Source organism: Gemmatimonadota bacterium (assembly GCA_016713785.1).
Classification (GTDB): Bacteria; Gemmatimonadota; Gemmatimonadetes; order Gemmatimonadales; family GWC2-71-9; genus JADJOM01.
The window spans coordinates 2432762-2490432 of the sequence record JADJOM010000003.1 but is presented as its reverse complement, the minus strand read 5'-3'; the positions used below and the strand labels follow the sequence as shown (position 1 = coordinate 2490432).

General features: G+C 72.8%; 46 protein-coding genes (2 of these 46 running past the window's edge). 33 read left to right on the top strand and 13 right to left on the bottom strand.

The genetic code is table 11. The features are described 5' to 3' along the window. Both IPJ95_19275 and IPJ95_19270 read right to left on the bottom strand, forming a co-directional pair. On the bottom strand, positions 1-564 hold the 5' portion of the coding sequence (locus IPJ95_19275) for a glycosidase (protein ID MBK7925746.1). 477 nt of this gene lie to the left of the window's left edge; 564 of the gene's 1041 nt are visible here — the first part of the coding sequence; the start codon lies at positions 562-564; its stop codon lies off the left edge, out of view. Between the two features lie 24 nt (positions 565-588). Further along, positions 589-2919 (bottom strand): glycosyltransferase family 4 protein, encoded by a 2331-nt coding sequence (locus IPJ95_19270; GenBank protein MBK7925745.1) that lies wholly within the window; start codon positions 2917-2919, stop codon positions 589-591. A 247-nt stretch (positions 2920-3166) separates the two neighbouring features. Between IPJ95_19270 and IPJ95_19265 the strand changes: the two genes are divergently transcribed. After that, positions 3167-3484 carry a hypothetical protein gene (locus IPJ95_19265; protein MBK7925744.1) on the top strand — a complete coding sequence of 106 codons (318 nt, stop codon included), beginning with the start codon at positions 3167-3169 and terminating at the stop codon, positions 3482-3484. Here IPJ95_19265 and IPJ95_19260 read toward each other — a convergent pair. Beyond that, on the bottom strand, positions 3400-4455 hold the full coding sequence (locus IPJ95_19260; protein MBK7925743.1) for a sulfite exporter TauE/SafE family protein: 1056 nt from the start codon (positions 4453-4455) through the stop codon (positions 3400-3402). The genes IPJ95_19265 and IPJ95_19260 overlap by 85 nt on opposite strands. A gap of 337 nt (positions 4456-4792) precedes the next feature. Here IPJ95_19260 and IPJ95_19255 point away from each other — a divergent pair, with 337 nt between their 5' ends. The 16 genes from IPJ95_19255 to IPJ95_19180 all read left to right on the top strand — a co-directional run bounded on the left by IPJ95_19255 (position 4793) and on the right by IPJ95_19180 (position 27964). After that, complete coding sequence (locus tag IPJ95_19255) at positions 4793-6202, top strand: tyrosine phenol-lyase (GenBank protein ID MBK7925742.1); 1410 nt, start codon at positions 4793-4795, stop codon at positions 6200-6202. 109 nt (positions 6203-6311) lie between these two features. After that, the gene (locus IPJ95_19250) at positions 6312-6998 is read left to right on the top strand and encodes an SH3 domain-containing protein (GenBank protein MBK7925741.1); all 687 of its coding nucleotides are present in this window, start codon (positions 6312-6314) and stop codon (positions 6996-6998) included. Then, positions 6995-8860: a multicopper oxidase domain-containing protein gene (locus IPJ95_19245; GenBank protein ID MBK7925740.1), complete on the top strand. Its 1866-nt coding sequence runs from the start codon at positions 6995-6997 to the stop codon at positions 8858-8860. The genes IPJ95_19250 and IPJ95_19245 overlap by 4 nt, the downstream gene beginning before the upstream one ends. Before the next feature lie 31 nt (positions 8861-8891). Beyond that, the gene (locus IPJ95_19240) at positions 8892-9188 is read left to right on the top strand and encodes a DUF2277 domain-containing protein (GenBank protein ID MBK7925739.1); all 297 of its coding nucleotides are present in this window, start codon (positions 8892-8894) and stop codon (positions 9186-9188) included. Positions 9189-9371: 183 nt separating this feature from the next. Continuing rightward, on the top strand, positions 9372-9893 hold the full coding sequence (gene hoxE / locus IPJ95_19235) for a bidirectional hydrogenase complex protein HoxE (protein ID MBK7925738.1): 522 nt from the start codon (positions 9372-9374) through the stop codon (positions 9891-9893). Next, positions 9890-11503: an NADH-quinone oxidoreductase subunit L gene (locus IPJ95_19230; GenBank protein ID MBK7925737.1), complete on the top strand. Its 1614-nt coding sequence runs from the start codon at positions 9890-9892 to the stop codon at positions 11501-11503. The genes hoxE and IPJ95_19230 overlap by 4 nt, the downstream gene beginning before the upstream one ends. A 3-nt stretch (positions 11504-11506) precedes the next feature. Next, positions 11507-12241 carry a bidirectional hydrogenase complex protein HoxU gene (gene hoxU, locus IPJ95_19225; GenBank protein ID MBK7925736.1) on the top strand — a complete coding sequence of 245 codons (735 nt, stop codon included), beginning with the start codon at positions 11507-11509 and terminating at the stop codon, positions 12239-12241. Between the two features lie 3 nt (positions 12242-12244). Then, positions 12245-12781 (top strand): oxidoreductase, encoded by a 537-nt coding sequence (locus tag IPJ95_19220; protein MBK7925735.1) that lies wholly within the window; start codon positions 12245-12247, stop codon positions 12779-12781. 1 nt (position 12782) lies between these two features. Next, entirely contained in the window at positions 12783-14207 is a 1425-nt protein-coding gene (locus IPJ95_19215) for a Ni/Fe hydrogenase subunit alpha (protein ID MBK7925734.1), read from the top strand. Beyond that, the gene (locus IPJ95_19210) at positions 14204-14659 is read left to right on the top strand and encodes a hydrogenase maturation protease (GenBank protein ID MBK7925733.1); all 456 of its coding nucleotides are present in this window, start codon (positions 14204-14206) and stop codon (positions 14657-14659) included. The genes IPJ95_19215 and IPJ95_19210 overlap by 4 nt, the downstream gene beginning before the upstream one ends. 137 nt (positions 14660-14796) lie before the next feature. Then, on the top strand, positions 14797-15033 hold the full coding sequence (locus IPJ95_19205; protein ID MBK7925732.1) for a hypothetical protein: 237 nt from the start codon (positions 14797-14799) through the stop codon (positions 15031-15033). 9 nt (positions 15034-15042) lie between these two features. Then, positions 15043-17730: a protein kinase gene (locus tag IPJ95_19200; protein ID MBK7925731.1), complete on the top strand. Its 2688-nt coding sequence runs from the start codon at positions 15043-15045 to the stop codon at positions 17728-17730. Beyond that, positions 17727-20045 (top strand): protein kinase, encoded by a 2319-nt coding sequence (locus IPJ95_19195; GenBank protein MBK7925730.1) that lies wholly within the window; start codon positions 17727-17729, stop codon positions 20043-20045. Before IPJ95_19200 ends, IPJ95_19195 begins: the two co-directional genes overlap by 4 nt. Before the next feature lie 8 nt (positions 20046-20053). Continuing rightward, a complete protein-coding gene (locus IPJ95_19190) occupies positions 20054-22693 on the top strand; it encodes a serine/threonine-protein kinase (GenBank protein MBK7925729.1) in 2640 nt (879 codons plus the stop codon). Continuing rightward, the gene (locus IPJ95_19185) at positions 22690-25326 is read left to right on the top strand and encodes a serine/threonine-protein kinase (GenBank protein ID MBK7925728.1); all 2637 of its coding nucleotides are present in this window, start codon (positions 22690-22692) and stop codon (positions 25324-25326) included. Before IPJ95_19190 ends, IPJ95_19185 begins: the two co-directional genes overlap by 4 nt. Next, complete coding sequence (locus IPJ95_19180) at positions 25319-27964, top strand: protein kinase (GenBank protein ID MBK7925727.1); 2646 nt, start codon at positions 25319-25321, stop codon at positions 27962-27964. The genes IPJ95_19185 and IPJ95_19180 overlap by 8 nt, the downstream gene beginning before the upstream one ends. A 9-nt stretch (positions 27965-27973) precedes the next feature. Here the strand turns inward: IPJ95_19180 and IPJ95_19175 are convergent, their stop codons facing one another. Further along, positions 27974-28348: a TIGR03067 domain-containing protein gene (locus IPJ95_19175; GenBank protein ID MBK7925726.1), complete on the bottom strand. Its 375-nt coding sequence runs from the start codon at positions 28346-28348 to the stop codon at positions 27974-27976. A 315-nt stretch (positions 28349-28663) separates the two neighbouring features. Here IPJ95_19175 and IPJ95_19170 point away from each other — a divergent pair, with 315 nt between their 5' ends. From IPJ95_19170 to IPJ95_19130, 9 genes are all read left to right on the top strand, one after another. Then, on the top strand, positions 28664-31090 hold the full coding sequence (locus IPJ95_19170) for an ABC transporter permease (protein MBK7925725.1): 2427 nt from the start codon (positions 28664-28666) through the stop codon (positions 31088-31090). Positions 31091-31222: 132 nt separating this feature from the next. Continuing rightward, positions 31223-31786 carry an SRPBCC family protein gene (locus IPJ95_19165; protein ID MBK7925724.1) on the top strand — a complete coding sequence of 188 codons (564 nt, stop codon included), beginning with the start codon at positions 31223-31225 and terminating at the stop codon, positions 31784-31786. 10 nt (positions 31787-31796) lie between these two features. Then, on the top strand, positions 31797-32912 hold the full coding sequence (locus tag IPJ95_19160; GenBank protein ID MBK7925723.1) for an exo-alpha-sialidase: 1116 nt from the start codon (positions 31797-31799) through the stop codon (positions 32910-32912). Beyond that, positions 32909-33205 (top strand): MoaD/ThiS family protein, encoded by a 297-nt coding sequence (locus IPJ95_19155; GenBank protein MBK7925722.1) that lies wholly within the window; start codon positions 32909-32911, stop codon positions 33203-33205. Before IPJ95_19160 ends, IPJ95_19155 begins: the two co-directional genes overlap by 4 nt. A gap of 151 nt (positions 33206-33356) precedes the next feature. Further along, the gene (locus IPJ95_19150) at positions 33357-34250 is read left to right on the top strand and encodes a serine/threonine-protein phosphatase (GenBank protein MBK7925721.1); all 894 of its coding nucleotides are present in this window, start codon (positions 33357-33359) and stop codon (positions 34248-34250) included. A gap of 30 nt (positions 34251-34280) precedes the next feature. Then, positions 34281-34799: a DinB family protein gene (locus IPJ95_19145; protein ID MBK7925720.1), complete on the top strand. Its 519-nt coding sequence runs from the start codon at positions 34281-34283 to the stop codon at positions 34797-34799. 5 nt (positions 34800-34804) lie between these two features. Then, positions 34805-35038, top strand: coding sequence for a hypothetical protein (locus IPJ95_19140; protein MBK7925719.1), 234 nt, complete (start codon positions 34805-34807; stop codon positions 35036-35038). Positions 35039-35144: 106 nt separating this feature from the next. Then, the gene (locus IPJ95_19135) at positions 35145-36131 is read left to right on the top strand and encodes an aldo/keto reductase (GenBank protein ID MBK7925718.1); all 987 of its coding nucleotides are present in this window, start codon (positions 35145-35147) and stop codon (positions 36129-36131) included. 157 nt (positions 36132-36288) lie between these two features. Then, positions 36289-37908: an Ig-like domain-containing protein gene (locus IPJ95_19130; protein ID MBK7925717.1), complete on the top strand. Its 1620-nt coding sequence runs from the start codon at positions 36289-36291 to the stop codon at positions 37906-37908. On the opposite strand, the gene IPJ95_19125 is transcribed toward IPJ95_19130, so the two are convergent. The 4 genes from IPJ95_19125 to IPJ95_19110 all read right to left on the bottom strand — a co-directional run bounded on the left by IPJ95_19125 (position 37889) and on the right by IPJ95_19110 (position 44014). Next, entirely contained in the window at positions 37889-38377 is a 489-nt protein-coding gene (locus tag IPJ95_19125) for a response regulator (protein MBK7925716.1), read from the bottom strand. The genes IPJ95_19130 and IPJ95_19125 overlap by 20 nt on opposite strands. 13 nt (positions 38378-38390) lie before the next feature. After that, positions 38391-40469: an EAL domain-containing protein gene (locus tag IPJ95_19120; GenBank protein ID MBK7925715.1), complete on the bottom strand. Its 2079-nt coding sequence runs from the start codon at positions 40467-40469 to the stop codon at positions 38391-38393. Beyond that, positions 40466-42004 carry a PAS domain S-box protein gene (locus IPJ95_19115; GenBank protein ID MBK7925714.1) on the bottom strand — a complete coding sequence of 513 codons (1539 nt, stop codon included), beginning with the start codon at positions 42002-42004 and terminating at the stop codon, positions 40466-40468. The genes IPJ95_19120 and IPJ95_19115 overlap by 4 nt, the downstream gene beginning before the upstream one ends. Positions 42005-42397: 393 nt before the next feature. Continuing rightward, positions 42398-44014, bottom strand: coding sequence for a B12-binding domain-containing radical SAM protein (locus tag IPJ95_19110; GenBank protein MBK7925713.1), 1617 nt, complete (start codon positions 44012-44014; stop codon positions 42398-42400). A gap of 332 nt (positions 44015-44346) precedes the next feature. Between IPJ95_19110 and IPJ95_19105 the strand changes: the two genes are divergently transcribed. Continuing rightward, a complete protein-coding gene (locus IPJ95_19105; protein ID MBK7925712.1) occupies positions 44347-45690 on the top strand; it encodes an ammonium transporter in 1344 nt (447 codons plus the stop codon). Between the two features lie 17 nt (positions 45691-45707). After that, entirely contained in the window at positions 45708-46070 is a 363-nt protein-coding gene (locus IPJ95_19100; GenBank protein ID MBK7925711.1) for a P-II family nitrogen regulator, read from the top strand. An 87-nt stretch (positions 46071-46157) separates the two neighbouring features. Here IPJ95_19100 and IPJ95_19095 read toward each other — a convergent pair whose 3' ends face one another. Next, positions 46158-47552, bottom strand: a complete 1395-nt coding sequence (locus IPJ95_19095) for a nitronate monooxygenase (protein MBK7925710.1) — start codon at positions 47550-47552, stop codon at positions 46158-46160. Between the two features lie 123 nt (positions 47553-47675). Here IPJ95_19095 and IPJ95_19090 point away from each other — a divergent pair, with 123 nt between their 5' ends. Together IPJ95_19090 and IPJ95_19085 are read left to right on the top strand one after the other, a co-directional pair. Further along, the gene (locus IPJ95_19090; GenBank protein ID MBK7925709.1) at positions 47676-49361 is read left to right on the top strand and encodes a L,D-transpeptidase family protein; all 1686 of its coding nucleotides are present in this window, start codon (positions 47676-47678) and stop codon (positions 49359-49361) included. Positions 49362-49435: 74 nt separating this feature from the next. Beyond that, complete coding sequence (locus IPJ95_19085) at positions 49436-50383, top strand: DUF882 domain-containing protein (protein MBK7925708.1); 948 nt, start codon at positions 49436-49438, stop codon at positions 50381-50383. Between the two features lie 54 nt (positions 50384-50437). On the opposite strand, the gene IPJ95_19080 is transcribed toward IPJ95_19085, so the two are convergent. The 4 genes from IPJ95_19080 to IPJ95_19065 form a co-directional block, all read right to left on the bottom strand. Continuing rightward, positions 50438-53665, bottom strand: a complete 3228-nt coding sequence (locus tag IPJ95_19080) for an efflux RND transporter permease subunit (protein ID MBK7925707.1) — start codon at positions 53663-53665, stop codon at positions 50438-50440. Positions 53666-53669: 4 nt separating this feature from the next. Further along, the gene (locus tag IPJ95_19075; GenBank protein ID MBK7925706.1) at positions 53670-54980 is read right to left on the bottom strand and encodes an efflux RND transporter periplasmic adaptor subunit; all 1311 of its coding nucleotides are present in this window, start codon (positions 54978-54980) and stop codon (positions 53670-53672) included. Next, positions 54977-56260, bottom strand: coding sequence for a TolC family protein (locus IPJ95_19070; GenBank protein MBK7925705.1), 1284 nt, complete (start codon positions 56258-56260; stop codon positions 54977-54979). Before IPJ95_19070 ends, IPJ95_19075 begins: the two co-directional genes overlap by 4 nt. A 101-nt stretch (positions 56261-56361) precedes the next feature. Further along, positions 56362-56703, bottom strand: coding sequence for a hypothetical protein (locus tag IPJ95_19065; protein MBK7925704.1), 342 nt, complete (start codon positions 56701-56703; stop codon positions 56362-56364). A gap of 165 nt (positions 56704-56868) precedes the next feature. Between IPJ95_19065 and IPJ95_19060 the strand changes: the two genes are divergently transcribed. The 3 genes in view from IPJ95_19060 to IPJ95_19050 are tightly spaced (at most 19 nt apart) and all read left to right on the top strand, a layout consistent with a single transcriptional unit that may run on beyond the window. Continuing rightward, a complete protein-coding gene (locus tag IPJ95_19060; protein MBK7925703.1) occupies positions 56869-57078 on the top strand; it encodes a DUF2892 domain-containing protein in 210 nt (69 codons plus the stop codon). Further along, on the top strand, positions 57075-57632 hold the full coding sequence (locus IPJ95_19055; GenBank protein ID MBK7925702.1) for an RNA polymerase sigma factor: 558 nt from the start codon (positions 57075-57077) through the stop codon (positions 57630-57632). Before IPJ95_19060 ends, IPJ95_19055 begins: the two co-directional genes overlap by 4 nt. A gap of 19 nt (positions 57633-57651) precedes the next feature. After that, positions 57652-57671, top strand: the 5' end (the start) of a protein-coding gene (locus IPJ95_19050; protein MBK7925701.1) for a zf-HC2 domain-containing protein. 211 nt of this gene lie beyond the right edge of the window; 20 of the gene's 231 nt are visible here — the first part of the coding sequence; it begins with the start codon at positions 57652-57654; its stop codon lies off the right edge, out of view.

Genomic DNA, 57671 nt, shown 5'->3' with positions numbered 1-57671 from the left:
CAGCTTGTGCCCGCCCCAGTTGCGGAGGTCGGGGGAGTAGGAAATCCAGATGTGCGCGCCGGAGTCGTGCATGGGACGGTGCAGCAGCGCGAAGTTCCCGTCGATCCGGTGCGGCAGGAGGGCCGCGTCCTTGTCGTCGGGCTGCATGACGAGGCCCAGCCGCTCGAAGGACACGAAGTCGTCGGTCAGCGCCAGCGCGACGCCCGGCCCGCCGCGGCTGAACGCGGTGTAGGCGATCGCGTACTGCCCGAGCTCGGGCACGAAGGTGATGCGGGGATCCTCGACGCCCCAGAGCTCCTCGGGGTAGTGCGCCGGGTCCGGCGCGAAGGTGGGCGCCGTGTCGATGGTCCAGTTGTCCACGCCATTGGCCGAGCGCGCGGCGCACAGGTGGGAGTGGCCGCGACGATCCTCCACGCGGCAGAGCAGCAGCGTGGTGCCGTCCTGGAGCCGGGTGGCACCGGCATTGAAGACGGTGTGGGCGGGGTAGGGCCAGTCCGCCGCGGTGAGGATCGGGTTCCGGTCGTGACGCCGGAAGAGGACTTCGTAGTGCTGCGTCGGGTTCATGGGTCGATCACCGCCATAGGTCCATCAGGAGAGGTCCGCCCGTTCGGCGGCGCGCATGCCCCACAGGGCGAGCAGGAAGGACAGGGTGGACTCGGCGCCCTGGTTCTGGTTGAGGCGGTCGGCGTGGAGCCCGTCGCGGCATCCCCCGGTCGAGGGGTCGTAGACGGTCTGCTGCAGGTGGTTCTGGCCCAGGAACCAGCGGAAGGCGGAGCCGGCGTAGCTGGTCCAGCGGGGATCGGCGGTGATGCGGTGCGCGTCGAGGGAGGCCGCGACCATGCCACAGGCCTCCACCGGCTGCTGGTCGAAGCGGGCCGGCTCGCCGGACCGGTGGTAGAACCCGTTGGAGCCGATGGGCGCGAAGTAGCCGTCGGGGGTGTGCTGCAGCCCGCCGAGCCAGTCGAGGGCGCGGGTGCCCACGGCGACGAGGTCGGCCCGGCCCATGGCGTGTCCCGAGACGATGAGGGCCTGGGGCAGGCGGGCGTTGCAGTAGGTGACCGAATCCTCGAACCAGGGCCACGCCGGGGTGCTGGCGCGCTGGTAGAGGTCGTGCAGCCGGCCGGTGAGCAGGCCCCGCATGGCCTGCACCGAGGTATCCCCCTGGAAAGCCCGGAGGTACTCGTCGATGCCGAGCAGGGCGTAGGCCCACGCGCGGGGGCTCGAGAGGTGGGTCAGCGCGGGGAGGGCGGCGTGGAAGAGGTCGCCGCCGAGGCTCTGGCTGCCGGGATCGCCGGCCCGGCCCACCAGGGTGCCGAGGGCCCAGAGGGCACGGCCATGGCTGTCTTCCGAGCCGCGCGCCTCGCCCCAGGTGCGCTCGTAGGTGAGGAAGTTGCGGAACCGGCCGTACGCGGGGTGGAAGGCGTGGCTGACGAAGGCGAGGTACCGCGAGGCGAGGCGGCGCACGATCCGCCGCTCGCTGCCGCCGGACTGCTCCAGCAGGACCATGAGCATCAGCGCCCGCGCGTTGTCGTCGAGGCAGTAGCCCTCGGCGTAGCGCGGCACCACGAACGAGGCGTGCTGCAGCATCCCGGTGTCGTCGGTGAGGCACTCGAGGTGGTCGAGGTTGAGCTCCGGGAGGCTGGGCGGCCGCTCGGCCAGGGTGCGCGCGTGGAAGGCGGTGCGGCGCCGCTCGGCGTGGGAGCGCACCGCCTGGGTCATGCTCCGCACATGGAGCCGGGCCACGGGGCCCCAGGCCGCGCCGCGGCCGTAGGCGGCGGCGCGGGCCCGCATGGCCGCGGCGCGCGGCGTATCGCGCTGGAGGCCGATCACCTCGCGGGCGATGGCGCCTGCGTCCCGCCACGGCACCAGCACGCCGCGGCCCGCGGCGAGGAGCTCGGTGGCGTAGCGGTAGGGGGTGGAGATCACCGCCTTCCCGGCGCCGACCGCGTAGGCCAGGGTGCCGGAGGTGCTCTGCTCGGGGTTGAGGTAGGGCGTGATGTAGATGTCGGCGGCGGTGAGGAACTCGCCCAGCTCCGCCTGGGCCACGAAGCGGTTGTGGAAGATCATGCTCGCGTCGACGCCCAGCCGCTGGGCCCGGGCCTCCAGCATCAGCCGGTAGCTCTCCCCCGCGTGGGCCAGCACGTGGGGATGGGTGGCGCCGAGCACGATGTACACCGTGTCGGGGCAGGCCTCGAGGATCGCCGGGAGCGCGTCGATGACGTACTCGATGCCCTTGTCCGGCGAGAGGAGGCCGAAGGTGAGCAGCACCACCTTGCCCTCGACGCCGAGGCGGTCCTTGTCGCCGGCGGCGAACATCACCTCGGGGATGCCGTGGGGGATCAGGTCGATGCGGTCGGGCGAGACGCCGTGGACCCGCTCGAGCAGGCCGGCCCCGTGGGCGCTCATCACCACCAGGCGCTCGGAGAGGCGCAGGATCTCGTCCATGACCCGGTGCTGGGCCGGGTCAGGATCGGCCAGGATGGTGTGCAGGGTGGTGACGATGGGCATCCGCAGCTCGCCGAGCAGCGAGAGCACCAGCGCCCCGGCGCGGCCGCCGAAGATGCCGTACTCGTGCTGCAGGGAGAGCACGTCGACGTTGGAGACGTTGAGGAAGTCCACCGCGCGGCGATACCCGGCGACGTCGTGCTCGTCCACCGAGAAGCGCACCGCGGGTGGGTAGGCGTGATGCCGGCCGGCATCGTTCATGGCCACCACGAAGCTGTCGGTGGCGGGATACTCGCCGGCCAGCGCCGCGGCGAGGTCGGTGGTGAAGGTGGCGATGCCGCACTGGCGCGGCAGGTGATTCCCGAGGAGCGCCACGCGGGCGAGGGTGGACGGCGTCGCCGGTGGCCGCGGCACCGCGCCCGGCGCGGCGACAGCAGCCACCGGCGCCGGAGGCGCCGTGCGGGTGGTGGTCATGGGGCCGGCTTGCTGGCGGGGAGAAGTCAGGGCCGGCCGGTGGGAGGGGCCGGAGGTCACGCCTGCGAGGCGGGGCCGGGAATCGGCCGCGACAGGGGATCGGTCGGCGCCGGCGATCGGTCCTGAGGAATGGCTCCGCAATATACCCCGGTGGCGCGCCGGGCGGGCCACCGGGGTGCGGGTGTGGTCAGGCGACCGCGGCCGCTACCCGCGGTAGACCAGTGCGCCGCGGCTGCTGTCCACCGCGATGGGGTGGTACCACGAGGAACTGGTCCAGGCCGGCATCATGCGGGCTGGCGAGGGGCTCAAGCCGAGCGCGCAGGGAAAGCGGGTGCGCTTCTCCGGTCCCAATTGGACGGCTGTGGACGGCCCGTTTCCCGCGACCGGGGAGCTGGTGGCGGGGTTCCGGTTGCGGCCGGTGCGTTCGATGGACGAGGCGGTGGGGTCGGGCCGGAGCTGCCGGACCTGCCCCACTCGCGCTCAGGCCACCCGGGCCTCGCGGGCCGGGGCTGGCACTTCGGCGGGCCGCGTGGCGTCCGCCTTCAGGCGGAGCCCGGCCGTGTAGAGGAGGTGGAACACCAGGTTGAGCAGCAGCACCCCGCCCACCGCCACCGCCAGCCCGCGCACGCCGAGGTTGCCCCACTCCTCGGTGATGGTCCAGACGAACTGGCCCAGGCACAGCACCGCCACCACCATGAGCGTCAGGCTGCGCCCCACCTTGTCGACCACGAAGGCCCCGAACGGCGCCCCCAGCGCCACCACCGGCGCCGCGGCGATCCAGTGACCGAAGACCTCCGCGTTCAGGGTGCCCTGCAGGTTCCGGGTGGCGATGCCGACCAGCGAGGTGAACGCCATCAGGATGACCGAGGTGGGCACGGCGACCTTGAGGTCGGTGCGCACCATGGTGACCAGTACCGCGTAGATGATCATGTCGATGCCGACCCCGGTGAGCGCCGCGGCAAATGCCCCGCCGAGCAGTCCCACCAGCAGCCCGGACACCCGGTGGAACCGGAGCGAGAGGTCGGTCATGCCCTCGAGCGTGGCCATCTCGCGCAGCTTCACGATGGTCATCACGGCGAAGCTGGCCCAGATCACCGCGAAGAGCACCTTCACCACCAGCCCCGACACGAAGGGGGCGACGAACAGCAGCCCGAGCGGGGTCCCGATCAGCGAGCCGAACATGGCCCAGCGCAGCATGGGCCACGCCACCGCCTGCCGCCGCGCGATGATGAAGATGCTGGCGCTGGTCATGCCGATGGACTGGACCGCGAACCCGAAATCTCGCCCCAGGCTGGCGGGGCCGTCGAACAGGAGGACCAGGACCGGGAAGCCCACCGTGCCGCCCCCCATGGGGGTGGAGCCGGCGAAGTAGGACCCGAACGCCATGGCGACCGCGATGGGCCAGTGGGCCTGGGCCACCGGCCAGTAGCCGCGGACCACCACGAGGAACAACCAGGCCAGGTAGAACGCGCCCAGCCACGCGGCAAAGATCCACAGCCGTGGCTTGGGGGACGTGGAGGGGGCGAGGGAGGGCATCGGGCTCCTGGTGTGCCGCTGCGTCAGCGGGGTGTAGGGGGCACGCTGCACCCGGGGTGGCCGGCGCCCGATGTGGGCGCGAATCGCGGGTCGGCCGGGCGGGCAGGGGGTGCTCGAGACGATGGAGCAAATCGAGTGCCGTGGCCCCCACCCGACGCAGGACATGATCGTGCGATGTCGAAGCAGTCCTGCCTCACGGGGTTCCACGGACCGGAGGGGAAGGGGATGGGGAGGCGGCCGGGCCCGCCCGCATGAATCCCGGTTCCCGGGCCCTTGCGGAAATCTTCAGGCGGGGCGGGCTAGCCTCCCGGTTCCTGACTCCTTTCCCGAGCGATGCATGCACGACGTCCCGAAGACGATGGGCCAGCAGTTCGGCCGCCGCAGCTGGGCCGAGCCGTGGAAGATCAAGATGGTCGAGCCGCTGCTGCAGGTCTCGGCCGAGGACCGGGCCCGGGCGCTCCGGGCGGCCGACTACAACACCTTCCTGCTCAAGTCGGAAGAGGTGTACATCGACCTGCTGACCGACAGCGGCACCAGCGCCATGAGCGACCGGCAGTGGGCGGGGATGATGCTCGGCGACGAGGCGTACGCGGGGAGCCGGAACTTCTACCGGCTCGAGGCGGCCATCCAGAGGCACTACGGGTACCGGCACATCCTGCCCACCCACCAGGGGCGCGGCGCGGAGCACCTGCTCAGCCGCTGCGCCATCACCTCGGGGCAGACCATCGCCGGCAACATGTACTTCACCACCACCCGCCTGCACCAGGAGCTGGCGGGGGGCACGTTCGTGGACGTCATCGTGGACGCGGCGCACGACACCGCCAACCGCGACCCGTTCAAGGGCAACATCGACCTGGACAAGCTCGCGGCGCTCATCGCCCGGGTGGGGGCGGCGAAGATCGCCTACGTGAGCCTCGCGGGCACGGTGAACATGGCCGGCGGGCAGCCGGTGTCGATGGCCAACGTGAAGGCGCTGCGGGCCCTGTGCGACCGGCACGGGATCCGGGTCTTCCTCGACGCCACGCGCATGGCCGAGAACGCCTACTTCATCCAGCAGCGGGAGCCGGGGTACGCGTCGGTCCCGATCGCGCAGATCGTGCGCGAGTTCTGCGACCAGACCCACGGCGCGTGGATGAGCGGCAAGAAGGACAACCTGGTGAACATCGGCGGCTGGCTCGCCGTGAACGACTGGACGCTGTACGAGGAGCTGCGCAACCAGATCGTCATCTACGAGGGGCTGCACACCTACGGCGGGATGGCGGGGCGGGACATGGAGGCGATGGCCATCGGCATCGAGGAGTGCCTGCAGGACAGCTACATGCATTCCCGGGTGGGCCAGGTGCAGTACCTGGGCGAGCTGCTGACCGACTGGCAGATCCCGATCGTGCAGCCGGTGGGGGGGCACGCCATCTTCCTCGACGCCCGGGCGTTCTACGCCCACATCCCGCAGCACGAGTTCCCGGCCCAGACCCTGGCGGCGGAGCTCTACCTCGACTCGGGGATCCGGGCGATGGAGCGCGGCGTGGTCAGCGCGGGCCGCAACCCCGCCACCGGCGACCACTACTACCCGAAGCTCGAGCTCACCCGGCTCACCATCCCGCGCCGGGTCTACACCCAGGCGCACATGGACGTGGTGGCCGAGTCGGTGAAGATGATCTTCGACCGGCGCCACGACACCCGCGGGCTCCGGATGACCTACGAGCCCAAGTACCTGCGCTTCTTCCAGGCCAAGTTCGAGCGGCTCTAGGGGGGGACGGGGCGGCCGGCCGGGCCGCCCTTGCCGAAACCGGGTTTTGGGCGCATCCTCTGGCAGGGTTTGGAGTTGGACCCATCGAGGAAGTGCCCGGCCTGCCCCCATGGCATACGTCAACTGCCCGAAGTGCAACCAGAAGGCGCTGAGCGTCGCGACCCGATGCCCGCGCTGCGGCGAGGCGTTCGAGGCCGGCTTCTTCGCGCCGCCGCCGCCCACGCCGCGGCGGGTGCCGCGCATCGTGCTGCTGGCGGCGGGGGCCATCGGCGTGCTGGCGGTGCTCAACCTGGTGCCGTGGAAGGCGCGGCTCGGCCCCGTCCCCACGACCGAGGGAATGACGCCACCCCCTTCCGTGGCCACGCGGCGGCCGGTGGCCGCGCCCGCGCCTGACACGGCGCGGCGGGCGCCCGCCGCCGTCGCGGCACGGGAGTCGGTGCCCGCGGCGGAGGTCGTGATCGCCCCGCGCCCGGCGGTGGACAGCGTGCGCGCGGCGGCCCCCGCCCCCGCCACGGTTCCGGCGCCCGCTCCCGTCACGCCGCCCCGCCCCGCCGTGCCCGCGCCGCGTCCCGAGCCGAAGCCCGAGCCCGAGCTTGCCCGCGGCGAGGCCCGGTACGCCAGCACCTGGGTGAACGTCCGTTCCAGCCGCAGCCCGAATGCCCCGGTCACCCGGGTGCTCAATCCCGGGGAATCGGTGGCGGTGGACCAGCCCGACCAGGGGTGGTTGCGGGTCCGGACCGCGGGCGAGGTGCTCGGCTACGTCGACGCGAGGTTCCTGGACAGCACGCCGCGGTGAACGCTCCCCGCGGGGGCAGGCGCTGGGGGGATGCGCCGCTGCTCCGCGCCGCGCTGGTGGCGGCCCTGCTGGTCCCGGTCCCGCCGCGCCCGTCCGGACATTCCCTCCCCGCCGTGCTTCCCAACGACAATCGCATTCCCGCCGGAGAGTGGCAGGGCGACACCCTGGTGCTCGCGCTGGACGTGGGCATGGCGGAGTGGCGGCCCGAGGGGGACGCCGGCCCGGCCATTGAGGTGGCCGCGTTCAGCGAAGCGGGCAGCTCGCCCCAGGTCCCCGGGCCGCTCATCCGGGTGCCGGCCGGGACACCACTCCGCGTCACGGTGCGGAATCGCCTCCCCGACTCCACCCTCTCCCTGCACGGCCTGCTGACCCATCCCGCCGCCGGCGACGACAGCGTCCAGCTCGCCCCCGGCGCGGCGGTGACACTGCGCTTCTCCGCCGGCGATCCGGGGACGTACTTCTACCACGGGATTCTCGGCGTGCACGACTTCGACCGGGACGAGGAGCGGGAGCAGCTCGCCGGCGCGTTCGTCGTGGATCCGCCGGGGCCGGTGCCGCCGGACCGGATCCTGGTGCTCAACATCTGGGGCCGGATGCTCGACTCGGTGAATTACGGGAACGCGCTGACGATCAACGGCCGGTCGTGGCCGGGCACCGAGCGCATCCACGCCACCACCGGCGACAGCCTGCGCTGGCGGGTCATCAACGCCAGCGCCCGGGGGCACCCGATGCACCTGCACGGGTTCTACTTCCGCCTGGGCAGCCGGGGCGACGGCCGCACCGACACGCTCTACCCTCCCGCGTCCCAGCCGCTGCTCGTCACCGAGTCGATGCGGCCGTTCTCCACCTACACCATGGCCTGGAGCCCCGACCGGCCCGGGCAGTGGCTGTTCCACTGCCATATCGGCTTCCACGTACTGCCCGACGCGCGGCTCGAGCCTCCCGCGCTCGACAGCCCAGACCGGATGGCGCACGACCCGGGGCGCCACATGGCGGGGCTGGTGCTCGGGATCGAGGTGGCCCCGCGCGCGGGGGAGCAGGCGCCCGCGCGCCGGCAGGGACGCCAGCTGCGGTTGCTGGTGCAGGAAGGCACGCCCCGGGGCCGCTCGCCGCGCGCCCTTGGATTCGTGCTCCAGCGCGGCGCGGCGCCAGCCGCCGACTCGATCGAGATCCCGGGGAGCCCGCTCATCCTGACCCGGGACGAGCCCACGGACATCGTGGTGGTGAACCGGCTCGCGGAAGCGGCGGCCATCCACTGGCACGGGATCGAGCTCGAGAGCTACAGCGACGGGGTGCCGGGGTGGAGCGGCGCCCCGGGGCGCCTGGCCCCGTCGATCATGCCCGGGGACTCGTTCGTGGCGCGCCTTACGCTGCCGCGGGCGGGGACCTTCATCTACCACACCCACCTGAACGACCTGGCCCAGCTCACCAGCGGCCTGTACGGCGGGATCGTGGTGCTCGAGCCGGGGCAGCGCTTCGACCCGGCCACCGACCACCTGCTCGTGGCGGGGTGGGACGGCATGGACGATCCGCCGCACCTGGTGGTGAATGGCGACTCGCTCCCGGCGCCGCTCACGCTGGCGGCCCGGGCGACGCACCGGTTCCGGTTCGTGAACATCGGGCCGGCGGCCCCGCTGCGGTTCGCGATCCTCCGCGACAGCACGCCGGTGACCTGGCGTCGGCTGGCCAAGGACGGCGCCGACCTGCCGCCGGCCCTGGCGGTGGAGGCGCCCGCCACCGCGCGGCTCGACGTGGGTGAGACCTTCGACGCCCAGGTGCGGCTCCCGCCCGGGAGGTACCGGCTGGTCGTCGGGGTGCCGGGGCTGCCGGCGGGGTATGATCGCGCGCTGCGGGTGCGCTAACGCCGGGCGAATCTGTCAGGGGGGACCGCACATGTGCCGCAACATCCGCACGCTGCACCACTTCGATCCGCCGGTCAGCCACGAGGAGATCCACGCCGCGGCGCTGCAGTTCGTGCGCAAGGTGAGTGGCTGCGCGAAGCCATCGCGCGCCAACGCGGCGGCGTTCGACCGGGCCGTGGCCGAGGTGTCGGTCACGGTGGAGCAGCTGCTCGCGACGCTGGTCACGTCCGCGCCACCGCGGACCCGGGAGGCCGAGGCGGCCAAGGCGCGGGCGCGCAGCGCGAAGCGGTTCGGGCCGCGGGGTGGGCCGGGACCCGCCGCGACCTGAGCCCCGGCCGCGGCCCGTCGTCGCCGAGGCGATGCCGGGGACATTCCTGTCGCCCCGGCGGTAATGAAGCGGTCCCCGCCCTTTCACGATCCCTTCAGCGTCGGGGGTCTAGGATGCTCGCGGACGCCGGGCGTCCTCCCCGCGCCGGGGAGGCCGTCGCCGGCGCAGCGAGGATCGTGACGGATGACCGCGACCCAGCCGCCCCGGGCGGCGGCGCACCCCAGTGGCGACAAGCGTTTCAAGCTGCTCGACCGGGCCATCAACCTGCACCAGGGCGACGGCCACGCGCTGATCGAAGTGCTGCACACCGCGCAGAACGTCTTCGGGTTCCTCGAGGACGACATCCTCCTCTACATCGCCCACGCGCTCAAGCGGCCGCTCAGCCAGGTCTACGGCGTGGCGACGTTCTACCACTACTTCCGGCTCAAGCCACCGGGGCGGCACACCTTCGTGCTGTGCCAGGGCACCGCCTGCTACGTGAAGGGGGCGCCCGCGCTGCAGCAGGCGGTGGAGCGGCGCTGCGGGGTGCGCTTCGGCCAGACCACCGGGGACGGCCGGGTGTCGCTGCTCACCGCGCGCTGCGTCGGCTCCTGCGGGCTGGCGCCGGTGGCGGTGGTGGATGAGCAGATGGCGCCCAAGCTCTCCGAGGCCGACGCGCTGGCCCGGCTGGAGCGCTGGCTGACCGAACCGGAGCCCGCGCCATGAACCTCGACGAACTGCGGGACGCGGCGGAGGCGGAGCGGAGCCGGCAGGCGGGATTCACCGGCCGGGTGCGCTGCTGCACCGCGAGCGGGTGCGTGGCCTCCGGCGCCACCGAGAGCTGCGAGGCGTTCAAGGCGCTGCTGGCGCGGCACGGGCTGACGGACCAGGTGGAGGTGATCCCCACCGGCTGCATGGGGCTGTGCGGCCAGGGGCCGCTGGTCACGGTCGAGCCCGGGGAGGTGCTCTACCAGCAGGTGACCCCCGCGGTGGCCGAGACCATCGTCACCGGCCACCTGGTGGGTGGCGCGCCGGTGGCCGCCGCCACGGTGGACACGACCGTGCCGTTCTTCACCTCGCAGGTGAGGATCGTCAACGAGAACAGCGGCCGGATCGACGCCACCCGGATCGAGGGTTACCTGGCGGCCGGGGGCTACGAGGCGCTGGCCAAGGCGGTGGGGGAGATGCAGCCGGGCGCCGTCATCGACGAGATCCGCGCCAGCGGACTCAGGGGCCGGGGCGGCGGTGGCTATCCCACCGGCCTCAAGTGGGCCATCACCCGCAAGATCGAGGCGGACCAGAAGTACGTGGTCTGCAACGCCGACGAGGGCGATCCCGGGGCCTTCATGGACCGCAGCGTGCTCGAGTCGGACCCGCACCGGGTGCTGGAAGGCATGGCGATCGCCGGGTACGCCGTCGGCGCCAGCCAGGGCTACATCTACGTCCGGGCCGAGTACCCGCTGGCGATCGAGCGGCTGAAGGCGGCCATCCGCCAGGCCGAGCGGCACGGGGTGCTGGGCAACCGGCTGCTCGAGTCGGGGTTCAGCTTCCGGATCGACCTGCGGGTGGGGGCGGGAGCGTTCGTCTGCGGGGAGGAGACGGCGCTGCTGCGCTCCATCGAGGGGCGGCGGGGGCGGCCGCACCCGCGGCCGCCGTACCCGTCGGAGGCCGGCCTCTTCGGCAAGCCGACGGTCATCAACAACGTCGAGACCTTCGCCAACGTGGCGCCGATCATCGCCCGGGGCGGGGCGTGGTTCGCCGGGATCGGCACGCCGAAGAGCGCGGGGACCAAGGTGTTCGCCCTGGCGGGGAAGATCCGCAACACCGGCCTCATCGAGGTGCCGATGGGGATCGCGCTGCGGACCATCGTGTTCGACATCGGCGGCGGCACGCCGGAGGGGACCACCTTCAAGGCGGCGCAGACCGGCGGCCCCTCGGGGGGCTGCATCCCGGCGGCGCACCTCGACCTGCCGGTGGACTACGAGTCGCTGCAGGCGGTGGGCAGCATCATGGGCAGCGGCGGCCTGATCGTGATGGACTCCACCAGCAGCATGGTGGACGTGGCGCGCTACTTCATGGAATTCAGCATGGACGAGTCGTGCGGCAAGTGCATCCCCTGCCGGGTGGGGACGGTGCAGCTGCATGGCCTGCTCGACAAGCTCACCCGTCGCGAGGCCACCGCCGCCGACCTGGCGCTGCTCGAGGAGCTGTGCGTGATGGTCAAGGAGACGAGCCTCTGCGGCCTGGGGCAGGCGGCGCCCAACCCGGTGCTCTCCACGCTGCGCTTCTTCCGGGACGAGTACCAGGCGGTGCTGCAGCCGGCCGGGGAGGGCTGAGCCATGGGCGTCATCACCCTGACGATCGACGGGCAGGCCATCAGCGCCCACGACGACCAGACCCTGCTCGAGGTGGCGCGGGAGCACGGGATCGAGATCCCCACCCTGTGCCACCTCGACGGCCTGGGCGACGTCGGCGCCTGCCGGCTCTGCCTGCTCGAGATCGAGGGCACGCCGCGGCTCTCCGCCGCCTGCACCACCCGTCCCCAGGAGGGGATGGTGGTGCGCACCACCAGCGAGCGGCTGGAGCGCTACCGGCGGACCATCGTCGAGTTCCTCGCTTCCGAGGGGAACCACCACTGCGCGGTCTGCGTCTCCAACGGCCACTGCGAGCTGCAGGAGCTGGCCCTGCGGGTGGGGCTCGAGTACGTGCGGGTGCCCTACCTCTACCCGGTCAAGGCGCTCGACGCCTCGCACCCCGACTTCGTGATGGACCACAACCGGTGCGTGCTGTGCACCCGCTGCGTGCGGGTGTGCGACGAGGTCGAGGGCGCCCACACCTGGGACATCGCCAACCGGGGCATCGCCTGTACCATCATCGCGGGGCTCAACCAGCCCTGGGGTGACGCCGAGAGCTGCACCGCCTGCGGCAAGTGCGTGGCGGTCTGTCCCACCGGGGCGCTGTTCCCCAAGGGCATGGCGGTCTCCGAGGCCACCAAGCGCACCGACTTCCTCAATTACATCGTCACGGCGCGCCGGCGGCGCGAATGGAACCATGGGTACCTCGCGAAGGAGTGAGCCATGAAGCCCCGCGTGGCCACGGTGTGGCTGGGCGGCTGCTCCGGCTGCCACATGTCGTTCCTGGACCTCGACGAGCGGCTGCTGGAGCTGGCCGACCGCATGGAGCTGGTCTACTCCCCCCTCGCGGACATCAAGGCCTTCCCGGCCGGGGTGGACGTGACGCTGGTCGAGGGGGCGGTGACCAACAGCGAGAATGAGGAGATGGCCCACCTGGTGCGGCGGAACTCCAGGGTGGTGGTCTCCTTCGGCGACTGCGCCACGACCGGCAACGTGACCGCCCTGCGCAATCGCTACAGCCCCGAGGAGATCCTGCACCGCGCGTACGTGGAGCTGGCCGAGGGCGACCCGACGGTGCCCTCGGAGTTCACCACGATCGCCAAGCTCCGGGCCCAGGCCCGGCCGCTGCACGAGTTCATCCGGGTGGATGCGTTCCTGCACGGCTGCCCGCCGACCGCCGAGGAGATCTGGCTCGCGGTCTCCGCGCTGCTCGACGGCCGGCAGCCGGAGCTGCCCAGCATCTTCCGGAGGTACGGCTGAGATGACCCGCACCATCACGATCGACCCGGTCACCCGGATCGAGGGGCATTCCAAGATCACGGTGCAGCTCGACGCCGCCGGCCGGGTGGAAGGCGCGCGGTTCCACGTGAACGAGTTCCGCGGCTTCGAGAAGTTCTGCGAGGGCCGGCTGATGTGGGAGATGCCGGGGATCACCAGCCGCATCTGCGGCATCTGCCCGGCCAGCCACCTGGTGGCCTCCGCCAAGGCGGGCGACGAGATCCTGCAGGTGACCATCCCCGAGACGGCGGAGAAGCTGCGCCGCCTGATCACCCTCGGGCAGTGGGTGCAGTCGCACGCGCTGAGCTTCTTTCACCTCTCGTCCCCCGACCTGCTGCTCGGCTTCGATGCCGATCCCGCCACCCGCAACATCTTCGGGGTGATGGCCGCCGACCGGGAGTTTGCCCGGCGGGGCATCCGGCTGCGCAAGTTCGGGCAGGAGGTGATCGAGCTGCTCGGCGGGCGGAAGATCCACACCCCCTGGGCGGTGGCGGGCGGGGTCCGCGAGCCGTTCGACGCCGGCCGCCGCGACCACCTCCTCGGCTGGATCCCGGAGGTGCTCGAGACGGTGCAGCTCGCCCTGGCCATGCTGGGCCGCGCCCGGGAGCAGTTCGCGGACGAGATCCCGAGCTTCGGCGAGCAGCCGACGCAGTATCTCGGCCTCGTGGCCCCCGACGGGGCGCTGGAGTACTACGGCGGGGCGCTCCGGATCCGCGACGCGACGGGGGGCACCGTGGCCGACCAGCTGCCGCCCCGGGAATATCGCGAGCACTTCGCCGAGGTCACGGAGAGCTGGTCCTACCTCAAGTTCCCCTACTACCGGCCGGCCGGGCTGGCCGGTGGCGTGTACCGCGTGGGCCCGCTCGCGCGGCTCAACGTCTGTGACTACATCCCGACGCCGCGCGCCGACGCGGAGCGGATCCGGTTCCGGGCCCTCGCCGGCGGGCGGCCGGTCCACAATCCCTTCCATTATCACTACGCCCGGCTGATCGAGATCCTCTTCGCCATCGAGCAGATCGAGCGGCTGCTGCACGACCCGGCCATCCTCGGCACCCACGTGCGGGCCCAGGCCATGGTCAACGCCAGCGAGGGGGTGGGCTGCTGCGAGGCGCCGCGCGGGGTGCTGTTCCACCACTACACGGTGGACGGCAACGGGGTCCTGCAGCGGGTGAACATGCTGATCGCCACGGCGCAGAACAACCTGGCCATGAACGCCACGGTGCTCGCCCTGGCCAAGCGCTACCTCGACGGCGCCACCATCACCGAGGGGCTGCTCAACCGGCTGGAGGCGGGGATCCGCGCCTACGACCCGTGCCTCTCCTGCTCCACCCACGCCATCGGCCAGATGCCGCTCACCGTCCAGGTGTTCGGGGCCGACGGCGGGCTGCTCTCGGAGCGGGGCCGGTGAGCGTTCCGCTCGTCATCGGCATCGGGAATCCCACCCGTTCCGATGACGGGGCGGGGCACGCAGTGGTGCACGGCCTCTCGCGGCTGGTGCCGGGGGGCACCTATCGGATCGTGCACCAGCTCACGCCCGACCTGGCGGAAGATCTCTCCGAGGCAAGCCTGGTGGTGTTCGTGGACGCGTCGGTGCGCGCCACGACCCTGCAACTGGTGCCGGTGGAGCCGACACCGGTGGCGCCGGGGAGCCACATCACCACGGCGGGGGCGCTGCTGCACCTCACCGAGCTGGTCTATGGTCGCCGGCCCGGGGCGGCCCTGCAGGTGGAGATCCCCGCGTACGAGATGGGGTTCGGTGAGGAGCTGAGCCCGTGGACGGCCACCTGGGTGGGGCGGGCCATTGCCCGGCTCGCGACGCACCTGGGCGCGGAGCCGCGCGGGCGCGCCCGTTCCTGCTAGGGCCTCTGGCCGACGCTGCCCGCCTGCCGTATAATCGTACCTGCCCGCTTTCAATTAATACCTGCCCGATTGGCCATTCCTCCGGGGCGCCCGCGACCCCGGCGCCAGGCGGGTCCGTCCCGATCCAGCGAGGGTCCGTGGGTTACCGGCGCTTCACGGATGGTGAGGCCCACGAGTGGGAGGTCCGCGACCTCTCCCGCTCGGCATGGGAGTTCCATCCGGTGCCCGGCAACCCGGGCCGGATCCTGCGGATCGACCCCCCGGGCTACGAGCCCGATCCCTTCGAGTTGAGCGAAGAGGAGCTGCAGCGGCTGCTCGGGACGTCGGGTGGTGGCGTCCGGGCCCGTCCGCCCAAGTCTCCGTTCAAGGACTGACCTCCCCTCATGAGTCAGGACCGCCTCGCGGCAGCCCTCGCTGACCGCTACACCCTCGAGCGTGAGCTCGGGCAGGGCGGGATGGCCACCGTCTACCTGGCGCACGACCTCAAGCACGAGCGCCAGGTGGCCATCAAGGTCCTGCGCCCGGAGCTGGCCGCCGTGATCGGGGCCGAGCGCTTCCTGCGCGAGATCAAGACCATCGCCACGCTGCAGCATCCGCACATCCTTGGCCTCCTCGATTCCGGGGAGGTGGAGGGGACGGCGTACTACGTGATGCCGTTCGTGGATGGCGAGTCGCTCCGCGACCGGCTGGCCCGGGAGAAGCAGCTGCCCATCGCGGAGGCGGTGCGGCTGGCCACCCAGGTGGCGGGGGCGCTGGACTACGCCCACCGGCACGGGATCATCCATCGCGACATCAAGCCGGAGAACGTGCTCCTGCACGATGGCAGCGCGCTGGTGGCCGACTTCGGCATTGCCCTCGCCGTGAGCAAGACCGGCGGCACCCGGATGACCGAGACGGGGATGAGCCTCGGCACGCCGCACTACATGAGCCCCGAACAGGCCATGGGCGAGCGGGAGATCACGGCGCGGAGTGACGTGTACGCCCTTGGCGCCATGACCTACGAGATGCTGGCGGGGGAGCCGCCGTTCACGGGCCCCACCGCCCAGGCGATCATCGCGAGGGTCATGACCGGCGAGCCACCGAGCCTGGTGGCGCAGCGGAAGAGCGTGCCGGAGGCGGTGGAGGCGGCGGTGTTCACGGCGCTGGAGAAGCTGCCGGCGGACCGGTGGGCGTCCGCGAAGGAGTTTGCCGATGCGCTGGCCGGGGACGGCCCGGCGGCCCGGCGGCCGGTCGGCTCGGCGACCCGGCGGCTCGGCGGCTCGTCCCCTCGGTGGCTCACCATCGCGGCGGGGGTCGCGCTGCTGGTTGCGGGCATCGCCGTCGGGCGGCAGCTGGCGCGGCCGGCGGCCGGGCCGGTCACCCGGCTCACCCTCGACCTGCCGAACCTCCGCGTCAATCACACCGGATACTACGGCACGGCGTTCGCCCTGTCGCGGGACGGGTCGCGGCTCGCGTTCGTCAGCCGGACCGGCGGGAACGGGGACGGCCTGGGCGGCATCACCCGCATCATGGTGCGCGACCGCGACGTCCTCGAGCCCCGGGCCCTGGAGGGCACCGACGGCGGGGATGGCCCGTTCTTCTCCCCCGACGGGCAGTGGATCGCCTACTTCGCGGATGGCAAGCTGTTCAAGGTGCCGGCGAGCGGCGGCGGGCCGCCGGCCCAGCTCGCGGAAGGCGCCATCCCCATCCTCGCCGGGGGGGCCTGGCTCGACGACGGGCGGATCGTCTTCTCCACGCCGGGATTCGCGCTGCAGGCGGTCGCCGCCTCCGGCGGTGCGGTCACGACCCTGGTGCCGGCGCCGGAGGTCGGGGGGATGATCTTCCCGACGCCGCTGCCCCGGAAGGATGTCCTGCTGGTGACCCGCTGCGGCAACAACTGCGCGCAGCAGATCCTCATGGCCGTCCACCTCGATACCCAGCGGCTCGATACCATCCTGCCGGGTGCCTCGCGCGGGTTCTACCTGCCCAACGGGTACCTGGTGGCGGTGATGCAGGACGGCAATGTGGTGGGGGCGCCGTTCGACGTGAAGGCGCTGCGCTTCCGGCGGCCGCCGGCCACCCTCCTGGGCGGCGTCCAGACCGAGCTCACGATCATCCCCGAGTTCGCCGTCGCCGATGATGGCACCATGGTCTATCTCCCCGCCAACGAGGCGGCGGGGCGGGCCACGCCCGCCGAGGTGGACCGGACCGGGAAGAGCCGGGTGCTCGACCCCGCGTGGCTCGGGCGGTTCAACAGCGTCACGCTCTCGCCCGACGGGCGCCGCCTGGCGGTGGGGATCAGCGAGGGGATGGGGAGCATGCTGTGGGTCAAGGAGCTCGACGCCGGCCCGCTCACCCGGCTCACCTTCGCCGGCAACATCAACTACCGCGGCGCGTGGATGGCCGATGGCCGGTCCCTCAGCTTCAGCTCCGACATGCACGGGCCGATGACGCACCTCTACCGGGTGCGCGCCGATGGCAGCGACAAGCCGGAGCGCCTCTTCCCCTCCGACACCGCCCAGATCGATGAAGTGGACTGGTCCCGGGATGGGCAGTGGGTGGCGTACCGGACCGGCACCATCGCCGGGGTGCGCGATGTCTACGCCCGCCGCCTCGCCGGGGACACCACGCGGATCACCATCGCGGCGCGCCCCGCCGACGAGTACATGCCGGCGCTCTCGCCGGACGGGAAGTGGGTGGCCTACGTGTCGTTCGAGTCGGGGCGGGAGGAGGTCTACGTCCGGCCCTTCCCCGACGTGGCCCGGGCGCGGTGGCAGGTCACCACGGCCGGCGGCACCAGCCCGGTGTGGGCGCATTCGAGCCGGGAGCTCTTCTTCCTGGCGCCGGGCGACACGCTGATGGCCGCGGCGGTCACCGGCACGCCCGAGTTCCGGGTGACGGGGTACCAGGCGCTCTTCTCCACCCGGCCGTTCGTGTTCCAGCCCTGGCACCAGGCCTTCGGCGTGCGGCCGGGCGACCGGACCTTCGTGATGCTCCGCCGGTCCATCGACCTCGGTCCCGACGCGCGGCGCCTCACGGTGGTGCTCAACTGGTTCCGCGAGTTCGGCGCGGCGGACGCGTCGACGCCGTGACCGACCGCCTCGCCGCCGCCCTCGCCGACCGCTACCGCCTGGAGCGTGAACTCGGGCAGGGCGGCATGGCGACGGTCTACCTGGCGCAGGACCTCAAGCACGATCGCAAGGTGGCGGTCAAGGTGCTGCGGCCCGAGCTGGCCGCGGTGCTGGGCGCCGAGCGGTTCCTGGCCGAGATCCGGGTCACCGCCAACCTGCATCATCCCAACCTGCTGCCGCTGTTCGACTCGGGCGAGGCGGGGGGCTTCCTCTACTACGTCATGCCGTACGTGCAGGGCGAGACGCTCCGGGCGCGGCTCCGGCGCGAGCGTGAGCTGCCGGTCGAGGAGACCGTCCGCCTGGTCACGCTGCTCGCGAATGCCCTGGACTACGCCCATGGGCAGGGCGTCATCCACCGCGACCTCAAGCCGGAGAACATCCTGCTGCAGGCCGGCCAGCCGGTGATCGCCGATTTCGGCATCGCGCTGGCCGTGGCCCAGGCGGGAGGATCGCGGGTGACCGAGACCGGCCTCTCGCTCGGCACCCCGCACTACATGAGCCCGGAGCAGGCGGCGGGAGATCGCGCGCTCGATGCGCGGTCGGACCAGTATGCCCTGGCGGCGGTCGGGTACGAGATGCTGTCCGGGGAGCCGCCCCACACCGGACCCTCTTCCCAGGCGATCATCGCGCGATTGATGGTCGAGCAGCCCCGCCGCCTCCGCGCCACCAGGCCCAACGTGCCGGAGGCGATCGATCGCGCCATCGCGCGGGGGCTGGCCAAGGCGCCCGCGGACCGGTTCCCGAGTTGCGGCGCGTTCGCGCAGGCACTGGTGGCCGCGCCGGCCCCGCGCCGCGCCACGACCGGTATCCTGGTCACGGCGGGCTTCGTCCTCATGGCGGTTGCTGCCTGGGCGCTCGTCGTCCGCGGCACCGGGGCGGCGTCGGGGGGCGAAGCGGTGCAGTCACTCGCGGTGCTGCCGCTGGCGAACCTCAGTGGCGATCCGGCCGACGACTATTTCGGGATCGGACTGGCGGAGGAGATGACCCGGGCGATCGCCCGCACCGGGGTGCGAGTGATCGGCCGGGTCAGCGCCGGCGCACTCCAGGCCGAGGGACTCGACGAGCGGGAGATCGCGCGGGAGCTGGGGGTGACTGACGTGCTCACCGGGACGGTGCAGCGCTCCGCCGGCCAGATCCGGATCAGCGTGACCCTGGTCTCGGCGGGGGACGGGGCGGTCCGCTGGAGTGAACGGTATGACCGCCCGCTGGCCAACGTCTTCGCGGTGCAGGACGAGATCGCCAGCACGGTGGCGACGACGCTGCTCGGTTCGCTCAGGCGGCCCGCGTCCGCCGGCAACCGGCTGGCGGAGACCACCGATCCGGAGGCGCACGCCCTCTTTCTCCAGGGGCAGGTGTTGTTCAACCGGCGCGGCGCACCGAACCTGCGGCAGGCCATCGCCCTCTTCCAGCGGGCCGTGGCCAAGGACCCCCGCTACGCCCGGGCCCAGGCGTCGCTGGCGATGGCGCTGGCCGTGCTGCCGGCCTACGTGGCCGACAGCACCACGGAGATCCTCCGGAGCGCCGTCGGCGCCGCCGAGCGCGCCATCGCGATGGATTCGCTGATCCCGGAATCGTACGCCGCGCTGGGGTATGGATACTCCCTCCTGGGGGAGCTGGGACGCGCGGAGCTCAATTTCCGGCGCGCGCTGGCCCTCGACTCGACGGTGGCCACCACCTGGGGGTGGTACGGATTGCTGAGCGGGCGCCTGGGCCGGTACCGGGATGCCGAGGCGCAGGTGAAGCGCGGGCGCGAGCTCGAGCCGGCCTCCATGATCGCCTATATCTGGGAGGCGCAGATCCTCTATCACCAGCGGCGCTTCGCCGAGGCCGAATCGGTGGCCAGCGAGACCATGGCCATGGATTCGACCTTCATGCTGGCCTGGACCTGGAAGGCCAACGCGTTGCTGCAGCTGGGAGAAACGGCGCGGGCGGTGGAGCTGCTCGAGCGCCAGGTGGCGCTGCTGCCCGCCGGCCGCACCGAGGAGAGCCACGCCCTGCTGGCGTACGCCTACGCCTTCGCGGGGCGGGACCGGGAGGCGCGCGAGACGATCGCTGCGATCCGCGCCAGGTCCGGCGGGCGGCTCCCCGCCATCGGGGCCCTGGCCGCCGCGATGGACGAGCTGGGTGAGCACGAGGCGGCCGTCACGCTGCTCGGCCAGGCGATCGCACGGCATGACACCTGGGTGGTCCAGTTTCCCGGGTCGGCGCGTTTCGATCGGATGCGGAAAGACCCGCGCGTCACGGCGATGCTCGATCAACTGGCGGTCGTGAAATGACCGATGGGATGCGTCGCCTCGCCGCCGCCCTCGCCGACCGCTACCGGGTGGAGCGACAGCTCGGCGCGGGTGGGATGGCCACCGTCTACCTCGCCCACGACCTCCGCCACGACCGCCAGGTGGCGGTGAAGGTGCTGCGCGAGGAGCTCGCCGCCGTGATTGGCGCCGAACGCTTCCTGGCGGAGATCCGCACCACGGCCAACCTGCAGCACCCGCACATCCTGCCGCTCTTCGACAGCGGGCAGGTGGACGGCACGGTGTTCTACGTGATGCCCTACGTCGAGGGCGAGTCCCTCGGCGACCGGCTGGACCGGGAGACGCAGCTCCCGGTCGAGGAGGCGGTGCGGATCGCGAAGGAAGTGGCGCACGCCCTCGACTACGCCCACCGCCGTGGCGTCATCCACCGCGACATCAAGCCCGACAACATCCTGCTCCAGGACGGCAGCGCCCTCGTGGCCGACTTCGGCATCGCGCTCGCGGCCAGCAAGACGGGCGGGGCGCGGATGACCGAGACCGGCATGTCGCTCGGCACGCCGCACTACATGAGCCCCGAGCAAGCCATGGGCGAGCGCACGCTCGACGCCCGCACCGACCTCTACGCGCTCGGGGCGGTGTGCTACGAGATGCTCCTCGGCGAGCCGCCCTTCAGCGGCCCCACGGCGCAGGCCATCGTGGCCAAGGTGATGACGGAGAAGCCGTCGGGGATCATCGCCCGGCGGGACCGGGTCCCGCCGCACGTGGAGGACGCGGTGCTGACGGCCCTCGAGAAGCTGCCGGCGGACCGGTTTGCCACGGCGGCGGAGTTTGCGGCGGCGCTTGATGGCGGCGGCCCCGCGCGGCACGCGGCGACCCGGGCGACGGCCGCCGCGCCGGCTCCCGTGCGCGCGGCGCGGTGGGCGCCGTGGGGGGTGGCGGCCGTGGCTGTGGTCGGCGCCGCGTGGAGCTGGCTGAGCCGGCCAGCCGCCCCCGGCGTGACCCGCGCGATCGTCTCCCTCGGGGACTCCGTCGCGATCAACCTCAACTCGGCCGGGCTGGCGCTGGCGCCGGATGGGCGGAGCCTCGTGTTCCAGGGCGTCAGCGGGGAGGGGCGCCTCTGGATCAAGCGCTGGCGGGACCTCACCGCCCAACCCGTGGCGGGCACCACCGGCGCCTCGGCGGCGGCGTTCTCGCCGGATGGCACGCAGCTGGTGTTCACGGCCCAGGGGCGGGTCCTGCGGGTGCCGGTGGACGGCGGGCCCGCCGTGGTGCTGGCCGACTCGGCGGCCAGCATGGAGTACGCGCCGACCTGGCTCAGTGACGGGACCATCCTGTACGTCAATGAACTGCTCTTCGGGTTGCGCCGCGTGCCCGCGGCGGGCGGGCCAGTCGAGGACGCCCTGGTGGACTCGACGCTCTATGGCTTCGGCATCGTGAACATGGTGCCGCTCCCGCGCGCGCGGGGGGCGTTGTTCACCACCTGCCAGTCGGCGTGCGTCACCTCCTCGCTCCGGGTCCTCGACCTCGCCACGCGGACCCAGAAGGAACTCGTGCCCGGGGGACTGGCCGGCGTGTACCTGCCGACGGGTCACCTGCTCTACCTCCGGCGCGACGGCGTGGGGTTGGTGGTGCCGTTCGACCTCGCCAAGCTCGAGGTCACCGGGCCCGGCGTGCCCGTGCTCGACAGTGTGTCCGCCTTCGGCGTCGGCACCATGGCCGTCTCCGCGAACGGCACCCTCGCGTATCTCCGCTCGGATGGCGAGGCGGGCGGGGCCGAGGTGGTCCGCGTCACGCGCGCCGGGGATGTCTCCGTGCTCGACTCCACGTGGCCCGCCTCCGCGGTCTCGCTCGCCGTCTCGGCGGATGGGCGGCGGGTGGCGGTGAGCCTCGGCGCCGGCGAGGGGAACGGCAGCATCTGGGTGCGCCCGACGGGGCGCGGCCAGCCCGCGCGCATCAGCTTCGGCGGCCTGGACCGCCGGCCCGCCTGGTCACCGGACGGGCGGATGGTGGCCTTCGTGCGGGACACGATGAACGGCGGCAACGTCTACGGCCGGCTGGCGGATGGGAGTGGTGAGGATCGCCTGCTGGCCAAGCTCGACCGGCCGATCCAGGAAGTGGTCTGGGCGCCGGACGGGCAGTGGCTCGTGGTACGCACCGACAACGGAGCGTCCGGGAACGGCGACCTGGTGCGCGTGCGCGTGGCCGATGGCACGGCCATGCCGCTCACCGACACGCCCGCCACCGAGGTCCAGCCCACGCTCTCCCGCGACGGCCGCTGGCTGGCGTACGTGGTCGTGACGTCGGGGCAGCCGCAGGTCTTCGTCAGCCCGTTCCCCGAGGTGCGGGGGAGCCGGTGGCAGGTCACCACGGGAGGCGGCACGATGCCCACCTGGTCGGCTGATGGGCGCGAACTCTACTACATCGATGCGGTCAACCGGCTGGTGGCCGTGCCGGTCGAGACCCGCGGCAGCTTCCGCGCCGGTACGCCCGCCCCGCTCTTCAGCGCGGCGTCGATGGTCCTGGTGGACCGGTGGCACCAGCCCTACACGCCGCTGCCGGACGGCTCGGGCTTCCTCTTCATCCGGCGGCGTGGCACCAGCGCCCAGGGCGTCAATCACGTCGTGGTGGTGGAGCACTGGCTCGACGACCTCCGCCGGAGGCTCGCCCAATGAGCGGTGTTCCCGACCGCCTCGCCGCCGCGCTCGCCGACCGCTACCGCCTGGAGCGCGAGCTCGGCCAGGGCGGGATGGCCACGGTGTACCTGGCGCAGGACCTCCGGCACCACCGCAAGGTGGCGCTCAAGGTGCTCCGCCCCGAGCTCGCCGCCATCCTCGGCGCCGAGCGTTTCCTGCACGAGATCCGGACCACCGCCAACCTGCAGCACCCGCACATCCTCCCGTTGCACGACTCGGGGCAGGTGGAGAGTACGGTCTTCTATGTGATGCCGTTCGTGGACGGCGAGACGCTCCGCGACCGGCTCACGCGCGAGAAACAGCTCCCGGTCGAGGACGCGGTGCGGATCGCCACCCAGGTGGCGTCGGCCCTCGACTACGCCCACCGCCAGGGCGTGATCCACCGCGACATCAAGCCCGAGAACATCCTGCTCCACGACGGCAGCGCCCTGGTGGCCGACTTCGGCATCGCGCTGGCCGCGAGCAGCACCGGCGGCGGCCGCATGACCGAGACGGGGATGAGCCTCGGCACGCCGCACTACATGAGCCCCGAGCAGGCCATGGGGGAGCGCGAGATCACCGCGCGCTCGGACGTGTACGCCCTCGGCGTCATGACCTACGAGATGCTCACCGGCGACCCGCCCTTCACCGGCTCCACCGCGCAGGCCATCGTGGCGCGGGTGATGACCGAGGAGCCGCGCGCCATCACCCTGCAGCGGAAGACCGTCCCGCCGCACGTCGAGGCGGCGGTGCTCACCGCCCTCGAGAAGCTGCCGGCGGACCGCTTTGCCACGGCGGCGCAGTTCGCCGAGGCGCTGGCGCGGCCCGGGGCCACGACGCAGCATCCCCGCGCGGGCGGCGTCGCCGCCGCCCCCACGCGTGGTCGCCTGGTGGTGGCGTTGCCGTGGGCGCTCTGCCTGGTCGCGGCCGGCGCCGCGGCGTGGGGATGGAGCCGCCGGGCACCGGTCGACGAGGCGCCGCCGGGCATGGCCGCGACCATCGTGCTCCCCGACTCGGCACCCATGGCGTTCGTGGGGAAGGCGCCGCTCGCCATCGGCCGCACGGCGCTGGCGCTGTCGCCGGACGGGCGCATGCTCGCGTACGTGGCGCAGCGCGGGACCGGCACCCAGCTCTTCCTCCGCCCCCTCGACCGGGACACGGTGATGGCCCTCCCCGGCACGGAAGACGCCTGCTGTCCCTTCTTCTCGCCGGACGGCAAGTGGCTCGCCTACCACGCCCGGGACCAGGTCAGCAAGGTGCGTCTCGGGGTGGGCGGCCCGCCGGTGCCCGTCGTCGGCGTCAACACCTTCTTCGCGGCCGACTGGGCCGACGACGGGACGATCGTCGTCAGCGACCTGCAGGGGCGCCGGGTGATCCGCGTCAACGCCGAGACCGGGGCCAGGGAGGCATTGCCCTACATGGTGCGCCTGCTGGACGTGCTGCCGGGGGGGCGCGGCACCATCACCGACACCAGCCTCATCGTCCCCGGGGAAGCCGAGCCCCGGCAGTTGCTCGCCACCGGCAGCGACACCCGGTACGCCCCGCCGGGGCACCTGCTGTTCGCGCAGCGCGGCGCGCTCTGGGCCGTCCCCTTCAGCCTCGCGACGCTGCAGACCGGGGGCGAGCCGGTGCCTATCCTCCCCGTCCTCCGGACCGAGGCGGGCAGCCGGGCCGCGCAGTACGCCGTGGCGCGGAACGGCCTCCTGGTCTACGCCGCGGGCGGGGCCAACGACCAGAGCCGCCTGGTGGCCTGGCATCGCTCCGGGCGGGTGGACACCCTCCCGTTCGAGCCGCAGGCGTTCGGCTGCGTTGCCCTCTCGGCGGATGGCACCCGGCTCGCGGCCCGGATCGCCGATCCGGAGACGCGGCAGTGGGACCTCTGGGTCTATGAGCTCACCGGCGGCACCCGCGCCCGCCTCACGACGAGCGGCGGTGTCGGCTGCCCGGGCTTCCATCCCGACGGGCGGGTCACCTACGTGACGCGCGCGGGGGCCGAGGGCCGCCTCCAGGCCCAGGCCGCGAGCGGTCGGGAGAGCGCCACCGAGTTGCGGTCGCTGCGGGCCAACTTCACCGCGTCCGGCCTGCGCTGGACCCCGGATGGGCGTCACGTGGTCGTGAACGTCCTCGGCGACTCGACCGGCCAGGACATCCTGGTGCTGGACCTCGACAGCGCCGGCGCCGTGCGCCCGCTCGCCGCGACGCCCGCGCTCGAATGGGGCGCCATCTTCTCGCCCGACGGCAAGTGGGTCGCGTACTCCTCGGGCGAGACCGGCAACGACGAGATCTACGTGCAGCCCTGGCCGATGACCGGCCGGCGCTGGCGCATCTCGCGCAACGGCGGCGAGGAGCCGCTGTGGACGCGCGGCGGCCGGGAGCTGGTCTATCGGTTCGGCGAGGAGTGGTGGCGCGTCGACCTGGGCGGCACCGCGGAGCTGGACGCCGGGGAGCCCCGCCTGCTGGCCCGCGGCAACTGGATCAACGTGGCCGGTTACGAGTACGCGGCCAGCGCCGACGGCGAGCGCCTCTACCTGCTGGCGCCCCTGGCCGGGCCGGCGACGGCCACGCAACTGTCGGTGATCAGCAACTGGCTCAACGTGGTCCAGGACGTGACGCGGCGGGTGGGACGTGACTGACGCCCCCGCCCCCCTCGCCGCCGCGCTCGCCGACCGCTACCACCTCGAGCGCGAGCTCGGCCAGGGCGGGATGGCCACCGTCTACCTGGCCCGGGACCTCAGGCACGAGCGCCAGGTGGCCATCAAGGTCCTGCGCCCGGAGCTCGCGGCCGTCATCGGCGCCGAGCGCTTCCTGCGCGAGATCAAGACCATCGCCACCCTGCAGCACCCGCACATCCTCGGCCTGATCGACAGCGGGGAAGTGCAGGGCACCGCCTACTACGTGATGCCCTACGTCGAGGGGGAGAGCCTCCGCGACCGGCTCAGCCGTGAGAAGCAGCTGCCCATCGCGGAGGCGGTGCGGCTGGCCACCCAGGTGGCCGGCGCACTCGACTACGCCCACCGGCACGGGATCATCCATCGCGACATCAAGCCGGAGAACGTGCTGCTGCACGACGGCAGCGCGCTGGTGGCCGACTTCGGCATCGCGCTGGCGGTGAGCAAGACCGGCGGCACCCGGATGACCGAGACGGGGATGAGCCTCGGCACGCCGCACTACATGAGCCCCGAGCAGGCCATGGGCGAGCGGGAGATCACCGCGCGCTCCGACGTGTACGCGCTGGGGGCGATGACCTACGAGATGCTGGCCGGAGAGCCGCCGTTCACCGGCCCCACCGCGCAGGCGATCATCGCCAAGGTGATGACGGGGGAGCCGGCGAGCCTGGTGGCCCAGCGGAAGAGCGTGCCGGAGGCGGTGGAGGCGGCGGTGTTCACGGCGCTGGAGAAGCTGCCGGCGGATCGGTGGGCGTCCGCGAAGGAGTTTGCCGATGCGCTGGCCGGGGACGGCTCGGCGACGCGACGGCTCGGCGGCACGAGTGCACGGCCGAGTCGCCGAGTCGCCGGGTCGCCGAGCCGCCGCGGCCTCGTCATCGCGGGACTCGTCGCGCTGGTAACGCTTGCCGCGGGGTACCTCGCGGGCCGCCGGGGCGCGGCGGCGGCCGGTCCCAGCGTCTATGACCTGGCCCTGCCGGACACTGCCCGCATGTCGTTCAGCCTGGTGAACGTCTCCAGCGCCTACGGCACGCCGCTGCGGAACCTCTCCGTGGCGGCCTCCGGGGACTTCCTGGTTTACGCGGCCCTGCACGGCGACTCGACGGAGCTCTGGGTGCGGAGCCTCCGTGACGCCTCGACGCGGCCCATCACCGGCACCATCGGGGCCACCGCTCCGCGACTCTCGCCTGACGGCACGCGGGTGGCCTACTTCGACGGCGTGGGGGTGATGGTCACGCCGCTGGCCGGCGGCGAGGCGCGCCGCCTGCTCGACGTGCAGGCGGCCTCCGCGCTGGATTGGCTCGGCCCGGATACGCTGCTGGTGCTGCACGGCGACGGGAGCGCCCTCGCCCAGGTGGACCTGCGGGCGGGCGTCGTCCGGAATTCGGCCATCGTTCGCTGCCCGCTGGGCACCTGGGTGCCGACCACCCGGGAGTTCCTCTGCAGCTGGAACCTGTCGTTTTTCCTGGTCGATCCCGCCACCGGCGCCCGACGCGAGGTCCGCCTGGCTGCCGGGCCTGATGTGGGGGTACGGGGGACGGCCCCCCGCATCGTCCGGGACCGGTATTTCATCTACCTCGACGCCGACGGCGACCTCGCCGGCGCCGCGTTCGACCTCAAGACCGCGCGCATGGGGCAGCCGATCACGCTGCTCAGCGGCGTGCGCCGGGAGGACCTCGGCGAGGGGCAGTTCGACATCACGGCCGATGGCGACCTGGTCTTCGCTGCCGGTGGCGACGGTACCATCGGCCGTATCGTGCGGCTGGCCAGGGGTGGGGTCCCGGAGGCGCTGCCGGTGCCGGCGGGTCCCTTTCAGCGCTTCGACCTGAGCCCCGACGGTCGCTGGCTCGCCACGGCCGTGCCCACCCCGGGGCGGCAGGAGCTGCGGCTGTATGACCTGCGCGACAGCCAGGCCCTCACCTGGTGGAGCGCCGAGTACGTGCGCCACCCGGTCTGGTCGCCGCGGGGCGACGCGATCCTCTTCTCGGTGCGCGATTCCACCCGCTACTCCGTGCTCTACGGCGCGCCCAACAGTGGCCGGAGCCCGGACACCCTGTACACCACGGTGGACCCGGCGCGCTACCAGGACCCGATCGACTTCCGGATGCCTGGCGCGATCGTGCTGCAGGACTGGGAGGCCTCGCGCGTCACCTGGGTGGCCGGTCCCACCGCATGGACGCAGGAGACGCCGCTGGTGGCCCGCGATGCCCGCTTCGCCTCGGTCTCGCCGGGCGGCCGGTTCCTCGCGTACAACACCGTTGAAGGCAGCCACGTGATGGTGACGTCGTTCCCGGAGCCGGGGAGGCGGTGGCAGGTGGCCACCGCAGGCGTCGAGCCGATCTGGCTCTCCGCCACCGAGCTGCTCTATCGCCTCGGCGCGGCCTGGTACACGGTGCGCATCGACCCGGCCACCGGCGAGGCCACGGGGCCGGGCACCTTCTGGGCCCGCGATCCGCGCTTCTCCGACACCAGCGGCTGGTCCAACCGCCCCACCAGCGACGGGCGCATCATCTACCTGCAGGGCCCCGAGGAGGTAAGCGTCGGTTACCTCCGCGTCATGCCCCGCTGGACCGGGCAGCTCCGCGCCGCGGTGGACGCGGCCAACTGACCGGGCCCGCTACTCCGGCACCTTCCGCCATTCGGTGCTCGTGGTGCCATCCCCGCGCGCCGTCCCGAACCGCGCGGGCCGCGGCGCCCCGGGGGCGCCAAAGCAGAACTGCACCAGGTCGTCGGTGAGCCGGTAGATCCCGTACTGCACCTGTCCCTTGCCGGGACCCGCGGTCAGGTGGCAGTCGATGGTGTGGGGCTCGGCCGCGGTGTCCACCGTGAAGGTGGCGCACGAGAGCAGCTGCCCGTCGATCCGCACCAGGGTCTCCTCTCCCTCGGTGACCCGCTCCGATCGGTCTACCAGTGCGGCGGGCAGTGGCCGGCCGTCCCGCGATCCCGACGTCATCTTCCAGCGCCCCTGCAGGCGCGACAGGGCGTTGCTCAAACCCCGGTGCGTTCCCACCGTTACCTCGTCCGCCACGTTATCGGATAGTTGCTGCGAAGTGGGAGGCCTCCTCCCACCTAGGGGACTGACGAGCGCGGCGGGCACGCACATGGCGTCTGTCAGGGAACGGCAAACGTCCGGGAGGCCCCACTGCCCGCCGCCCGACCATCGGTCGCGTCACCGCCCGCTCCTCGTGCCGATCTGAAACCCTGACTTCACCCTCACCGTCCGGCCTCGAGGCGGGCCCCCCCTCGCTCGCCCCACGACCCGCAGTCACCCATCGGCTCCCGTTCCGCCCAGACCACGAGGCCCTCCGTGTTCTTCTGGCAGGATATCCGCCATGCCGTGCGCCTGCTCGGACGGCAGCCGTTCTTCTCGCTGGTGACGGTGGTGGTGCTCGCCGGCGGGCTCGGGCTCAGCATCTTCACGTTCTCGTTTCTCCATACCGCGATGCTCAAGCCCCTGCCGGTGCCGGAAGGGGAGCGGGTCGTCCGGCTGATGGCGACGATCGACGGGATGGGCATGGCGTCGATCGACGCGGCAGACCTTGCCACCCTGCGGCCGGCCATCACCACCCTGTCCGAGGTGGGTGCCTACACCACCCGGGAGTTCGTGGTGGGAACTGGGGAGGGCAGCCGGGCCCTCGGGGCCATTGCCTCCGAGTGGAACATCTTCGAGCTGACCCGCACCCGGGCGCTGCTTGGTCGGGGCTTCCTCCGGGAGGATCAGCTCCCCGGGGCGGAGCCCGTGCTGGTCCTCGGGCACGGGGCGTGGCGCTCGGTGTTCGGGGGCGACAGCGGCGTGATCGGCCGGGTCGTCCGGCTGAGCGGAGTGGCCACGCGGGTGGTCGGCGTGATGCCGCCGGGCTACGGCTTTCCGGTGGCCGCCGAGGCGTGGGTGCCGATCGATCCCGCGCTGCTCGGTCCTGGCGGGGCCGCACGGGAGCGGGTCATGGCATACGCCCGGCTCGCCCCCGGGGTGACAGCCGCGCGGGCCAACGCGGAGTTGAGTGGCCTGCTCCGGCGCGCCATGGCGGCACGCCCGGCCACCGAATCCACGATGGCCCCGCCGGATGGGCTGGTGGTCACCTCGTACCCGATGGCGCAGATCGGCGAGGAGGCCCCGCTGGTGCTCGCCATCCTCAATCTCCTGGCCACGCTCATCCTGCTGCTGGCCTGCATCAACGTGACCAACCTGCTGCTGGCCCGCGCCAATGAGCGCGCCCGCGAGACCGCGGTGCGCCTGGCCCTCGGGGCCCCGCGCGGCCGTCTCATCATGCAGAGCCTCTGGGAGATCATCCTTCTCTGCCTGCTCGGCGGCGTCGCCGCCACCGGCTTCGCGGTCTGGCTGCTTACCGCCGTCAACGGCTGGGCCCGCACCCGCCTCGAAGGCAACCTTGCGTTCTGGTGGGTCTGGGGCTTCGACCGGTCGGCGCTGGTGGCCGCGGGTGGATTCGTGACGCTGGCGATCGTGGTCCTCGGCGTGATCGCCTCCCGCCGGGCGGTCAATACCCGGATCAGCGCGGTGCTGCAGGAGGGCGCCGCCCGCGGGGCGGGGCGCCGCGAGGGCCGGGTGGCGCGGTTGCTGGTGGTGGTGCAGGTGACGGCGGTCTCCCTGCTGCTCTACTTCGGCACCCTGTCGGCCGTGGTGGCCTGGCGCGTCGTCCACGTGAACTTCGGCTACGATACCGCGCAGCTGCTGTACGCCGGGGTCTCGCCGCCGGCGGAGCGCTACCCGGACGCCGCCGCCCGCGACCGGTTCTACCGGGCCCTGCAGGACCAGCTCACCCTCCGGCCGGAACTCGACGGAGTGGTGCTCCGGAACACCCTTGCCGACCCCGAGGGCAGCGGCGGGGAGTTCGAGCCCACCGGGTGGGCCGGCGGCTCCCTGCGTCCCCGGAGCTTCGTGCAGGCGGTCCGCGGCGCCCTGGCGCCGCTCGGCATCGGGCTCCGGGAGGGACGCTACTTCGACACGCGGGACGGCCGTGGCGGGGACCCCGTGGTGCTGGTCAGCCAGGCGCTGGCGGAGCGCACCTGGCCTGGCCGCTCGCCGCTCGGCGCCCAGCTCCGGCTCACGGGGCTCGGGGATGGCGAGCCGACCCGCACCGTGGTGGGCGTGGTGAGCGACGTGCTGCTGGGCAACCCCCTCAGCCGGAACCGGAGCACCATGGCGGCCTACGTGCCCCTGGAACAGGCGGACGCCGCGGATGTCTCGGTGCTCTTCCGCCATCGGGGCAGCGAGCCCGCCGCCTTCGCCGCGTTTCATGAGGTGCTCGGCGCGGTGGATCCCCGGGTGCCTCCGCCGCACATCGCGAGCTACGAGGACATCCTGGCCAAGGCCACCATGATGGCGCGCTCGCTGACCGGCCTCTTCGGGGGCGCCTTTGCCTTTGCGCTGCTCCTCGCGGTGAGCGGCACCTACGGGCTGATGGCCCGCTCCATCGGCCGGCGCACCCGGGAGATCGGCGTGCGCCGCGCCCTCGGCGCCACCGACGGGCGCATCCTCCGCATGCTGCTGGGCCAGGGCGCCCGGCAGCTCGGGGTGGGGGCACTGGTGGCGTTGCCGCTCATGCTCGCCGTCGGCTGGGGGTTCTCGCGCTTCTTCCCGATCGCGCTGCCGCTCGCGGTGGGGGCGGCCGTCACCGTGGCGGCGGCCATCGGCGCGATCGTCCTCGCCGCCACCTGGCTCCCCACCCGTCGCGCCATCGCGGTCCATCCGCGGGACGCCCTGTGGCGGGAGTGACCGGCGGCTGGGCTCCAGCCACCCCGCCGGGGTGACTGGACGCGCCCGCCCTGGCGCTGCATCATCAGGTCGCTCCCCCGGGCCGTCCCCTCCGGCCGGCCCGTTCCTCCGTCCCTCCCGGAGACTCATCGCGTGCTCAGGAAGCTCCTCATCGCCGTCGCCGTGGCGCTCGCCGTGATCGTGGCCGTCGTGGCCACCCGCCCCGCGCACTTCAGCATCACCCGGTCGGCCACCATCGCCGCCCCGGATTCCATCCTGTTCGCCCAGGTGAACGACTTCCACCGCTGGGAGGCCTGGTCCCCCTGGGAGAAGCTCGATCCCGCCATGCAGAAGACCTACGGCGGCGCCGGGGCCGGCACCGGGGCTACCTACGCCTGGGTGGGCAACAAGGACGTGGGCGAGGGCCGGATGTCGATCACGGAGAGCAGCCCGTCGTCGCGGATCCTGATCAAGCTCGAGTTCCTCAAGCCCTTCGCCGCGACCAACGACACCGAGTTCCGCTTCGAGCCGGCCGCGGGGGGCACCACCGTGACCTGGACCATGTCGGGCGAGAACAACTTCATGGCCAAGGCGGCCGGCCTGTTCATGGACATGGACGCGATGATCGGCGCCGATTTCGAGAAGGGCCTGGCGCAGCTCAAGGCCGTGGCCGAGGCCGCCGCGGCCGCCCCGCCGTCCATCCCCCCCGCGTCCTGAGGAGGCCCAGATGAGCGGCGTACGCCTGCTGGTCGGCACCCGGAAGGGTGCGTTCATCCTCACCGCGGACGGGACGCGGCAGCGCTGGTCCGTCGCCGGCCCGCACTTCGGCGGATGGGAGCTCTACCACCTCAAGGCCTCGCCGGCCCGGCCCGACCGCATGTACGCCTCGCAGTCGAGCGGCTGGTTCGGCCAGCAGATCCAACGCTCCGACGACGGGGGAACCACCTGGGAGCCGGTCGGCAACGAGTTCGCCTACCAGGGCACCCCCGGCACCCACCAGTGGTACGACGGCACCCAGCACCCCTGGGAGTTCAAGCGGGTGTGGCACCTCGAGCCCTCGCTGACCGACCCCGACACGGTGTACGCCGGGGTGGAGGACGCCGCCTTCTTCCGCAGCACCGACGGCGGCCGGAGCTGGCAGGAACTGCCCGGCCTGCGCGACGCCAAGGGACATCTCTGGCAGCCCGGCGCGGGCGGGATGGGGCTGCACACGATCGTGCAGCACCCGACCAACCGCCAGCGACTGTTCATCGCCATCTCGGCGGCGGGCGCCTTCCGGACCGACGACGGCGGCGTGAGCTGGCGGCCCATCACGAAGGGCCTCGACTCCAAGTACCCGCTCCCCGACGCGACCGCCGAGGTGGGCCACTGCGTGCACCGGATCGCGCTCAACCCGGCGCGGCCCGACGTGCTGTTCATGCAGAAGCACTGGGACGTGCTGCGCAGCGACGACGCGGGCGAGTCGTGGCGGGAGATCAGCGGCAACCTTCCCAGTGACTTCGGCTTTCCCATCGTGGTGCACCCGCACCAGCCCGATACGGTGTACGTGGTGCCGATCAAGAGCGACTCCGAGCACTACCCGCCCGAGGGCAAGCTCCGGGTGTACCGCAGCCGGGTGGGCGGCAACGAGTGGGAGCCGCTGACCCGGGGGCTGCCGCAGCAGGACTGCTACGTGAACATCCTGCGCGGCGCCATGAGCGTCGACACCCTCGACGCCGGGGGGATCTACTTCGGCACCACCGGCGGCCAGGTCTACGGGTCGTTCGATGGCGGGGACAGCTGGACCGCCATCGTCCGGGACCTCCCGGCGGTGCTGTCGGTCGAGGCGCAGACGCTGGCATGATCCGGGTGGTACTGCCGGAGCACCTGCGCCGGCTGGCGCAGGTGGGGGAGGAGGCCGTGCTCGAGGTGGCGCCCCCGCTGACGCGGGGGGCGCTGCTCGATGCGCTGGAGGCCCGGTATCCCATGCTCCGGGGCGCCATCCGCGATCACGGCACCCTCAGGCGCCGCGCCTTCATCCGGTTCTTCGCTGGCGGCGTGGACCTCTCCCACGAGCCCGCCGACGCCCCCCTGCCGGAGGCGGTGGCCCGTGGGGCCGAGCCCTTCCTGGTGGTCGGGGCCCTCGCGGGCGGCTAGCCGGGGGTCCGGATTCCGGCCCTCGCCGCGGCCGTCCCCCCGGTGACTCGCGCATTCTCCCCGGCTGCTGCATCTTCTCACCCGTGAGCCCCTCGCCCCGACGTCTCGCCCTGCCGTGCCGGCTACCGCGCCCGGCGGACCGGCCCGCCCCATGAGCAGCACCGAGCTGCGGACCGCCTCGATACCCGTCGGCGCGGGCCCCAAGCCCCGCGACGAGGAGCTCGACCTCTTCGGGCTGACCCACATCGGGAAGGTGCGCAAGCAGAACCAGGATCACTTCCTGCTCTGCACCGTGCATCCGCAGGTGCTGGTGCACGCCACCAGCCTGCCCACCCCGGACCAGCTCCCGCTGCGCGGCCAGCGGCTGGCCACGATCATGCTGGTGGCCGATGGCGTCGGCGGCGGCGCCGGCGGCGGCGAGGCGAGCCTCCTCACCGTGGAGAGCATCACCCGCTACGTCTCCTCCAGCCTGCACTGCTATCACGCCGCCGGCACCACCCAGGCGGGGGAGTTTGAGGAGGCGCTGCGGGCCGCCGCCATCGAGGCCCACACGGCGGTGCGCGCGGAGGCGGCCAGCCGGTCCGAGCCGGCCCGCATGGCCACCACCCTCACCCTGGCCATCGTGACCTGGCCCTGGGTGTACGTGGTCCAGGTGGGCGACAGCCGCTGCTACCGCTACCTCCAGGGAGAGCTGCGGCAGGTGACCCGGGACCAGACCATGGCCCAGGCGCTGGTGGACGAGGGCGCGCTGCCGGCGGAGAGCCTCAAGACCTCGCCGCTCAGCCACGTGCTGGTGAGCGCCATCGGCGGCGAGAACGCGCTGCCGGAGGTGAGCCGGCTGGAGATCCGGGACCGCAACTCGGTGCTCCTGCTCTGCAGCGACGGGCTCACCAAGCACGTCTCCGACGCCGAGATCGCCGCGCAGGTCGGGGCCATGACCTCGTCCGAGCAGCTGTGCCGCGCGCTCCTGGACCTGGCCCTCGAGCGGGGCGGCAGCGACAACATCACCATCCTCGTCGGCCGTGCCCCCGGGCCGCGCCCCTGACCCCGCCCCACCCACGCCGAGCCGTTCTGCATGGTCCCTCGCGAGCCCTGGTTCCAGCGCCAGTTCACCTTTGACTTGCCGGTGAGCGCCGCGGCGGGGCTCATCGAGCGGCTGCGCGGCACGCCGCCACGCCTGACCCACCGGCTGGTGGGGCGCCCCGTGGCCCAGCTCACGCGCCGGGCCGGCGTGCACTGGTCCATCCAGGAGAATGCCGGCCACCTCGGCGACCTCGAGCCGCTGTGGCTGGCCCGGATCGAGGACCTGGCCGCCGGGCGCCGCACCCTGGCCCCCGCCGACCTCGACAACCGCACCACCGAGGACGCGGGCCACAACGCGCGCCCGCTCTCCGAGGTGCTGGCCACCTTCGAGGCCCGGCGCGCCGACCTCGTGGCGCAGCTGGAGCAGGCCGACGAGGCCGACTGGCTCCGCGCCGCCCTGCACCCGCGGCTGCAGGCCCCGATGCGGCTGCTCGACCTCGCCTTCTTCGTGGCCGAGCACGATGACCACCACCTGGCCACGATCAGCGAGTTGCTGCGCCGGGACGGTTGACGCCCATGCGCGCCCGGACGGCCGTCGGCCTGTTCCTCGCCGTGGCGGGGGCGATGGTCCTGCTCCTGCGGCCGGTGTACCGGGGCGCCTCGCCCGACCTCACCGGCGCGGTGGAGGCCACCGGCCCGGTGGAGGTGTATCACCCGGTGCCTGGGTGGGTCGGGGTCCTCGCCGTGCTGGCGGGTGGGGTGCTGCTGGTCGGTGGTCGCGACGCCCCACGCCGCCGCGGACACCGGTAGCCCATCCGCGCGTGTCGCGCGGGCAGGGTGCGCGGTATCTTCCCTCCCGCCTTCGGGCGGCACGCTGCCGTGCCGCGCCACCGACCTTCCCCCTCGGAACTCTGACATGCTGACGATCCGTTCCCTCGGCCGGCAGGGCCTGCAGGTCTCCGCGCTCGGGCTCGGCTGCATGGGGATGAGCCAGTCCTACGGCATCCCCGACGACGCCGAGTCGGTCGCGACCATCCATCGCGCCCTCGAACTGGGCCTCGACTTCTTCGATACCGCCGAGGTCTACGGTCCCTACACCAACGAGGAACTGCTGGGGCGGGCCCTCAAGGGCCGGCGCCACGAGGCGGTCATCGCCACCAAGTTCGGCATGCGCATCGAGAACGGCGCGATGACCGGCGTGACCAGCCGGCCGGAGGACATCCGCCGCGCGGTGGAGGGCTCGCTCCGGCGGCTGGGCACCGATCACGTGGACCTGCTCTACCAGCACCGGGTGGATCCCGACGTGCCGATCGAGGAGGTGGCGGGGACGGTGGCGGCGCTCATCAAGGAAGGAAAGGCGCGCTACTTCGGCCTCTCCGAGGCCGGGGTGCAGACCATCCGCCGGGCCCACGCCGTCTGCCCCGTCTCCGCGCTCCAGAGCGAGTACTCCCTCTGGGAACGGAACCTCGAGGCGGACGTGATCCCGGTGCTCAAGGAGCTGGGGATCGGGCTGGTGCCGTTCAGCCCGCTCGGCCGCGGCTTCCTGACCGGCACCGCGCGCCGCGCGGAGGAGTACCCCGAGGGCGACTACCGGCGCAACGACCCGCGGTTCCAGGGCGGGAACTTCGACGCCAACATGCGCGCGGCCCAGCTGGTGCAGGAGCTGGCCACCTCGCGGGGCGCCACGCCCGGGCAGGTGGCGCTGGTGTGGCTGCTGGAGCGTGGCGAGGGGATCGTTCCCATCCCCGGGACCAAGCGCCGCCGGTACCTCGAGGAGAATCTCGCAGCGGCCACCCTCGGACTCAGCGCCGCGGAGCTGGCCCGGCTCGACGCCGTGCTGGCGCCGGGCACGGTGGCCGGGCCGCGGTACACCGAGGCCATGATGCGCTACGTGGACCGCTGATCCGCCGCGCGGCGCCGGGCACCGGCGCGACACTCCTCCGCAACACGTTGGTCCAGCGCGACTTGGCGCCCGGCATCGCGGCTGTGCCCGGGCGCACAGCGCCGGGCGGTCCGACAGGGTAGATCAGCTTCATCCCCGTCGCCGAGTCCGCCACTCCATGAAGCGCTCCTCCGCCGCCGCGCCCGGCCTGTTCAGCGGCGCGCACAAGTGGTTCACCGGCATCCTCACCACCGCCGCGGCGCTGCTCGCCCTGGCGGTGAACGCGCGCAATCTCGGGATCGCGCCCTGGCTCGGCCTGCTCGACCTCAACTTCGCCGACCACGCCGCCAGCCGGATCGTCCTCACCCCACGCAGTGATACCCTCCGGGCCCTCGGCGACACCGCGGTGCTCACCGCCACCGTCACCGACGCCCACGGCGCGGCGCTGGCCGGCGCCACCCTCCGCTGGCGCAGCGTGGACACCAGCATCGCGGTGGTGGATTCCGGCGGCGCGGTGGTGGCGCGCGCCCCGGGCCGCAGCAGCATCGAGGTGACGGTGCGGGAGGTGACCGCGCGGGCCACCATCCATGTGGTGCAGCAGCCCGCCAGCATCACCCTCGTGGGCGACAGCGCCGTGCGGCTCGCCGATGGCGACTCCCTCCGGCTGCTGGCCCAGGTGCAGGATGCCCGCGGCCACCGGGTGCTCGGACTCTTCCCCCGCTGGGAGACCGCCGACTCCGCCGTGCTCGCGGTCGATTCGCTGGGTCTTGCCCGCGCCCTGGCCCCCGGGCGCGCCTACGTGCGGGTCAGCGCCGGGGGCCAGCAGGCCCGCCTCCGGGTGGATGTGGCGCTCGCCCCCGCGGCGCTGGTGCTGCAGAGCGGGGAAGGCCAGCGTGCCCTCGCGGGCCGCCGGCTCCCCGACCCGGTGGTGCTCCAGGTGCGGGCGCGCGCCGGCCAGCCCGTCCCGGGCACCCAGGTACTGCTCTCCGCCGACGACGAGGCGGGGCGGGTCGAGCCGGATACCGCCACCACGGACGCCGACGGCCGGGTACGCGCCGCCTGGACGCTGAGCCCCCGGGCGGGAATCCAGCACCTCGTGGCGCGGGTGCCGGGCGTGGACAGCGCCCTCACCGTCACCGCCGAGGCCGATCCCGCCCCCGGCAACGTGCGGATCGAGGTCCTGAGCCCCGACCTGCGCGGGGTGGCGGGCGAGGAGCTGTCCCAGCCAGTGCTGGTCCGGCTCACCGACACCCTGGGCCTGGCGCTGGGCCTGGTGCGGATCGGGTGGAGCAGCCTCGAGGGCGGGACGATCGCGGGCTCGGCCCGCACCGACTCCTCCGGTGCCGCGCAGGCGTACTGGACTCTGGGCCGGCGCGCCGGGCGCCAGCGGCTGCTGGTGCAGGTGGGGAATCCGCGGCTCATCCCCGCCACGCCGGTGGTGGCCGTGGCCGAGGCGGGCGCGCCGAGCGGCGTGGTGCTGCAGTCGGGGCAGGGCCAGCGGGCCACGGCGGGCACGCGGCTGCCCAAGGCCATCGTGGTGCTGGTGCGGGATGCCGGCGGCAATCCGGTGGGTGGCGCCTCAGTGACGGTGCTGCCGGCGGCCGGGTCGGTGGAGGACTCCGTGCTCATCACCGGGCCCGATGGCCGCGCCGCGGTGCGCTGGACCCTCGGTGCCGCGGCGGGGGAGCAGCGGCTGGCCCTGCGCCTGGCGGGCACGGCGGCCTCGGTGCAGGTGACCGCCACCAGCCGCGCCCCGGTGCCGGTCGCGCCGGCGCGGGTCAAGCCCCGGCGGGGATGACCGGCGGCGGGTCGAGGTGGGGGGGCAGGCGGACGATGGTGAACCAGAAGTGCTCCACCGCGTTGACCACCCGCACGAAGCCCTCGAAGTCAACCGGCTTGGTGATGTAGGCGTTGGCGCCGTGCTCGTAGCTGAGCGCGATGTCCCGCTCCACGTCCGAGGAGGTGAGGACCACCACCGGGATGCGGCGGAGGTTTTCGTCGCCCTTGATCTGGGCCAGGACCTCCCAGCCGTTGCGGCGTGGCAGGTTGAGGTCGAGCAGGATGAGGTCGGGGCGGGGGGCCTGTTCGTAGGGGGCGCGCCGCGCCAGGAAATCGCCGGCCCGGACGCCATCTTCCACCACGAAGAACTCCAGCCAGAGCCGGCTCGCGTCGAGCCGGTCCCGGATCATGTCGGAGTCGCCGGGATTGTCCTCGACCAGCAGCACGCGGATGGGCTGTGCCTGGTACGGGCTGCGGGAGTCCGGCATCGCGCCACCTCCTTCACATGAGGGGGGACCACTCGGCCTGCGGCGTACCGAACAGGAAGCCCTGGCCGTGCGTGCAGCCGGCGGCCCGGGCGAACGCGTGCTGGGCCTCGGTCTCGATGCCGTCGGCCACCACGTCGAACTCGAGCAACTTCCCGAGCCCCGTGATGGCTCGCACCAGCCGCGCCGCCTCGAGGTCGGTCGGCGCGGTGGACACGAAGGCCCGCGCGATCTTGAGGGAGCGGATGCCGTGGCGCACCAGGTGCGCCGGCGAGGAGAACCCGGTGCCGAACCCATCGACCGTGAGCCGCACCCCGAGCGCCCGGAGCGCGTCGAGCCGGTGGTTGGCTTCGGCCGGGAGCAGCATCAGGGTCCGCTCTGAGATCTCGATGTCGAGCGCCTCGGCGGGGAGGGCGCTCGCCGCGAGCTGTGCCTGCAGCGCGGAGAGGAACTCCGGCGCCTGCAGCTGCCGGGCGGAGAGGTTGAGGGCCAGCCGGAGGGAGGGCGCGCCCGCGGTCCGCCAGGCGGCCAGCTGGGCACACGCCTGTCCCAGCACCCACATTCCCACCTCCCGGATGGACCCCGACTCCTCGAGCTCCGCCAGGAAGTGCCCGGGGCCGAGCAGGCTGCCGTTGCGACGCCAGCGCAGCAGCGCCTCCACCCCGACCAGCGCGCCCCCCGGCAGCGCCACCTGGGGCTGGAAGTGCAGCACGAAGTCGCCCCGGGCCACCGCCAGCTGGACTTCCTGCCCGGGAGGCGTGCCGGCGCCGTTCCGGCCGTGGCTGGCGTAGACCTGCATCCGGTTCCGGCCCGACTGCTTGGCGAGGTACATCGCCTCGTCGGCGGCGCGCAGCAGGTCGGCGGTGGCGCGGCCGGCCTCGGGGTGCACGGCGATCCCGATGCTGCCGGTGATGGCGATGTCATGTCCCTCGTGCCGGACCGGCAAGGCAAAGGCATCGAGGATGCGCCGGGCCAGTTCCGTCACCCGCCCCTCGCTCTCGATGTCTTCCACCAGCACGGCAAACTCATCCCCACCCAGCCGGGCCACGGTGTCGTAGTCGCGGACCGCCGCCTCCACCCGCCGCCCGATTTCCTGCAGCAGGGCGTCCCCGGCCTCGTGGCCCAGGGTGTCGTTCACTTCCTTGAAGCGGTCGAGGTCGATGAACATCACCCCGAAGCGGCGCCCCCCGCGGCGGGCCCGGGTGCAGGCCACCGTGACCCGGTCGTGGAAGGCGGCGCGGTTCACCAGCCCGGTGAGCGGGTCATGCTGCGCCTGCTGCAGCAGCCGCTGCTCCCCCCGCTTGCGCTCCCTCGCGTGGCGCAGGGCGCGCAGCAGGTTCTCGGAGTTGATGGTGCCCTTGATCAGGAAATCCTGGGCGCCGAGCTGGATGACCAGCTGCCCCAGGTCCTCGTCGGCCAGGCCGCTCAGCACCAGCAGCGGCACCCCGGGCGCGGCGGCACAGATCCGGGTCACGGCGTCGAAGCCGCGGGCGTCGGGCAGGGAGAGGTCGGAGATCACCGCCTCCACCGAGGTGTTGTGCAGGTACTCGATGGCGGCCTCCAGCCGGGTCAGGTGCACCACCTGCGTGCCAGCATACTCCTCGCGCAGGTACTCCGCCGCCAGGTCGGCATCGCCGGGATTGTCCTCCACCAGCAGCACCGTGGGCGGGGAATCCTCGGGGCCGGGCTCGTCGCGCATGCGCCGCGCCCGCCGCTGGTGCAGCTCGTAGGCACGGGCGAGCGTGGCTTCCAGCTCCTCCTCCAGCCACGGCTTGCGCACCACCGACGAGATCGCGCCGTCCCCCATCAGGCTGGCGCGGAGGTCGAGCTCCGGGTAGCCGGTCAGGATCACGAAGGCGGTAGCGGGGCACAGCGGGCGCAGTCGCTCGATGAGCGTGAGCCCGTCCATGCCCGGCATCCGCAGGTCGGTCACGATGATGGGATAGAACCGGGTACGCGCGAGCCGGATGGCTTCGGCGCCGGCGGCGGCCACGTCGGCTTCGTAGCCCAGGGGCCGCACGGTCAGGGCGAACGCCCGCGCCACCGCGCGGTCGTCGTCCACGAAGAGGATGCGGCGGAGCGGCGGGAGGCTCATCCCGGCGGCTCGGCCGGCGCGGGGAGCGTGAAGTAGAACGTGGTGCCGTGGCCCGGCGTCGACTCGAGCCAGATCCGGCCGTGGTGCCGCTCGATGATCTTCTTGGCCAGCGAGAGCCCGATGCCGTTGCCCTCGTACTGGCCCCGCGGGTGCAGCCGCTGGAACATCTCGAACACCCGGGCGGCGTACTCCGGCTCGATGCCGATGCCGTTGTCCTCCACCGCGAAGCGCCACTGCCCGCCGTCCGGCGTCGCGGAGATCCGCACCAGGGGGGGACGGTCGGCCACGAACTTGAGCGCGTTGCCCACCAGGTTCTGCAGCACCTGCCCGAGCTGCACCTCATCCGCCAGGACCACCGGGAGCGGGTCCGCGGCCACCGCGGCGCCCCGCGCCTCGAGCGTGGCGGCCATGTCCGCCAGCACCCGCGCGAGCACCACGCCGGCATCCACCGGCCGCGGCGCCCTGGCCTGGGAGTCCACCCGCGAGATGGAAAGCAGGTCGCTGACCAGGCGCTGCATCCGGCCGGCGCCTTCCACCGCGTAGCGGATGTACTTGTCGGCGCGCTCGTCGAGGCGGCCCCGGTACCGCTCCGCCAGGAGCTGGGTGTAGCTCGCCACCATGCGCAGGGGCTCCTGCAGGTCGTGCGAGGCCACGTAGGCGAACTGGGCCAGTTCCTGGTTGGAGCGCTGCAGCTCCCGGCGCTGGCGCGCCTCCGCCGCCGCCGCCGCCCGGACGCCAGTGATGTCGGTGATGCAGGCCATCACCATCGGCCCCCGGCGGGTGACGAGCGGGGTGAGCGCGATGCTCGCCGGGAAGACGGTGCCGTCCTTCCGCCGCACCTGCAGCTCTGCCACCCGGTCGCTCATCCCGCGATGGCGGGGCGCCGCCATGAACTCCTGCCGCTGGGTCGCGTGCAGCGCCCGCAGCTCGAGCGGGACCAGCACGTCCACGGACTGCCCCACCAGCTCCTCGCGCGAGTAGCCCAGGAGCCGCTCGCTGGTGTTGTTCACGGCCTGGATGCTGCCCGCCACGTCCACGATGACCAGCCCGAGCGGGTTGGCCTCGATGGCCAGGCGGAACTGCTCCTCCTCGAGCTTGCCGGAGGTGATGTCGCGGGCGATGACCCCCACCCCCACCGGCTCGCTGCCGCCGTCGAGGATGGGCCACAGGGACAGGCCGAGGTCGATGGCCTGGCCATCCCGGCCCCGATGGACCGTCTCCAGCCGCAGCGCCGGCACGGCCCGGCGCAGCTCGGGGAGCAGGGCCGCCAGCCGCTGGGCCGCGTCGGTGCCGATCACCTGGTCCAGCGGGGCGCCCAGCGCGGCCGTCTCGTCCCGGCCGAACAGCGCCACGGCCGCACGGTTCCACGACGTGACCCGGCCCTCGAAGCTCAGGGTGAAGATCGCCTCACCGGCCGACCCCACCGCCGCGGCCAGGAGCCGGAGCTGATCGGTGGCCGCCGGGCGGCGCACCTCGGGGCGTGCGGAGTCGAGGGGAAGGGGGTGGGCTACGCCCCCGGCGTGCTGCGGCGTCATCAGCGCGGCCCCGCCGCTCGGGCGCGGTCGGGGCGGATGGCTCGAATCCCCGCCGCCGGCGAGGGGTCGGCGCAGGCGCGGTCATGCGGACGGGCAATCCGACGGTCCAGCAAGGGAACCCCAGCGGGAGGCGCACAGGGGATGCGCCACCTCTCGGCTCGATGTGCCGTAACCTTGTACGGGATGCCGGACATCAAGGCAGTCCATATTCTGACACGACTTGTCGGAAGTCAATACGCTGCAGGAGTTTATGGATTTCTTCATCGCCTGCTTCACTTCCGAACATGCCCGGGAACTACGCCGTGGTAAGCGGAACGATGGATCGAGGGGAGAATGAAGAACGGGAAGGCGCCTGGGGCACCTTCCCGTCGGTCCTTCGGGAGCGAGGCGAGGTCAGGCCGGGTCGGCCGTCACCGCCGGGCGGAACGCCGAGGGGGGCAACGAGACCGGCGCGCTCGCCTGCTCGCGCTCGGCCTGCTGGATGGCCATCCGGATCCGGCTCGCGACGAACTCCGAGAAGGGCCCGAAGTGGACATACAGCCCGCACATCATCCCGATGTAGCGGATGGAGCGGGGATTCCGGATCAGCCCGCCCAGGAACGTGCTCCAGAAGGGTCCGCGGGCGCGGCTGTCGGCCGTCATTCTGGCGGCCATGCGGATGAAGCCGCGGAGCTCCTTGGCCCAGCGCTTGAGGCCGGGCTTGTAGCGGCGCCCGCGGCTGTCGAGGTGCTTCCCGACCCGGGCCACCCGCCCGAAGTAGCGGTCGGCGCGGTACACCGTCTCGATGACGGTGAGGTAGTCGCGCAGGATGTCGAGCTTGGGGCGGAGCGGATCGAAGTTGATGCCGGCCGTGCACTGGTCGCCCACGCCATCCGGCTGCAGGTCGGCGTCGGCGTGCAGCCGACCTTCCTTGGTGAGCCGGCGGGTCAGCTGGGTGTTGGGGAGCGCGTACAGCAGGCCCACCATCGCGGCGGGGATCGCCGTGTCTTCCACGCAGCCGATGATGCCGCGGGCCACGCCCGCGCCCTCGGTATCGAATCCGAGGATGAACCCGGCGTTCACGAAGAAGCCGGCCTGGTACATCTTCTCGACGCTCTCGGCGATCGACCGGCGGGTGTTCTGCTTCTTCTGCATCGCCTTGAGGGTGTCCTCGTCCGGGCTCTCGATCCCCACGAAGACCGCGAAGAACCCGACCTCGCGCATGAGGCGCATCAGCTCTTCATCGTCGGCCAGGTTGATCGACGCCTCGGTGGTGAACTCGAAGGGCCAGTCCCGCTCCTCCAGCCAGGTCTTGAGGTGGGGCAGGAACTGCTTCACCAGCTTCTTGTTGCCGATGAAGTTGTCATCCACCAGGTCCACGTGGCCCCGGTAGCCCAGGTCGTAGAGGGTCTGCATCTCCTTGAGCATCTGCTCGGTGCCCTTGGCCCGGGGCACCCGGCCGAAGAGCTCGATGATGTCGCAGAACTCGCAGTTGAAGGGGCAGCCGCGGCACCACTGCACCCCGATGTGGTTGTAGCTGCCGAACCGGAGCAGGTCGAACCGCGGCGTGGGTGACTTGGTGACGTCCGCCTTGTCGGGCGACTCGTAGGTGTGCCGGGGGGTTCCCGCCTGCAGGTCGGCCAGGAACGGCGGCAGGGTCACCTCGGCTTCGCCCAGGATCAGGTGATCCGCCTCGGCGTAGACCCGCGGGCTCGAGGTCGGGTCCGGCCCCCCCACGATGACCTTCTTCCCCCGGGCCCGGGCGTTCCGGATCACCTCGAGGCAGTCGAGCTGCTGCGGCAGCATCCCGCCGGTCAGGACGATGTCCGCCCACTCGAGGTCGCGCTCGGCGAGGGTCTCGATGTTCCGATCCACCAGCCGCAGTTCCCAGTCCCCGGGGAGCATCGCCGCCACGGTGCACAGGCCGAGCGGCGCAGCCGGGTACTTCGCATCCATCAGCTCGCAGGTATCGCGGTAGTTCCAGAAGGAAGCCGAGCGGAACTGGGGGTGAACCAGAAGGGCGCGGGTCATGAGCTCTCGGCGGGGAAGGGCCGGGGATGAGTTCGGGAGGCTGCTGCAACCTACCCCTATTCACCTGATTCGGGAATGACCGAGAGGGGAGCAGGCCGGGGGGTCCGGGGCCGGCGTTCGTCGATATGGGCGATGAGCTGTCAAGATAGATATCCAGTTTTCGCACAATTTTACACACAAAACGCCGGTTGACTCGCATTTTCTCGATTGTCAGCCACAATCTCTTGCATGTTTAGCCAATATTCTGGTGCACTGGATCTTGCGCTTGCCTGGTAGACCCCCTAGAATCGTGCCGTCAGACATTCCTGTCCCCTGCCGCCATTCCAGTGAGGATGACCCCGGTGACCCTGCCCGCCCTGCTCCCCTTCCTGCAGGATGCCGTCCCTGCCATCTCCCCGGCGGATACCGCCTGGATGCTGGTGGCCACGGCGCTGGTCCTGCTCATGACGCCGGCGCTCGCCTTCTTCTACGGGGGCCTGGTCCGGTCCAAGAACTCCCTCAATACCATGATGATGAGCTTCGTGGCGCTGGGGGCGGTGGGGGTGCTCTGGGCGCTCCTGGCGTACAGCCTCGCCTTTGCCGAGGGCGGACCCCTCCTGGGCGGGCTCGACAACGCCCTGCTGGCCGGGGTGGGGGTCGAGGCCAAGGGCACCATCCCGCACCTGCTGTTCATGGCCTACCAGGGCACCTTTGCCATCATCACCGCGGCCCTGATCTCCGGCGCCGTGGTGGAACGGATGCGCTTCGGGCCCTATGTGGCGTTCATCCTGCTCTGGACCCTGCTGGTGTATGCCCCGGTGGCGCACTGGGTGTGGGGGGGCGGCTGGCTGATGACCAAGGGGGTGCTCGACTTCGCCGGCGGCACGGTGGTGCACATCAACGCCGGCGTCTCGGCCCTGGTGGCCGCGCTGGTCCTCGGCGGGCGGAAGGACTACGGCCGGCAGGCCATTCTGCCCCACAACGTGCCCTTCGTCCTGTTGGGTGCCGGGCTGCTCTGGTTCGGGTGGTTCGGGTTCAATGGCGGCAGCGCCCTCGCCTCCGGTGAGCTCGCGGCGCTGGCCTTCACCAACACCTTCCTCGCCCCGATGGCCACGCTCTGCGTGTGGGCCCTGCTCGACTACTCCCGCACCGGCCACGTCACCGCCGTCGGGGGCGCCACCGGGATCGTGGTGGGGCTGGTGGCCATCACGCCGGCGGCCGGCTTCGTGAGCCCGGTGGGCGCGCTGGCCCTGGGCGCCATCGCGGCGCTGCCGAGCTATTTCGCCATCGTCTTCCGGGCCCGGACCCGGCTGGACGACTCGCTCGACGTCTTCGCCGGGCACGGGATGGGCGGCCTCACGGGGGCCCTGCTCACCGGCGTGTTCGCCTCCAAGGCGTGGAACGCCGCCGGCAACGACGGCCTGCTCGCCGGCAACGCCGGCCAGCTCGGCCTGCAGGCGCTCGGCGCCGGGGTGTCGGTGGTCTACGCCGGCCTCATGACGCTGGTGATCCTCAAGGCGCTCGGCCTGGTGATGGTGCTTCGTCCCGATGCCCGCACCGAGGGGCTCGGCATGGACGTCTCCCAGCACGGCGAGGAGGCCTACAGCAGCGGCGAGGGCTCGATCCTCGTCCTGCCGGCCGACCTGCCCGCGCCCCAGTCCGTCACTCCCGGGCTGCCCCAGCCCGCCGCCCGCTGACCCGAGGAGCCCGACCGATGAAGCTCATCATCGCCACCATCCGGCCCGACAAGCTCAACGACGTGCTCGAGGCCCTGTACCGTGCCGAGGTTCGGGGGCTCACCGCCTCCCGCGTCATGGGGCACGGCGGGGAGACGGAGCGGGTGGAGAACTACCGCGGCACCACCGTGAAGATGGGGCTGCAGGAGAAGGTGCGGCTCGAGATCGGGGTCTCCGACGGGTTCGTCGACGTGACGGTGCAGGCCATCGTCCGGGCGGCGCGCACCGGCGAGGTCGGCGACGGCAAGGTCTTCGTGCTCGACATGGAGCAGGTACACCGCATCCGCACCGGGGAGCGCGACGAAGCGGCGGTCACCCCGACGGTGCCGGCCGCGGTCTAGCGTTCAGCCGGCGCGCGCAGGCGAACGGGCGGGCTCCCCCAGGGGAGCCCGCCCGTTGGGCTGGCCGGCTGCGGTGCCGTCCGGGGGCTACGTGGCGGGAGCGCCGACGTCGCTCGTGAGCCAGGCGATCGCCTCGGCCGCGGTGTAGCTGGAGCGGCCCTGCAGCAGCTCGCCCAGCAGCACCAGGTCGTCGCCGCTGGTCACCAGCGGCGGCTCCACGGTTGCGTCCTTCCGCACCTGCGCCAGCCCGATGCTCGCCATCAGGCCGTTGCAGAGGCACTTCCGGCCCTCGGTCTCGGCCTCCTCGCCGCCCTTCTTGAGGTAGGTGGCCACCGGTTCGCTGGCGCAGCGGTAGTCCAGGCGGCCATCGGCGCGCTGGTAGGCGGTGCGGAGGTAGCCCAGGTCGCAGACGCGGGCGCGCTCCACCCGGCGGGCGGGGTCGTCATCCCACTGCACCACCTTGAACGGGAACCCGGTGGGCGAGGCGACGGGGTCGGTGAACACCGCCACCTCGCCGCGGGCCACGTGGCTGAGCACTGAGGCCTTGAGCTCCGGAGTGAGCCCCGATTCGTCGCAGAAGGCGAACAGCGTCCCCACCTGGATCCCGGCTGCGCCGGCATCCAGCGCCTCCTTGAGGCGGCCCGGCCGGCCGGCCCCGCCCGCCAGCCAGAAGGGGAGGCCCAGCTCCTTCATCTTGACCAGGTCCACCACGTCGCGCTCGCCGTAGACGGGCTCGCCGAGCTCATTGAAGCGCGGCTCGCCGCGGGGCGGGGCGTTGTGGCCGCCGGCGGTGGGGCCCTCGATGATGAAGCCGTCCACCCGGCCGCTCGCCTTGCGGCTGAGCATGGTGGCCAGCGAGTTGCTCGCGATGATCGGCAGGAACACCGGCCGGGTGAGCGGCGCCGGCGGCACCGGGAAGTGGTCGGTGGGGATGAGCCGCATCCGCTCCGGCGTCTCGGGCGAGAGCCCCTCCACCTCGAGCCGCATGGCCGCCGGCTGGTGCAGGGCCAGGGCGTCGAGGGCGGCCGGGACTTCCTTGGGGATGCCCGCGCCCATCAGCACCACGTCCACCCCCGCCAGCATCGCGCCGTACAGCGAGGCCAGCGTGGGCAGCTGGATCTTGGTGAGCAGGTTGATCCCCACCGGGCGGTCGTGCCCTTCCTTGGCCAGGAAGACCTCGACGAAGGAGGCGAGCATGGTGAGCCGTTCCCGCTCGGCGCTGGCGCCCTGCCGGTACATCGGCAGGGCGGCGTAGGGTTCGTCGGCGGCGCGGCCCTCGGGCCGGAAGTAGCGCTTGAGGGCATCTTCCGCGGCCTGGCGAAGCGGGAACCGCTCCATGGCGCGGCGGATGTGGCCACCGAGGTCGCCGTCCTGCAGCCGGCGGACGAGGACGGAATCGAGGGCGGTGCCGGAGACGACGCCGAGCTGGCCGCAGAGCGCGACCGCGCGGGCGAGGCGCCAGTTCGAGACACCGACTCCCATTCCCCCCTGGATGATGGGCGGCAGGGCCAAGGCATGAGTCATGGAAGGGAGTATCGCCTCCGGTACGTCAAAAGCCAATACGCCTCTTCCGCTTTCCGCCGGGCGCGTAGATTATGGCCCGCCATGCGCGCCCCCCCGCACGCCCCCCTCCTGGTGCTGGTCCTCGCCCTGCTCTCGGGACGTGGCCTGGCCGCCACGCCGCCGACGCAGGAGGTGATGCAGCGGCTGGTCACCGCCGCGCGGCACCCCGACCTCCGCTGGCCCGACCTCGCCGACGTGGCGCCCGACCTGGGCCGGCTGTACGCGGCCCGGGGGTGGGCGCCGCTGTGGCTCGCGGGCGACTCGCTCACCGTGCCGGCGCGGGCGCTGCTCCGGCTGCTCGACGAGGCCGGCAATCGCGGCCTGGACCCGCTCGACTACGACGCCCCCTGGCTTGAGACCCAGCTGGCGCGCGGGGTCCAGGGGGACAGCGACCAGGCGGCGCGGGTGGAGGTGGCGCTGTCGGTCGCGGGGGCGCGGCTCGCGCTGGCGCTCCGCCGCGGCCGGGTGCGCCCCGAGGCGGTGCATGCCACCTACACCGTGCCCGCGGATTCCTTTGACGTCACGGCCACCCTCACCGCGCTGGCGTCGAGTCCGGCCCCTGACAACGTGCTGCGGGCGCTGGAGCCGCCCTTCATCCACTACTGGCTGCTCATGGCCTCGCTGGTGCGCTACCGCGAGCTGTCCCGCGACAGCGCGCTGGTGGTGCTCCCGCCCATGCCCCGGCGGCTGCGGCCCGGGGAACCCTACGCCGGCACCCCCACCCTGCGCCGCCTCCTCCGGCTGCTCGGCGACTACCGCGACAGCACCGCGGCGCCGATCCTCGACACGCTCTACTCCGGGGCGGTGGTCGAGGCGGTGAAGCGGTTCCAGATGCGGCAGGGGTTCTTTCCCGACGGCGTGATCGGCGACTCCACCCGGGGGCGGATGCAGCAGCCCTTTGCCCAGCGCATCCGCCAGATGGAGCTCTCGCTGGAGCGCTGGCGCTGGATGCCGCGGCGCTTCACCGCCCCGCCCATCATCGTCAACATCCCGGCCTTCCGGCTCTATGCCTTCCGGACCCTGGACCTCGACGAGTCCACCATGCTCGCGATGAACGTGGTGGTGGGCACCGCGTTCAAGACCGAGACCCCGGTGTTCTCCGCCGACCTCGAGTACCTGATCTTCTCGCCCTACTGGGACGTGACGCCGACGATCGCCACCAACGAGATCAAGCCCGCGGCGCTCAAGGACCCGGACTTCCTGACCCGCAACCGCTACGAGCTGGTGGAGCAGGGGGAGCCGATCGCGCCGTGGCCGGAGAACATTGCGCGGATCGGCCAGGGGGTGCGGGTGCGACAGACGCCCGGCGCGCACAACGCGCTGGGCACGGTCAAGTTCATCATGCCGAACGACTACCAGGTCTACCTGCACGACACGCCGTCGAAGGCGCTGTTCGAGCGCACCCGTCGGGACGCGAGCCACGGCTGCATCCGGCTGGGCGATCCCTTTGCCCTTGCCCAGTTCCTGCTCCGGGACCAGCCGGAGTGGACCGACGAGGCCATCCGCACCGCCATGCGGGCGGAGGCGCCGACCACCGTGCGCTTCCGGCAGCGCATCCCGGTGCACATCACCTACGCCACGGCGGTGGCGCGCGGCAACGGCGACGTCTTCTTCTACCCCGACATCTACGGGCACGACAAGACCCTCGACCAGCTGCTGCGCAAGGGCTATCCCTACCGGGTGGCGCGGGCCGCGCCGGTCCGGCCGGTGGTCGCCCCGGGAACCTGACCCCGGCCGCCGGGTTTCGCCGGCGCCCGTCCCGGGGCTAACTTCCCCGCCCCTCGACGCCGAGACTCTGGAGCATGACCCACGTGGGCGGACTGGTGCGGAAGGTGGCGGGCCTGGCGAGTGTCGCGGCGCTGGGCGCCGGGATGCTCGCGGGCCTGCTCGCCATGGCCACGCCCGCCCCGTCCGCGCCGGTCGTCGCCGCGCTGCCGGACTCCAGTGGTGACACGCTCACCACCACGCTGCGCCCCTACCTGGGGCTGAGCGGGCGGCTGCGCGCGGTGAGCGTTTCGGCCGACAGCGCCCGGGTGTCGCCGCTCGCGGCCCTGGTGCCCGCGCTCGCCGCGGGGCAGCCGGGCCTCCACCCCACCGGGCTCTCGGCGCCCGACGGCGGCCCCATCAGCGCCCTCGCCCTGGTGCCGCTGCGCGCCAAGCGGGGCGCGCTCTGGAACGGCTACCGCGTGGGGTACTGGCCCGGGGAGCGGACGGGGCGCGCCCCGAGCCGCTACCCGCTGCCGGAGGGCTTCCTCGAGGTCACCCCCGAGAACCAGGACCAGCCGCTCTCGGTCAGCTTCCGGGTGCGCGACTTCCTCACCCACGACCAGGCCCAGGTCTGGCCCAAGGTGCTGGTGATCCAGCTGCCGCTGCTCGACAAGCTGGAGCTGATCGCCGCCGAGCTCGAGGCGCTGGGCAAGCCGTCCGCGCTGCGGGTGATGTCGGGCTTCCGCACGCCGCAGTACAATGCCCTGGGCGTGGGCGCCCGGGGGGGCCGCGCCCGGGACAGCCGGCACATGTACGGCGACGCCGCCGACATCTTCGTGGACGCCGACGGCAACGGGCAGATGGATGACCTCGATGGTGACGGCCGGGTGACGGTGCGCGATGCCCGCTGGCTGGCGGGCCTGGCCGACCGGGTGGAGCAGGCGCACCCCACCGTGACCGGCGGCATCGGGGTGTATCGCGCCACCGCGGCGCACGGCCCGTTCGTGCACGTGGACGTACGGGGCACCCCCGCGCGCTGGTAGCGCCGCCCGCCGGCCGGCCGCGGCCCTCCGCATTCCACCTCGCGCCCCCCTGACTCAGCGCGTCACCGGCACCGCCGCCGCCCGCCGCGCCCGGCCCAGCGCCGCCTCCTGCCACACCGAGTACGCCGCGGGGATCACCACCAGGGTCAGCACCGTGGAGCTCAGCATCCCGCCCACCATGGGGGCGGCGATCCGCTGCATGACGCTGCCGCCCGCGCCGTTTCCCCAGAGGATCGGCAGCAGGCCGGCCATGATGGCCGTGACCGTCATCATCTTGGGGCGGACCCGCTCCACCGCGCCCTCGACGATGGCCGCGTGCAGGTCGGCGACGGTGGCGGCCGGGCCCCGTCGCGCCGCCCAGGCCTGGTCCAGGTAGAGGAGCATCACCACGCCCGTCTCCGCCGCCACCCCCGCCAGCGCGATGCACCCGACCGCCACCGCGACCGACCAGTTGAAGTGCAGCAGGTAGAGCAGCCATACCCCGCCCACCAGCGCGAAGGGCAGGGAGAGCATCACCAGCGCCGCGGGCGCCAGGCGGCCGAAGTTGAGGTACAGCAGCAGGAAGATGATCGCGAGGGTGGCCGGGACCACCACCCGCAGCCGCTCCGCCGCCCGCTGCATGTACTCGAACTGCCCGCTCCAGCTGATGGAGTAGCCCGGCGGCAGCGTGACCATCCCGCGCACCATGCGCTGGGCCTCGGCCACGTAGCCGCCGATGTCGCGGCCGGCCACGTCCACGTAGACCCAGGCCGTGGGCACGGCCCCCTCGGTGCGCACCACCATCGGGCCCGCCACCTGCCGGATCGTCGCCACCTGGCCGAGGGGCACGTAGCTCGCGCTGCCCGGGGCGGGCGCGGCGCCGGGCATGCCCATGCCACCGGTCCCGTCGCCCGCGCGTGGCGCGCCGTGGGCGGCGGGGATGAGCACGTCGAGGAGGCGGTCGGGATTGTCCCGCAGCTCGTGCGGGTAGCGGATGCGGACGCCGTAGCGCTCGCGCCCCTCGACCGTGCGGGTGACCGTCATCCCCCCGATGGCGGTGGCGATGACCGTCTGCACGTCGCCCACATTGAGGCCGTGCCGGGCCGCGGCCGCCCGGTCGATCGCGATGTCGAGGTAGTAGCCCGACTCCGCCCGCTCCGCGAAGGCGCTGCGGGTGCCGGGCACCATCTTCACCGCCGCCTCCACCTCGCGCCCCAGCCGCTCGAGCACGCCGAGGTCTGGGCCGAAGATCTTGACCCCGACGGGCGTCCGGATGCCGGTGGCGAGCATGTCGATCCGGCCCTTGATGGGCATGGTCCAGGCGTTGGTCACGCCCGGCAGGCGCACCGCGCTGTCCATGCTCGCGATCAGCCGGTCGGTGGTCATGCCGGCGCGCCACTCGGCGCGCGGCTTGAGGGTGATGGTGGTCTCGAACATGTCGAGGCCGGCCGGGTCGGTGGCGGTCTCCGCGCGGCCGGCCTTGCCCCACACCGAGGCCACCTCGGGGATGCCCCGGAGCGCGCCGTCCTGGATGCGCAGGATCTCCCGCGCCCGCGCCACGCTGGCGCCGGGCAGGGTGGTCGGCATGAAGAGGATGGACCCCTCGTCGAGCGGCGGCATGAACTCCCCGCCGATCCGGGTCCATGGCACCCAGCTCACGATGAGCGCGGCGAGCGCCATCGCGAGCGTCGGCCAGCGGTGGCGCAGCACCAGGCCGATCACCGGCCGGTACAGCCAGGCCAGCAGGCGGTTGACGGGGTTGGCCCGCTCCGGCACGATCCGCCCCCGGATGAAGAGCCCCATCGCCACCGGCACCAGGGTCACCGAGAGCAGGCTCGCCGCCGCCATCGCGAAGGTCTTGGTGAACGCCAGCGGCTTGAACAGCCGGCCCTCCTGCCCCTCGAGCGCGAACACCGGCAGGAAGGAGACCGTGATGATCAGGAGCGAGAAGAACAGCGCCGGTCCCACCTCGCGCGCGGCCCGGCTCACCAGCGCCCGGCGCGCCTCGCCCTCCAGGGGCACGCCGGGGCTCTCCGCGGCGTGGCGTTCGAGGTGCTTGTGCATGTTCTCGATCATCACGATGGCCGCGTCGATCATGGCCCCGATGGCGATGGCGATGCCGCCCAGCGACATGATGTCGGCGCCCACGCCCACCCAGCGCATCAGCAGGAACGCGATCAGGATCCCCACCGGCAGCGTGAGGACCGCCACGAGCGCCGACCGGGCGTGCAGCAGGAACGCCAGGCACACCAGCGCGACGATCAGGCTCTCCTCCACCAGCGTGCCCCGCAGGGTGGCGATGGCGTCGCGGATGAGCCCGCTGCGGTCGTACACCGGGCGGATGACCACCCCCGGCGGCAGCCCGGCTGCCACCTCCGCCAGCCGCCGCTTCACCGCGTCGATGGTGGCGAGGGCGTTCTCGCCGAAGCGCATGACCACGATGCCGCCCACCGCGTCGCCCCGGCCGTCGAGGTCGGCGATGCCGCGCCGCGCCGCCGGGCCCACCGTCACCCGGCCCAGCTCCGCCACCCGCACCGGCACGCCGCTCGCCGTGGCGCCGACCACCACCTCCTCGATGTCGGCAATGGACTTGAGGTACCCGAGGCCGCGCACCATGTGCTCCCGTTCGGAGAGCTCCACCACCATGGCGCCCACGTCGGAATTGGCGTTCTGGAGGGCGGCCATCACCCGGGTGATCGGGATGCCGTACGCCTGCAGTCGCGCCGGGTCGAGGTCCACCTGGTACTGCTTCTCGAACCCGCCCAGCGAGGCCACCTCGGCCACGCCCGGCACCGCCGTGAGGGCGTAGCGCAGGTACCAGTCCTGCAGGCCCCGCAGCGCGGCGAGGTCCAGCTGCCCCGTGGTGTCCTCGATGGCGTACTGGTACACCCAGCCGAGGCCGGTGGCGTCGGGACCGAGGGTCGGGGTGACGGGCGCCGGCAGCCGGCCCTTGATGCCATTGAGGTACTCGAGCACCCGGCTCCGTGCCCAGTAGAGGTCGGTGCCGTCGGCGAAGATCACGTACACGAACGACACGCCGAAGAACGAGTACCCGCGGACCGTCCGCGCGCCGGGGACCTTGAGCATCTCCGCCGCGATCGGGTAGGTGACCTGGTCCTCGACGATGCGCGGCGCCTGCTCCCCGTACTCCGCCTGCACGATCACCTGCACGTCGCTCAGGTCCGGCAGCGCCTCCAGCGGCGTGTGCCGCACCGCCCACGCCCCGCCCGCCACCGCGAAGAGGGTGCACAGCAGCACGAGCGCCCGGTGGCGCGTCGCCCAGTCGATGATCTGTTCGAGCATGGCGTCACTCCCCCTGACCCGAGGGCCGGGCCGGGGCGGCCGGCGGGGCCATGCCCGGCATCCCTTCGTGTCGCGTGGGGCTGGTCGGCGGGGCCGCCGGCGCCCCCGGCGCCGTCAGGTCCATCCCGGGCATGTCGCCCATGCCCCCCAGCAGGGTGCCGAGGTTGGACTCCGCGTCGAGCAGGAAGGTGGCGGAGGCCACCACGGTGTCGCCCGGCGCGAGCCCGCGGAGGATCTCCAGCCGGTCCTCCGTCTGGGCGCCGAGCTCCACGTCGGTCGGGGTGAACTTGCCGTCGGCGCGCCGCACGAACACGAGGTGCCGCGCGCCGGTGCTGAGCACCGCGCTGCGGGGTACGCTCAGCACCGGGCCGGTGCTGCGGGTGCTGAACTTGATGGTGGCGAACATCCCCGGCTTGAGTCGCAGCCCGGGGTTCTGGAACGCCACCCGGATCCGGCCGGTGCGCGTGGCCGGGTCGAGCGTCGGGTAGACGTAGGTGATCAGTCCATCACGCGGTTCGCCCGGCAGCGCCTGGAACTCGGCCGTGACGGTCTGCCCCACGCGGGTCACGCCGAGGTCCTGCTCGAACACCTCCCCCTCGAGCCAGACCACGCTCAGGTCCGCGATGCGGTAGAGCGCGTCGCCGGCCATCACCCGCTGGCCCTGGAGCACCGCCTTCTCCAGGACCACGCCGGTGACCGGCGCATGCAGGGTGAGGGTCCGCGGCGCCACCCCGCTGCTGTCGATGCCCGCGATCACGTCGGCCGGGATGCCCCAGCTGGCCAGGCGCTGCCGCGCGGAGGACACCAGCCGCGCGGCCTGGGCCCGCGCCTCCGGCGTGGCCTCCGACACCTCCGCCTGCAGCCGCCGGGCGAGCAGCAGCTCCTCGGCCGCGCTGGTGAGCATGGGGGCATGCAGGGTGAGCAGCGGCTGGCCGGCCTGGACGACCTGGCCGGTGAAGTCCGCCTGCAGCCGCTCCACCCAGCCCTCGATCCGCGGGGACACCGTCCGCACGCGGGTCTCGTCGAACGTCACCTGCCCCACCACCCGAACGCTGCGGCTGAGCGGGGCGGCGGTCACGGGGGCGAAGGTGATCCCGATACGGCGCTGGTCCGTGTCGCTGAGCTGCACCGGTCCTGCCCCGGCCCCGGAGACCGCGGCGCCATGCTGATGGCCGGCTGGCGTGCCGGCCGCGGGCGCGCCCCGCGGGGCCAGGCGCCACGCGGCCAGGATGGCGGCGGCGAGCACCAGCACGGACAGCACCGTCCCGATGGCGCGGGCGCGGCTGCTCGGGACCTCGTAGGTGGGGGCGGTCATCGGGTGGCTCCGTCGGCCGACGCGGCGGCCAGGAAGGTCATGGTCGTGAGCATCTCGAGTTCCGCCCAGGCCTTGCCGGTCTCGGCGTCGAGCCGGACCAGCTCCTGGCGGGCCGCGATCAGGCCCATCTGGCTCTCGAGCAGGGTCATGAGGTCCACCTGGCCGGCACGGTAGCCCGACAACGCGGAGCCGGTCGCGGCCTCGAGTTCCGGCAGCAGGATGGTCTGGTAGTGCCGGCGCGTCGCGGCGGTGCGGGTGAGCTCCGCCGCCAGCGCGCCGATGCGGGTACGGGTCTCGAGCCGCATCGCGGCGAGGTCGGCCACGGCCTCGGCATGCATGGCCCGCGCCTCGCTGGTCATCTGGCGCTGGCGGCTGCCGGGGGTGAGCGGGAGGGTGAACCCGAGCATGAAGCTGGCCATCCGGTCGGTGCCGCCGTCCGGCATCGGCCGCTGGCCGTAGATCACGCCCAGCGTCAGGTCGGGCCAGATCTCCCGTGCGGTGCGACGGGCCAGCAGGTCACGTTGGGCCGCGTCGAGCGCGCCCGCGGCGAGCATCGGTCGGCGCGCGAGCGCCAGCGCCTCCAGACTGTCCACCGGGGGCGGGGCCGCCGGAAAGGCCGGCAGCGTGGGCGTGCCGACCGGGGCATCGAGCGGGAGTTCCGCGAGGGCGTTCAGGGCGGACGCCATCGTGGCCCGCATGCCCTCCATGCGGAGCACCGCCTCGTCCATGCGGGCCAGCTCCACCTGGGCGCGCAGTACCACGGCCTGCGGCGTGCTCCCGCTGGCGTACATCGCCTCACCTGCGCGGAGCGCCTCGCCGAGGAGGCGGCGTCCCTCGCGCATCAGCCCCAGCGTGGCGTCGGCCTGGTAGAGGTCGAAGAAGCGCATCGCGGCGTCGGCGCGGACGTCCTGCGCCATCTCCCGGGTGCGTTCCGCCTCGGCCTCGGCGCCCGCGCGCGCGGCCCGCACCGCGAGCCCGGTCTTGCCCGCCACCGGCACCATCTGCATGATCTGGAGCTGGGTCATGCCGAGGGGATCGGAGAGCCCGAGGCGTGGCAGGCTCCGGTTCATCAGGGCCAGCTGGATGGCCGGGTCAGGCCAGCGACTGGCGGGTCCGATCCGGGCGCGCGCGGCGTCGCTGCGCGCGCGCGCCGCGGCCAGCCGCGGGCTGGTGGGCTCGATCCGACGGTACAGCTCCGCCAGCGTCAGGGGAGGCGCGGCCTGGGCCTGGGCATCCCGCGCCAGCAGCGCGAGGCCCAGGACAATGACGACGATTCGCATGGGTGCATCCCGATCCAGGTGAAGCGCCCGCGGGGAGGCTCCCCGGGGGCTCCCGCCGGCCGGGTCTCAGCTCCCGGTCACGGCGAGGCGATGGCCCTGGATCAGGCGCGTGGAGGGGGGCTGTCGGGGGTGAGGTCCCGGGGAGGCAGTGCGGGAAGCAAGGGCGCGGCCGGCTGGACCGACCTCGTCGGCGACAGCACAAGAACCTGCGCCGCCGGCGGGGCACCAGCCGACAGGCAGCCCGCCATGGTCAGGCACGCGGCGCCGGGGAGCACCGGACAGGGGTGGCCGGGGTGGTGCCGGGTTGGCGCCTCGGGGTGGTGCCCGCCATGATGCTCTGCCGGCGCCGGTGTCGGCCCGCCACAGCCAGCCTCCACCCCTGTGCTCGTGGCGAGCACCAGGGTGAGGAGCAGCAGGGCGAGCAGGCGGGACGGCAGGCTCATGGGTCCAAGGTCAGCCAGGAGTGATGATTCCGACTTGAAGGGTCTGTTAACAGTACCTCAGGATCGCGCTGGGCGCACCGGGTGAATCCTTTCCGGGCGGATCCGGCTCTCCTGGGCAGGATTGCTGCGACGATGTCTGCTGCCCCCTACCAACCGAGGTGCCCCATGCTGGCCAAGCTGCTCCCGACCAACGAACACCCGATCGAACGCGGCGCGCGGGTCGCCCTCGGTCTCGGCCTGATCGCCATCGCCTTCGTCGGGCCCAAGACCCCCTGGGGCTTCCTCGGCGTGGTGCCGCTGGCCACCGGCCTGCTGGGCAGCTGCCCGCTGTACACCGTGTTCGGCTTCAGCACCTGCCCAGCGGCCCGGCGTTGAGTGAGCCCGACGCGGCGCTGCTCCGGCACGCCGCCGGCGGCGACCGCGCCGCGTACGACCGCTTCGTCACCCGGCACCAGGACGCGCTCTTCCGCTACCTGCGGATGATCGCGGGTACCGAGGCGGACGCGGAGGACGCCCTGCAGGAGGCCTTCCTGGCCGCCTGGCGCGCCGCGGACAGCTTCCGCGGGGCCGACTCCGCCCGGGGATGGCTGCTCACCATCGGGCGGCATGCGCTGCACCGGCTGCACCGGCGCCGGGTCGACGAGCCGGGCGACCACCTCCCCCTCGAGGCCCTGGGGTGCGAGGCGGGCTGGGGCAGTGACGCGGGCGCGGAACGGGTGGCGGTGGCCGACCGTCGTGCCCTGCTGGAGGGCGCGCTGCAGCAGCTGAGCCCGCTGGACCGCGAGGTGATCGTGCTGCGGGAGCTCGAGGGATTCAGCGGGGAAGAGGCGGCCGCCCTGATGGGGCTGGCGCTGCCCGCCCTCAAGACCCGGTTGCACCGCGCGCGGCTGCGGCTGGCCGCCGAACTGCGGAGGGCCCATGGCGAATAGCGAGCGGATGGTCGGGGGACTGCGCTGCCGCGAGGTGCT

What these genes read in the sequence shown, in the direction of transcription:
- IPJ95_19270 (MBK7925745.1), bottom strand. Translation starts at nt 2,919, where the DNA reads ATGACCACCACCCGCACGGCGCCTCCGGCGCCGGTGGCTGCTGTCGCC.
- IPJ95_19265 (MBK7925744.1), top strand. Translation starts at nt 3,167, where the DNA reads ATGGGGTGGTACCACGAGGAACTGGTCCAGGCCGGCATCATGCGGGCT.
- IPJ95_19260 (MBK7925743.1), bottom strand. Translation starts at nt 4,455, where the DNA reads ATGCCCTCCCTCGCCCCCTCCACGTCCCCCAAGCCACGGCTGTGGATC.
- IPJ95_19255 (MBK7925742.1), top strand. Translation starts at nt 4,793, where the DNA reads ATGCACGACGTCCCGAAGACGATGGGCCAGCAGTTCGGCCGCCGCAGC.
- IPJ95_19250 (MBK7925741.1), top strand. Translation starts at nt 6,312, where the DNA reads ATGGCATACGTCAACTGCCCGAAGTGCAACCAGAAGGCGCTGAGCGTC.
- IPJ95_19240 (MBK7925739.1), top strand. Translation starts at nt 8,892, where the DNA reads ATGTGCCGCAACATCCGCACGCTGCACCACTTCGATCCGCCGGTCAGC.
- hoxE (MBK7925738.1), top strand. Translation starts at nt 9,372, where the DNA reads ATGACCGCGACCCAGCCGCCCCGGGCGGCGGCGCACCCCAGTGGCGAC.
- IPJ95_19230 (MBK7925737.1), top strand. Translation starts at nt 9,890, where the DNA reads ATGAACCTCGACGAACTGCGGGACGCGGCGGAGGCGGAGCGGAGCCGG.
- hoxU (MBK7925736.1), top strand. Translation starts at nt 11,507, where the DNA reads ATGGGCGTCATCACCCTGACGATCGACGGGCAGGCCATCAGCGCCCAC.
- IPJ95_19220 (MBK7925735.1), top strand. Translation starts at nt 12,245, where the DNA reads ATGAAGCCCCGCGTGGCCACGGTGTGGCTGGGCGGCTGCTCCGGCTGC.
- IPJ95_19215 (MBK7925734.1), top strand. Translation starts at nt 12,783, where the DNA reads ATGACCCGCACCATCACGATCGACCCGGTCACCCGGATCGAGGGGCAT.
- IPJ95_19200 (MBK7925731.1), top strand. Translation starts at nt 15,043, where the DNA reads ATGAGTCAGGACCGCCTCGCGGCAGCCCTCGCTGACCGCTACACCCTC.
- IPJ95_19190 (MBK7925729.1), top strand. Translation starts at nt 20,054, where the DNA reads ATGCGTCGCCTCGCCGCCGCCCTCGCCGACCGCTACCGGGTGGAGCGA.
- IPJ95_19185 (MBK7925728.1), top strand. Translation starts at nt 22,690, where the DNA reads ATGAGCGGTGTTCCCGACCGCCTCGCCGCCGCGCTCGCCGACCGCTAC.
- IPJ95_19160 (MBK7925723.1), top strand. Translation starts at nt 31,797, where the DNA reads ATGAGCGGCGTACGCCTGCTGGTCGGCACCCGGAAGGGTGCGTTCATC.
- IPJ95_19155 (MBK7925722.1), top strand. Translation starts at nt 32,909, where the DNA reads ATGATCCGGGTGGTACTGCCGGAGCACCTGCGCCGGCTGGCGCAGGTG.
- IPJ95_19150 (MBK7925721.1), top strand. Translation starts at nt 33,357, where the DNA reads ATGAGCAGCACCGAGCTGCGGACCGCCTCGATACCCGTCGGCGCGGGC.
- IPJ95_19145 (MBK7925720.1), top strand. Translation starts at nt 34,281, where the DNA reads ATGGTCCCTCGCGAGCCCTGGTTCCAGCGCCAGTTCACCTTTGACTTG.
- IPJ95_19140 (MBK7925719.1), top strand. Translation starts at nt 34,805, where the DNA reads ATGCGCGCCCGGACGGCCGTCGGCCTGTTCCTCGCCGTGGCGGGGGCG.
- IPJ95_19135 (MBK7925718.1), top strand. Translation starts at nt 35,145, where the DNA reads ATGCTGACGATCCGTTCCCTCGGCCGGCAGGGCCTGCAGGTCTCCGCG.
- IPJ95_19130 (MBK7925717.1), top strand. Translation starts at nt 36,289, where the DNA reads ATGAAGCGCTCCTCCGCCGCCGCGCCCGGCCTGTTCAGCGGCGCGCAC.
- IPJ95_19125 (MBK7925716.1), bottom strand. Translation starts at nt 38,377, where the DNA reads ATGCCGGACTCCCGCAGCCCGTACCAGGCACAGCCCATCCGCGTGCTG.
- IPJ95_19120 (MBK7925715.1), bottom strand. Translation starts at nt 40,469, where the DNA reads ATGAGCCTCCCGCCGCTCCGCCGCATCCTCTTCGTGGACGACGACCGC.
- IPJ95_19115 (MBK7925714.1), bottom strand. Translation starts at nt 42,004, where the DNA reads ATGACGCCGCAGCACGCCGGGGGCGTAGCCCACCCCCTTCCCCTCGAC.
- IPJ95_19110 (MBK7925713.1), bottom strand. Translation starts at nt 44,014, where the DNA reads ATGACCCGCGCCCTTCTGGTTCACCCCCAGTTCCGCTCGGCTTCCTTC.
- IPJ95_19105 (MBK7925712.1), top strand. Translation starts at nt 44,347, where the DNA reads ATGACCCCGGTGACCCTGCCCGCCCTGCTCCCCTTCCTGCAGGATGCC.
- IPJ95_19100 (MBK7925711.1), top strand. Translation starts at nt 45,708, where the DNA reads ATGAAGCTCATCATCGCCACCATCCGGCCCGACAAGCTCAACGACGTG.
- IPJ95_19095 (MBK7925710.1), bottom strand. Translation starts at nt 47,552, where the DNA reads ATGGGAGTCGGTGTCTCGAACTGGCGCCTCGCCCGCGCGGTCGCGCTC.
- IPJ95_19090 (MBK7925709.1), top strand. Translation starts at nt 47,676, where the DNA reads ATGCGCGCCCCCCCGCACGCCCCCCTCCTGGTGCTGGTCCTCGCCCTG.
- IPJ95_19085 (MBK7925708.1), top strand. Translation starts at nt 49,436, where the DNA reads ATGACCCACGTGGGCGGACTGGTGCGGAAGGTGGCGGGCCTGGCGAGT.
- IPJ95_19080 (MBK7925707.1), bottom strand. Translation starts at nt 53,665, where the DNA reads ATGCTCGAACAGATCATCGACTGGGCGACGCGCCACCGGGCGCTCGTG.
- IPJ95_19075 (MBK7925706.1), bottom strand. Translation starts at nt 54,980, where the DNA reads ATGACCGCCCCCACCTACGAGGTCCCGAGCAGCCGCGCCCGCGCCATC.
- IPJ95_19070 (MBK7925705.1), bottom strand. Translation starts at nt 56,260, where the DNA reads ATGCGAATCGTCGTCATTGTCCTGGGCCTCGCGCTGCTGGCGCGGGAT.
- IPJ95_19065 (MBK7925704.1), bottom strand. Translation starts at nt 56,703, where the DNA reads ATGAGCCTGCCGTCCCGCCTGCTCGCCCTGCTGCTCCTCACCCTGGTG.
- IPJ95_19060 (MBK7925703.1), top strand. Translation starts at nt 56,869, where the DNA reads ATGCTGGCCAAGCTGCTCCCGACCAACGAACACCCGATCGAACGCGGC.